This window comes from Streptomyces sp. NPDC002643, assembly GCF_053592555.1.
The window spans coordinates 1-57671 of record NZ_JBSFVY010000042.1 but is presented as its reverse complement, the minus strand read 5'-3'; the positions used below and the strand labels follow the sequence as shown (position 1 = coordinate 57671).

Genomic DNA, 57671 nt, shown 5'->3' with positions numbered 1-57671 from the left:
CGGACGGCAGCAGCGTCAGCGACCAGGGGGCGAGGAGCAGCAGCGGGGTGCCCAGTTGGACCAGGAAGCGCGGCCCGTAGGCGGTGATCTCGCGGCGGCGTACGGCGAGGAGCCCGACGCCGAGGACCAGCGCGATGGGCCACACGATCGGGGTGAACGCGGTGGTGATCGTCAGCAGCAGCGCGTACGCCCAGGTGGCGCGCCAACTGCCGCGCGCCCCCGTGCTGTTCGTGAGCCCTCCTGCGGCGGCGCCCGCGCGGGCCATCAGGGGCAGCAGGATCGCGAGGACACAGGTGCCGATGCGCCCGCCCGCGAGGGCGCCGGTGACGGCCGGCAGGAAGGCGTAGACGACGGCCGCCCACGCGCGCAGCAGCCGGGACTCGACCAGGGGCCGGGAGGCGAAGTACGCGGTGAAGCCGGCCAGCGGGACGGAGGCCACGACCAGCAGGGTGACCGCGAGTCCGGCGGAGCCGAACAGCAGGGAGGCGAGCAGGGCCACGATCGCGAGGTAGGGCGGCGCGGCCTCCGTGCCGCCGGTGCCGACCGCGTGCCAGGCGTCCGCGTAGCGCGACCACAGTGCGGAGGAGTCGGCGGGGGCGGGCAGCAGGGCGCCGCCCATGAGCGCGCCGCCGCTGAGCAGGGAGCGGCAGGCGATCAGCGAGGCGAGGAGGAGCAGGGCGAAGAGCACGGGGCCGGGTTTGCGCGCGACGCGCTTGAGCCGGGCGAACTGCTCGACCTCCAGGAAGTCGGCGTCGTCGTCACCGGGCCCGGACTCGACCGCGCCGCCGTGCCGTCCGGCCGCCGGGGACTCGGCGTCGGAGCGGCCGAACAGATCGCCCGCCGCCTGTTCGACGGTGGCCCGGACGGTGGCGCCGGGCGGCGGGAACAGCGCCCGCAGCTCGCCCTTGTCGATCTGTGAGCGGCCTCGCTTGCCGCGTCCGGCGATGATCCGCTCGGGTCGCAGCAGCACGCTCAGCAGACCGCGGACCTCGTCGAGGGCTTGTCCGGGGACCTTGCCGACGAGGTAGGCCACGACCCTGAGGAGCGTGCCGAGGACGATACGCAGCAGCACCCAGGGAAGCTGCGGCGTACGGGAGTTGACGAGGAGGGTGTAGACGGCGCCCGCCTTGTCGACCATGTGCGGGGAGGCGGCGGAGCGGCCCACGCAGTCGACGGTGCGGCGCTCTCGGGAGGCGGCCTCGGCGTGCCGTACGACCGCTTCGGGGGCGACGAGGACGCGGTGGCCGGCGTCGGTGGCACGCCAGCACAGGTCGACGTCGTCACGCATCAGGGGCAGTCGGCGGTCGAAGCCGCCCAACGCCTCGAAGATGTCGCGGCGGATCAGCATGCCGGCGGTGGAGACGGCGAGGCTGGGTTTGACGTGGTCGTGCTGGCCCTGGTCCTGTTCGCGGCGGTCCAGGCCGGTCCAGCGGCGGCCGGAGTCGGCGATGGTGACGCCGACCTCCAGGAGCTGACGGCGGTCGTACCAGCCGCGCAGCTTGGGGCCGACGACGGCCACGTCGTCACGGCCCAGCTCGCGTTCGTTCTCCACGACGCGCAGCAGTTGGGCGAGGGCGTCCGGTTCGGGGGCGGAGTCGTCGTGGAGCAGCCACAGCCACTGGACCGGCTCGCCGTGCGGGAGCTCGGGCATGTCGTACGCGTCGTCGCGCCAGGTGCGGGTGACGGGGTCCCAGCCGCTGGGGCGCCTCAGATACGCGAGGTCGTCCTGGGTGAGCACGCCCGCGGTGCGGTTGGCCTCGTCGACGGCCTGGCCGAAACCGGTGCGTCGCGCGAGATGCAGCACACGGTCGGGGCCGAGGGCGTCGGCGAGGAGCTGGGCGGAGTCGTCCGCGCTGCCGGTGTCGGCCGCCATGACGCTCTGGACGGGGCGCTCCTGGCCGAGCAGCCCGGCGAGCGCGTCGGGCAGCCAGCGGGCGCCGTCGTGCGCGACGAGGACCGCGGTCACCACATGGCGTGGGAACTCGGGAGTGGCAGCGTCGTGGTGGGCTGCCGGGTGGCTGTGCACGGACATCGAGGTACGGGCCCCGGTTCGATGGACTGCGGTGGACGTCTGTGTCCGGCGGGGACAGCGGGACGTCTCGGACGAGGGCCCACACTAACGGCAATGCAAAAGGGGCGGCGCGGAGCGCCTCGGTGAGGGGTGGTGGCCGGGAGACGGGCGGGCAGGGCGGCCCGCCGCCTGTGGATAACCCACCTGCGACGGGCCGTTGCTTCCGGTGGTCTCAGACCGCGGCCTTCTTCAGACGGCGGCGTTCGCGCTCCGACAGACCGCCCCAGATCCCGAATCGTTCGTCGTTGGCGAGGGCGTATTCGAGGCACTCGGAGCGGACCTCGCAGGCGAGGCAGACCTTCTTGGCCTCGCGGGTCGAGCCGCCCTTCTCGGGGAAGAAGGACTCGGGATCGGTCTGGGCGCACAGCGCGCGCTCCTGCCAGCCGAGTTCCTCGTCCGCGTCGTCGACCAGCAGTTGCTGCACGAGCTCGGTCATGTGCGCCCCTCGTCCGTCCTTCGCGTCCCCGTCGTGCGGCCGTTACCGATTTCGGCTGAACGACACGAGTGAAATTACAAGTGTGCTGCTACGGGCGAGTCAAGCCGAGATCTGCTATTGGGCCCCTTATTCACTCTGCGGAACCAAGGCTATGCGGAAAGTGTTCAAATCGGCATAAACCTGACAGCAGCTTGGCGGCGGACGGGAGTTCTCGAAGTACGGGGCGAGGTCTCCCTTCCTTACGGAGGAAGACGCCCCGGAGTTCGATCTCGTTCCGACGTGTTTCAGCCGACTCGCTCCGGGCGTGCCCGGTGGTGCCGTACCCGGGCGTGCCCGGTTGTGGCCATGTCTCCCCGGCGCCCCATGCACAAACCTTTCGCCGCGCGGATGCACCGGAAGAGGTGAACCGGCATCCACATACCGGACGTGAAGTTGACAGCGGAGGTGTGAACCGCTGTCCTAGTGGGCATGCTCGCGAACTTGGCACTCACCTCGACCCGCTCCGCCGGGTCCCTCGGTGCTGTCCGCGCTCGCCGTAGCTGTCGCTGTTGCTGTCCCAGCTGTTGAGCCCTACGCGCTCCGGCTGTCACTGAGCCCATCCCGGCTCGGTCGTCGTTCCCTTCTTGCCCGCACCAGGGCGACCGTGTCCCGCCCGTGACCCGGGTGGGCGGCATTACGACACCCAGACCTCCCCCACGTACTCCGCCGAGGAACACCTCACTCCATGAACAGCGACAGCGACGTACAGATCGCCGGCGACATCCTCGAAGTACCGCACCTGCTGCAGGCACCGCGCCAACATCCCGTCACCGTGGCCGAGTTCGCCGGACTCGCCCGCTCCATCGCCGAGGACCGCGCCCAGTGGGAGCGCCTCGTCGAGTACGACGCCGCGACCCGCTGGTACCACCGGCTGCGCACCGGCCCCGGCTACGAGGTGTGGCTGCTGTCCTGGGTGCCGGGTCAGGGCACCGGCCTCCACGACCACGGCGGCTCCTCCGGGGTCATGACCGTCCTGGAGGGCACGCTCACCGAGCACACCGACCGGGGCACACGGGTGCTGGAGACCGGCGCGCAGCGGGTGTTCGCGCCCGGGTACGCGCACGAGGTCGTCAACGACACCCTGGAACCGGCCATAAGCCTGCACATCTACTACCCCGGGCTGACGGACATGCCGATGCTCCCCCAGTCTCAACTCCGTTCGACCGGGGGGACCCCCATGAAGGCGTGCGCGGTGGAGGCGGGGACGGAGACGGAGACGGAGACGGCGGCGGCCGTCGCGGGGTGAGGGGGACACCGCGCGAGCGGGAAACCCACCGCCCACGCGAGCGGGAGGCCGGCGGCACGCGCGCGTGAGGGTCAAGAAGCGGGCACGCGCGCGGGTGCGGAAGCGTCGGTGTGTGCGGTCGGCCGAAAATCGGTCGTGGTCACGGCCCGGCGGTCCGTTGTCGTACCTGCCTGCAAGACTGCTCCCATGCGCATTGTGGTTCTGGCAGGTGGCATCGGGGGTGCCCGGTTTCTGCGGGGTCTGAAGCGGGCCGTGCCGGAGGCGGAGATCACGGTCATCGGCAACACCGGTGACGACATCCACCTCTTCGGGCTGAAGGTCTGCCCCGACCTCGACACGGTGATGTACACGCTCGGCGGCGGCATCAACGAGGAGCAGGGCTGGGGGCGGGCCGACGAGACCTTCCATCTCAAGGAGGAGCTCGCGGCGTACGGCGTCGGGCCGGAGTGGTTCGGGCTCGGGGACCGGGACTTCGCCACCCACATCGTGCGGACGCAGATGATCGGCGCCGGTTATCCGCTGAGCGCGGTCACGGAGGCGCTGTGCGACCGGTGGAAGCCGGGCGTCCGGCTGCTGCCGATGACCGACGACCGCGTCGAGACCCATGTGGCCGTCACGCTGCCCGACAGCGGCTCCGCCGAGGGCACCGGCGAGCGCAAGGCGATCCACTTCCAGGAGTACTGGGTGCGGCTGCGGGCCTCCGTGCCGGCCGAGGCGATCGTGCCGGTCGGCGCCGAGCAGGCGAAGCCCGCGCCGGGCGTCCTGGAGGCCATCGCGGCGGCGGACGTGATCCTCTTCCCGCCGTCCAACCCCGTCGTCTCGGTCGGCACCATCCTCGCCGTACCCGGTATCCGGGAGGCGATCGCCGAGGCCGGGGTGCCGGTCGTCGGGCTCTCCCCCATCGTCGGGGACGCGCCCGTGCGGGGCATGGCCGACAAGGTCCTCGCCGCCGTCGGCGTCGAGTCCAACGCCGCCGCGGTCGCCGAGCACTACGGCTCCGGGCTGCTCGACGGCTGGCTGGTGGACACCGTGGACGCGGGCGCCGTGGAGCGGGTCGAGACCGCCGGGATTCGCTGCCGGGCCGTCCCCCTGATGATGACGGACCTGGACGCGACGACGGCCATGGCCCGCGAGGCGCTGGCCCTGGCGGAGGAGGTGCGGGGCGCGTGAGCGGGGAGGCGACGGGGGTCGAGAACGCTGAGGGTTCGGCCGAGGCTCGCGGCACGGTGGGCGCAGAAGGCGAGGCTCGCGGCACGGTGGGCGCTGAGGGTGGGGGCTCGGGTGGTGCCGGTGGGTTTCGTGTGTGGGCTGTGGCTGGGATTCCCGAGGTGCGGGTCGGGGACGATCTCGCGAAGCTCATCGCGGCGGCCGAGCCCGGTCTCGTCGACGGGGACGTGCTGCTCGTCACCTCGAAGATCGTGTCCAAGGCCGAGGGGCGGATCGTGGAGGCCGTCGACCGGGAGGCCGCGATCGACGCCGAGACCGTGCGGGTCGTGGCCCGGCGCGGGGCCCTCAGGATCGTCGAGAACCGGCAGGGCCTGGTGATGGCCGCCGCCGGTGTCGACGCCTCCAACACCCCTGCCGGGACCGTGCTGTTGCTGCCCGAGGACCCCGACGCCTCCGCCCGTGCCGTCCGGGACGGCCTCCGGGACGCTCTCGGGGTCGAGGTAGGGGTCGTCGTCACCGACACCTTCGGGCGACCCTGGCGGGCCGGGTTGACGGATGTCGCCATCGGGGCGGCGGGTGTGCGGGTGCTCGACGACCTCCGGGGCGGGACCGACGCGTACGGCAATCCGCTCAACGCGACCGTCGTCGCCACCGCCGACGAGCTGGCCGCCGCAGGTGACCTGGTCAAGGGCAAGGCCGCCGGGCTGCCCGTCGCCGTCGTACGGGGGCTGGCGCATGTCGTCGCCGAGGACGGGGGCGAGGGGACGAAGGCGCTGGTGCGCGGGGCGCGGGACGACATGTTCCGGCTGGGCACCTCCGAGGCCGTACGGCTGGCGGTGGCCCAGCGGCGTACGGTGCGGGCGTTCACCGACGAGCCGGTCGACCCGGGCGCCGTACGGCGGGCCGTCGCCGCCGCCGTGACCGCGCCGGCGCCGCATCACACCACTCCGTGGCGGTTCGTGCTGCTGGAGTCCGAGGAGTCGCGGGTGCGGCTGCTCGACGCCATGCGGGACGCCTGGATCGCGGATCTTCGGCGGGACGGCAAGAGCGAGGAGTCCATCGCGAAGCGGGTGCGGCGGGGGGATGTGCTGCGGAACGCGCCGTATCTGGTGGTGCCGTGTCTCGTCATGGACGGGGCGCACACGTACGGGGACGCGCGGCGGGACGGGGCCGAGCGGGAGATGTTCGTCGTCGCCGCCGGGGCCGGGGTGCAGAACTTCCTCGTGGCGCTGGCCGGGGAGCGGCTGGGGTCGGCGTGGGTGTCGTCGACGATGTTCTGCCGGGATGTGGTGCGGGGGGTTCTGGGGCTGCCGGAGGGGTGGGACCCGATGGGGGCCGTGGCTGTGGGGCATCCGGCGGGGGAGCCTCCGGCTCGGGGGGAGCGGGGGGTGGAGGCGTTTGTCGAGGTGCGGTAGGCGTTGTGCGGGTGCGCCTACGGTTCGGGGGTGATTTGGATGGGTGCGCGAGTGCGGGTGCGTCGTGGTTGCTCGCGCCCACGCGGCGGAGCCGCATATCGATACAGCCCCGCGCCCCTAAAAGAACTGGGGCGCACCCCAGGCTTCAAGGGGCACGGACGATAGCGCCTACCCTCATAGGGCGCCCCCTATGACTTCCTAGGACCCCCATCGTGGCTGGACGGTTTGAGCAGCGACCCACTCGTACGACTGTGCGGGGTGGGCATGTGCCTGTGCCCAGGGGGGCGGGGGCGGGGCGGGCCGGTGGGGTCGGGATGCGGCGGGTCTGGGTGCCCGAGGGGGCGCTCGATCTGGGGCTCGTGCTCGGGCCGCTGCGGCGGGGGGCCGGCGATCCCACGTTTCGGGCGACGCCGGACGGGGCCGTGTGGCGGGCCAGTCGTACGCCGGTGGGGGCCGGGACTCTCAGGGTCGTGGTGCGGGGCGGGGCCGTCGAGGCGGAGGCCTGGGGGCCCGGGGGTTCCTGGCTGCTCGAACAACTGCCGCCGCTGTTGGGGGCGTTGGACGAGCCCGAGGTGTTCGTGCCTCGGCATCGGGTCGTCGCCATGGCCTGGAAGCGGCGGGTCGGGTTGCGGCTGACGCGGACCGGGCTGGTGCTGGAGTCGTTGATTCCGTCCGTGTTGGAGCAGAAGGTCACGACGGGTGAGGCCTATCGGGCGTGGCGGTTGCTCGTACGGAAGTACGGGGAGCCGGCGCCGGGGCCCGTACCGCCGGGGATGTATGTCATGCCCACGGCTCGGGAGTGGGCGCTCATTCCGTCGTGGGAGTGGCATCGGGCCGGGGTGGACGACAAGCGGGCGTCGACGATTCTGCGGGCGGTTCGGGTGGCGGGGCGGCTGGAGGAGGCCGTGGGGATGTCGCCCGAGGAGGCTCGGCGGAGGTTGGAGCTGGTGCCGGGGGTGGGGGTGTGGACCTCGGCGGAGACCGTGCAGCGGAGTCATGGGGCGGCGGATGCGGTGACCGTGGGGGATCTGCATCTGCCGGGGATCGTGGGGTTCGCGTTGGTGGGGGATCGGGATGCGGATGACTCCGTGATGTTGGAGTTGTTGGAGCCGTATGCGGGGCAGCGGCATCGGGCGGCTCGGTTGATCTTGTTGTCGGGGAGGGTGCCGGGGCGGCGGGCGCCTCGGATGCGGCGGGGGGATATTGGGCGGCTCTAGGGTTCGCCTGGTTTTTCTCGCCCCCGCCGCCCCTACCCGTCCCATCCCCCAGGGGCTGTGCCCCTTCGACCCCCCGCCTAATAGTTGGGGGGCAGGGCAGTTGGGCGGGTGCGGGTGGGTGGGGGCTTGTCGCGCAGTTCCCCGCGCCCCTAAAGGCTCGGGGCTGCGCCCTGCCTTTAAGGGGCGCGGGGAACTGCGTGAGCAACCACACAACCACCCGCAGCCGCCGACGAACCCATCCCCCGTGCTATTAGGCGCTCTTACTGGTCCGATGAGAAGCGGAGCGCACCCGTGGGGATGCGGGCGTCGCACCAGACCCGGGCTCCGGGGTTCAACTCGTTGTCGGCGCCGATGATGGCGCCGTCGCCTACGACCGTGCCGGTGAGTATGGAGCGTTCGCCTACTCGGGCTCGGGCTCCGATGAGGGAGTCGGTGATGACGGCGCCGGGTTCGACTACGGCGCCCGCCAGGACCGTACTGCCGAAGACGCGGGCGCCCTCGCCCACGAAGGCGCCCTCGCCGACGACCGTGCCGCCGGTGAGCTTGGCATCGCCCGCGACCCGGGCCGTGGGGAGGACCAGGCGGTCGCCGCAGCGGCCGGGGACGGCGGGGGACGGCGCCCTGCCGAGGACGAGGTCGGCTGAGCCTCGTACGAAGGCGGCGGGGGTGCCCAGGTCCAGCCAGTACGTCGAGTCGACCATGCCCTGGAGGTGGGCGCCGGCGGCCAGCAGGTCCGGGAACGTCTCGCGTTCGACCGAGACCGGGCGGCCCGCCGGGATGGTGTCGATGACCGAGCGGCGGAAGACGTACGCCCCCGCGTTGATCTGGTCGGTGACGATCTCCTCGGGGGTCTGCGGCTTCTCCAGGAAGGCCAGCACCCTGCCCGTCCCGTCGGTCGGGACCAGGCCGTACGCGCGCGGGTCGGTCACCTGGGTGAGGTGGAGGGAGACGTCCGCGCCGGTCGTCTCGTGGGTGTGGACGAGGCGGCGGATGTCGAGGCCCGTCAGGATGTCGCCGTTGAAGACCAGGACCGGGTCGTCGGGGGCGGAGTGGAGGTGGCTGGCGGCGTTGCGGATGGCGCCGCCCGTGCCCAGGGGCTCGTCCTCCGTGACGTACTCCAGGTGGAGACCGAGGGCGGAGCCGTCACCGAAATGGGGTTCGAAGACCTCGGCGAGATAGGAGGTGGCGAGGACTATGTGGTCGACGCCCGCTGCCCTCGCTCTCGCCAACTGGTGGGTGAGGAAGGGGACTCCGGCCGCCGGAACCATGGGCTTCGGAGTGTGCACCGTGAGCGGACGCAGTCGGGTGCCTCTGCCACCGACCAGGAGGATCGCTTCTGTCACCTGTCGTCTCTGCTTCCTGCCGGGACCGGCCGAACTCTCATTCGACCGGCCAGTGTATGCAGACCGTTCATGGCGCCTTCATGGTTGTGCGGGCGCCACCGACCCGCGCTTTTCGCAGGTCAGTGGCGCTGTCCGTCGAGGGCACGAGGGGCGGGCCCTCGGGCGGCCTGTCGCGGTATGAGATGACCTCCGGCCGGTCATCGGTTTCCTACCGGGGCCCCTGCCTCGGCTCCCCCCTCAACCCGCCACCGCGCTATCGGCCTTGATAGCGGGCGGACGCCGAGCGGATCGTGCCGAGTTTTCCGTAAAGGCGCCCCCCCGGGCACTCGGTCGCGAACCCGTCCCGGTGACCGGAGATCACGTTCAGCTGTACCTTCTTGCCTTTTGCGTAGAGATTGCCACCACCGGAAGTGAGGTATGTCTTGCCTTTCGGGTTCGCGAGGTAAAGACCGAGTTTCCACGCGGTGAGTTGAGCGAACGCGTCGAGCACCACGGCTTCCGGCTTCTTGGTGGTGTAACTGCCGAGAACCGCGACCCCCATGCTGTTGGTGTTGAACCCGAGGGTGTGGGCGCCCATGACGGCCTTGGCCACACCGCCCGCGCGGCCCTCGTAGATGTTTCCGCACTTGTCGATGAGGAAGTTGTAGCCGATGTCCCGCCAGCCGCTGCTCACCACGTGGTAGCGGTAGATACTGCGGATGACGGTGGGGGCCTGGGCGCACTTGTAGTTGTTGCCCGAGGCCGTGTGATGCACGAAGGCCGCCAGCACCTTCTTGGTGTAGCGGAACTCCTTCTCGCGCAGCGTCTCGTCGGCCCCCCAGCCACGCCGGGTGATGATCTTCGGCCGGGGTCCGATGTAAGGCTTCGCGTTCGGCTCAAGACCGACCAGGGTCTCCTGCGTCTCCTTGCGCGACAGCGCGGGGATGACGGTCGCGCCGAGCGGAGCGAGATCGGCGTTGACGGCGGAGGAGGCGGCCGACTCGACGGTCAGCGCGTTCAGGCGGGGGGTGTCCGCAGGGGTGCCGGCGGGCGGGGGTTCGGCGCCCGGTGTGGCGCCACCGGGCGAGGTGGCACCCGCCGCGCTCGTCGTGGCACCGGCGCTCGCCGTACCCCCGGTGCCGGCCGTGCCGCCCGTGCCGCCGGTGCCTGCCGTAGCGCCGGCGCCGTCCGGATCGTCCGACCCGGGATCGACCAGCTCCAGACGTAGGCCGTCCGGGAGCGTCTGGACGCCCGGAGCGGCCGTACGCCCCCGGTCCTCGGCCCGTACGCGGACCTCGACGCCGTCCGACTCACCGACCCACAGCGGGGCGGTGGAACCGCGCACGCGACCCGAGGCGCGCTCCGGGGTGCCGGGGTCGGCGGCGTGTTCGTGGTTGTGCGTCTCGACGTCCTGCCAGCCGGACCAACGAGTGGTGTCCTTCGCCCTGGTACGCACCTGGACGCGGCCCCGGAGTTCCGTGTCCGGGTCGTCCCAGACGACGCCGACCAGCGAGAACGACCGTACGTCGCGACGCCCGAGCCCCTGCTCCTCGACCACGCCACCGCCACTGCGGACCTCGCCGCGGGGGACCAGGGGGAGGGACTGAGTGGAGCCGGCGACGGCGGTGGGGGCGAGGGTCGGCGTGGGAGCGAGGGGGGACGGGGCGAGCGCCGGGGACACGAGCTCGGCCGCCCGTCCGGCACTCCCGGCCGTGACCGTTGGCGGGGGCGGACCGGTGGCGGCCGTCGCCGTGGCCGGGAGAACGGCCGGGAGCGCGAGGGCCGCCGCACAGGTGATGCCGATCGAGGGAGCGAGGAATCGAGATCTACGCATAAGTCCGAGCTTGGACATAGTCAGACATATCTGTCCATCGGGGAGTTGACCGGGCGTCGGCCGAACTCCGCCGAACCGGTGGTGGGTCCGGCGATGGACCGCCCCCTGCCCGCCCTCCGGGCCGCGTACGCTTACGCGCGTGAACGCCGCCGACCGCACCCCCGCCGACCTGCTGCGATCCGCGCTCGCCGCGGACCCCTCGCGACCGCTGGTGACCTTCTACGACGACGCGACGGGCGAACGCGTCGAATTGTCCGTGGCCACCTTCGCCAATTGGGTGGCCAAGACCGCGAATCTGCTCCAGGGCGACCTCGGCGCCGAGCCCGGCGACCGGGTCGCGCTGCTGCTGCCGGCGCACTGGCAGACGGCGGTCTGGCTGCTGGCGTGTTCCTCGGTGGGGGTGGTGGCGGATGTCGACGGGGACCCGAAGGCGGCGGACGTCGTCGTCAGCGGACCGGACACGTTGGAGCGGGCCAGGGCCTGCTCCGGCGAGCGGGTCGCGCTCGCGCTACGGCCGCTCGGCGGCAGGTTCCCGCAGACGCCGGCCGGGTTCATGGACTACGCGGTCGAGGTGCCGTCGCAGGGGGACCGGTTCGTGGCGTACGCGCCTGTCGATCCCGAGGAGGTCGCGCTGGTCGTGGCGGGGCGGGAGTTCAGTGGGGCGGAGGTCGTGGAGCGGGCGCGGGGTGAGGCCGGGGCGCTGGGGCTGACCGGGCCGGGGGCTCGCTTGCTGTCGGGGTTGCCGTACGACACGTGGGAGGGGTTGAGCGCGGGGTTGTACGGGCCGCTGGCCAGCGGGGGTTCCGTGGTGCTCTGTCGGCATCTGGAGTCGCTGGGGGCGGACGCGTTGGACAAGCGGATCGAGAGTGAGCGGGTGAGTGCGACCGCCGGTGTGCGGTGACGTTCGTTGGGGCGAGGGTGTTGGGCGGCGCGGGTGGGGTGGCCCTTGAGGGAGTGGGTCCGCACCGGCTGCTTCGACAGGGCACCCGGCGGCTGCGGCTGGCCTGGCCGGGGTTTCGCTCACCGGCGCTCGCAGGTGGAACAGGAGGGCGCCCCGCAGCCGGAGCGGCGCGACGGCACGCAGGTGGAACGGGACGGCGGCCTGCGGCTGGGGCGGCACGACGACCCACAGGTGGAGCGGACGGCCACCTCCGGCTAGAGCAGCGCGACGGCCCACAGATGGACCAGGACGGCACCCCACAGCTGCAGCGGCACGACGACCCGCAGATGGAACAAGACGGCGACCCGCAGCCAGAGCGGCGCAACGACCCACAGCTACAGCGGCACGACGGCCTGCGGCTGGAGCAGGACGGGGACCTGCTGCTAGGGCAGCGCAACGACCCACAGATGGAGCAGGACGGCAACCCGCAGCCGGAGCAGCACGACGGCCTGCGGCTGGAGTGGGACGGCGGGTCGCAGTGAGGTGTGCCACGGCGGTGGGGTAGCCGCGTACGGGCGGAAGGGGTCGGGGCGGTGTGTCATATGTCCGTCGCGTACAACCGGCTCAGCAAAGTTCACGCCTATCCAACCCCCGAGCAGTACGTCCGCCTGCGACGGACTGACACACCGGCCCGGCCCCGACCCACCCCCACACCCCAGGCGCCCCCACCCACGCCCCCCCACGCACCCCATCCCCCATTCGGCCCGCCCCAGCCGCCCCAACCCCCACCCCCCGCCAAAGTCATAGGGGGACGAATCGCTCGTGCTCAGGGAGGGATGGGGTGTGGTGGCCGGTGCGGAAGGCGGGAAGGTCGGGCCCGGTGTCGGAGCCTCGCCCGTCCTCGGCGGAGCCGATCGGCGTCGGCGTTGGGTGCGGTGGGTCGCCGGCGGCATCAGCCTCTTCGCCCTCGGGTCTCTCACCATCGCCTGGGTCGCCTATCTGAGGCTCGACGGCAACATCACCTCCGACACCTCGGCCGCCGACGAACTCGCCCGCTTCGAGAAGGAGCGCCCCACCGCCCTCGTACGCGGCGCCCAGAACATCCTCCTCATCGGCTCCGACTCCCGCGCCGGCGCCGGCAACGCCCGCTACGGCCGCGACCTGGGCACCGAGCGCTCGGACACCACCATCCTGTTGCACCTCGCGGCGAACCGCGAAAGCGCCACCGCCGTCTCGCTCCCCCGCGACCTGATGGTGGACGTACCGAGCTGCCGCCGCCCCGACGGCAGCCGCACCAAGCCCGCCTTCACCCTGCTCAACCAGGCCTTCCAGAGCGGCGGTTCGGCCTGCACGATCCGAACCGTCGAGCGGCTCACCGACATCCGCGTCGACCATCACGTCGTCGTGGACTTCAGCGGCTTCAAGGCCATGGTCGACGCCGTGGACGGCGTCGAGGTCTGTCTCGCCGCCCCCGTCCACGACCGCGCCGCCGAACTGCGGCTGCCCGCGGGAAGGGTGCGACTCGACGGGGAGCAGGCCCTCGGATACGTCCGCGCCCGGAAGTCGTTGGGCAACGGCAGCGACACCGAGCGGATGGACCGGCAGCAGCGTTTCCTCGCGGCCCTGGCGGCGAAGCTGCGCGGCAACGACGTCCTGCTGAACCCGGTGAAGCTGTACCCGGTCCTCGACGCGGCCACCTCGTCCCTCACCACCGACCCGGGGCTTGCGAGTCTGCGCGGACTTTATGATCTTGTGCGCGGTTTGCGCACGGTTCCGATGGAGAAGGTGCAATTTCTGACTGTTCCTCGGAAGTCGTACACCTACGACGTGAATCGGGACGAGTTGGTGGAACCGGCCGCGCACCGGCTCTTCGAACAGCTGCGCTCCGACCTGCCGATCGCGGTGGCGCGGGACTTGCCGCGCGGGGTGCCGGGGATGCCGAGGAATCCGCCCGATCCGACGCCGACTTTTCGCGGCAGTACGGCCGCCGAAGAGGCTTGCGGGTGACCGAAACAGGGCGCCTACAGGGTGCCTCAGGTAAAACGCACGTCAACACGAGGAACAAATGCTCTAGGAAATGGGCAGATTGCCCAGTTGTAGGGACGTGGAATTTGTCACCGCCGTCGCTTGACGCCTGATCGTGCGGCTAGTGTGAGCGATCCGGTGTGTCACCCTCTCGGTCGCGCACCACTTGCACGAGACCCGAGCGTCTTTTGAGGGGGAAGACGCCGCGTGGCCCCGACGGAGGAATCGGACAACCGTGGACGCGCAAGGCCGTGGGCGGGCGGACGACATCGACCCCGCAGACCAGTGGGTACTCAACCCGAGCACCGGTGAATACGAACTGCGACTGACCCCTTCCGCACCGCAGTCGTCGGTGCCGAGACCGCGCCGGGCCGCGCCCGCCGGGGCGGGCGCGAGGGCGGGCGGTTCCGGCGGTGCGGCCGGCACCGCCGCGATGTCCTCGACAACGCTGCCGGGCAGCCGTGACACGGAGGTGGTCCCGGGTCCGCGTCGGCGTCGGGGGGCGCCCGCCGAGGAGCCGCTGCCGGGCCGGCGCGGCGGCAGGGGCCGTACGAAGGCGAAGCCCAAGAAGTCCGTGGGCAAACGGATACTCGTGTGGACCGGCGGCACGCTGGCGTTTCTGCTGGTCGGCGTGAGTGCTGCGGGCTATCTGTACTACCAGCACCTGAACAACAACATCGACAAGATCTCGGACGACGGCGCGAGCACCGGCGGCTTCAGCAAGGACCGGGCGATCAACCTCCTGGTGATCGGCACGGACAAGCGCACGGGCGCGGGCAACGAGAAGTACGGCGACTCGGGCAGCGTCGGCCACGCGGACACGACGATCCTGCTGCATGTCTCCAAGGACCGCACGAACGCGACCGCGATGAGCATCCCCCGGGACATGATCGTGGACATCCCGGACTGCCCGACCGAGCAGGAGGACGGCTCCACGAAGAACATCGCGGGCACGTCCGACGTCCGGTTCAACACCAGCCTCGGCCAGGACGGCCGCACCCCGAGCTGCACGATGCGCACGGTCACCGAGCTGACCGGGATCACCCCGGACCACTTCATGGTGGCCGACTTCAACGCGGTGAAGACCCTGTCCACGGCCATCGGCGGCGTCAAGGTCTGTCTCGCGAAGCCCATCAACGACAGCAAGTCGAAGCTGAACCTCTCCGAGGGCGAGCACACCATCCAGGGCGAGCAGGCGCTGGCGTTCCTGCGCACTCGCTACAGCGTGGGCCTCGGCAGTGACCTGAGCCGGATCGAGCTGCAGCAGCAGTTCCTCAGCTCGATGATCCGTCAGATGAAGTCGGAGGACACGCTCACCGACCCGACGAAGGTGCTGTCGCTGGCGGAGGCCGCCACCGACGCGCTGACCGTGGACTCGAAGATCTCCGACATCAAGAAGCTGGCCTCGCTCGGCCAGGAGGTCGGCAAGGTCAAGACGAAGAACATCACCTTCACCACGGTGCCGGTCGTCGACAACACCGACGGCGCGACCGTGCTGCCCACGCCGGGCAAGGCGGAGGAGCTGTTCTCGGCGATCCGGGACGACATCTCGCTCACCGAGGTGAAGAAGAAGGCCAAGGAGAAGGAGGCGGCCAAGCTCAAGGGCACCCGTGCCGAGGCCGCCGATGTCCGGGTCAATGTCTACAACGGTGGCGCACCCGCAGGCAGCGCACAGGACACTCTTAACTGGCTGCAGAATGATGTGGGCGTGACGAAGTCGAGCCAGTTGGGCAACGCCGAAGAGACGTTGGCGAAGACGACCCTCGCGTACGACCCGGACCAGGCCGACCAGGCGCGCAAGCTGGCCGATCTCATGGGTCTGTCCGCGTCGGCGCTGAAGCCCGGCGAGGGCAACAGCGAGACCACCTCCCAGGGGCTGCCCGCGATGGTCCTGACCCTGGGCAAGGACTTCAAGGGCGCCGGGGTCTCGCTGACCGGTGGGTCGGCGGCGAATCTGGACGTCCAGAAGAACACCGCCGACAAGAAGAAGTGCGCGAGTTGACGCTTCGGTGGTGACCTGACGGGGTTCTCACACGTCTGACAGGGCGCGGGAGTCGCGTCCGCCGGGGCGCACGTGGTGTGGCACTCCGGAGCGCGAAGTATGGAGCGCCCTCCGGGGCGCGAAGCAAGTGGTGAGTGCCGGGTGGGCGCGACGATGCGCCCGGTCGGCGGCTTCGGATGGCGTCGTACACGCGGGCGTGAGCGGGCTCCGGCGCGGTGCGGATGTACGGCGTGGGGCGTGCGGATGTCATCCGGACGGAACGCGGACGCGTTCAACAGAACATGAGTACATCCTCGTTGGGGTCTCGACGGTCCAACAGGAGGCGGGCGCGTGCCCGTCGGCATACAAGGGTGGGGAGGGTCAGGGAGATGGTACGGAGCGACGTGCGCGGGGACGGGGGGCGACCGCGTGTCGAGGAACCCGGCGAGCGGGGGACGCCGGACCGCCGGGGCGGAGAGCAGGAGGACGATGAGTGCGCGGGCGCCAGAGTCCCCGAGCAGCGCGGAGGCGGTGACGGCGACAAGGGCGGCAAGCCCTCCGGTCCCCCGGGGCGGCCGCGCCGCAGGCGGGTGCTGCGCTGGTCGGCGACGGTGCTGGCGGTGGTGATACTCGGCACCGCGGGTGCCGGTTACCTCTGGTATCAGCAGCTCAACAACAACATCAAGAAGGAGAAGCTGAACCTCGGCGACACCAAGATCGCCGAGCCGACGCCGAACGCGGCCGGTCAGACCCCGCTGAACATTCTCCTCATAGGCTCCGATGCCCGGGACACCAAGGAGAACCAGGAACTCGGCGGCGCCAAGGCCACGTTCGACGGCCCTCCGCTCGCCGACGTCCAGATGCTGCTGCATCTGTCGGCCGACCGCTCGAACATGTCGGTCGTCAGCATGCCCCGCGACACCCTGCTGTCCATCCCCAAGTGCACGGACCCGGACAGCGGTGAGGTGTACGAGGCGAGCACCCAGGCGATGACCAACGACTCGCTGCGGCGCGGCGGGCCCGGCTGTACGGTCGCTACCTGGCAGGAGCTGACGGGTATCCGTATCGACCACTTCATGATGGTCGACTTCTCCGGTGTGGTGTCGATGGCGGACGCGATCGGCGGTGTGCCGGTGTGTGTGACCGACAACATCTACTCGCACACCAGCACGGGCAAGGGCTCGGGGCTGAAGCTGGAGAAGGGCACCACGTACATCAAGGGCGAGCAGGCCCTGCAGTGGCTGCGCACCCGGTACGGCTTCGAGGACGGCAGCGACATCGCGCGCGCCAAGGCGCAGCACCAGTACATGAACTCGATGGTCCGTGAGCTGCGCGAGAACGCCACGATCACCAACCCGAACAAGCTGCGCAACCTCGCCGAGGAGGCCACGAAGGCGCTCACCGTCGACGAGGGCCTCGGTACGGTGGGCGAGCTGTACGACCTGAGCACGGAGCTGCGGAAGGTCGAGCCGGCCCGGATCACGATGACGACGATGCCGTACACCTATGTCGGCGCCCGGGTCGTGCCCAAGGAGGGCGACGCGGAGAAGCTGTTCCGGCTGGTGCGTGAGGACATCGCGCTGGACGGCAAGGACAAGAAGAAGACGACCACCGAGGAGACGTCCTCCGAGGACCCGGCCGCGGCGAGGGACGAGATCGGTGTCCTCGTCCAGAACGGCACCATGACCGACAGCCTCGGCCCGGTCAGCGGGCGGGCGCACACGGTCTCCCAGCTCCTCGTCGAGGAGGGCTTCACCAAGACCTCGTCCGACGCGACGACCGCGACCGCCGAGGACAAGACGGTCGTGCGCTATCCGAGCGCCGAGTTGGAGGGCGACGCCCAGGCCGTCGCCAAGGCCCTCGGTATCCCGACGAGCCAGGTGGAGAAGTCCACCAACGTCAGCGGCGTCACCCTGGTCGTCGGCGCCGACTGGCGCGAGGGCACCGAGTACAAGGCCGACAAGGAGAACGACAAGACCCCCGAGTCGGCGGACGCGTTGAACGGCGCCAACAAGAAGGCATGTATGGAGGTCGACCCGGACTTCACCTGGTAGCCCTCACCCGGCAGCCGTCGTACGACCCGTACACGCCTCGGGCCCCTCCCGTAGTTCGGAAGGGGCCCGATGTCGTACGTGATCGCCGACCCCAGGTCGTACGGGGTCTCCGCTCAGCTCTCGGCGAGCACCGCCGGGCGGCGGGACGCGATGACCTTCTTGGCCAGGGACTTGGGGCTGGTGAGGAAGCCGAAGCCCCAGGACATGTGCATGGTGGCGAGGGCCACCGGAATCTGGAGGCGGGCCTTCAGGGGCAGCCCCTTGCCCGCCGGGAGGGAGCCCGCGACGATCGCCGCGAGATAGCCGCCGGGGACGACGAACCCGAGGGGCGTCAGCGTGGCACCCACCAACAGGCCCGCCGCGATGGCGCACACGGCGGTCGGCGGCGCGAGATAGCGCAGGTTGATGGAGCCGGAGTGGTAGCGGGCCACGACATGGCGCCAACGCCCGTAGTCCTTGTACTGCTTGGCGAGGGCCTTGACGCTCGGCCTCGGCCGGTACGACACCTTCAGCTCCGGCGAGAACCAGATCAGCCCGCCGGCCTCCCGGATACGGAAGTTCAGCTCCCAGTCCTGGGCGCGGATGAACTCCACGTTGTAGCCGCCCTGTTGTTCCAGGGCCTCGCGCCGGAAGACGCCCAGGTAGACCGTCTCGGCGGGTCCGGCCTGGCCGCCCGTGTGGAAGGCGGCGTTCCCGACGCCGATCTTCGAGGTCATCGCGGCGGCGACCGCGTGCTCCCAGTCGTTCTCGCCCTCGGCGTGCATGATGCCGCCGACGTTCTGCGCGCCGGTCTCCCGCAGGAGCCGTACGGCGGTGGCGATGTAGTTCGGCGAGAGCATGCCGTGGCCGTCGACTCGGACCACGATCGGGTGGCGGGATGCCTTGATCGCGGCGTTGAGCGCGGCGGGCGTACGCCCGGTGGGGTTGGGCACGGTGTGCACGCGGGGGTCTTCGGCGACCAGCTCGGCGGCGATCTCGTCCGTGCGGTCCCTGGACGGACCGAGGGCGATCACGACCTCCATCTCGCCGGCGTACTCCTGCGCGAGGATCGCTTGGACGGCTCCGCGCAAATGCCGCTCCTCGTCGAGGACGGGCATGATGACGGACACGGCGGGGAGCTGTACGTCGGGCTTCGCGTTCATAGGGGGCTCACGTTACCGCGAACGGGGGACACGAACGCGCGCCGCCCGGTCGCCGGGGCGGACCCCGGATCGTACGGGCCTACGGTGCTGGTCATCCCCTGGCTCCGCCCCCTCCCCGACCGGTCCCGCGAGGTGTTCCGCCGTGCCCACGCAGCCCCGTCGCCCCGCCCGGCCCCAGCAGCCCCGCCCGCCCGCGCGTCCCCACCGGCGGCGGAGCTGGGCCATGCGGGTGGCGACCACGCTGTCGGTGGTGGTGCTGGCCGCCGCGGGGATCGGGCACGCGGTGGTCACCGGACTCGACGACGAGATCGCCCGGGTCGACCCGTTCAAGGACATGAAGAACCGCCCCGAGGCGGGCCACGGTATGAACGTCCTGCTGGTCGGCACCGACGCCCGGGACCGGATCACCGAGCGGGAGCGGCGCCGCTACCGGCTCGGCGGGGCACCCTGTCACTGCACGGACACGATGATGATCGTGCACATCTCGGAGGACCGGGAGCGCGCGAGCGTGGTGAGCCTGCCGCGCGACTCGTACGCCGAGACGCCCGCGCACACCGATCGTGCCACGGGGAAGACCCACCGCTCCCATCCGATCAAGCTGAACGCCGCGTACGCGGAGGGCGGGCCGCAGCTGACCGTGCGCACGGTCGAGCATCTGACCAGGGTGAAGATCGACCACTATGTGGAGGTCGACTTCACCAGCTTCATGCGGACCGTCGACGTGCTGGGCGGCGTGAAGATCTGCACCTCGCGCCCCCTGAAGGACTCGTACACCGGTCTCGATCTCCCCGCCGGCACCCACCGGCTGGACGGCGGCCAGGCCCTGCAGTACGTCCGCTCCCGGCATACCGACGGCTCCTCCGACCTCGGCCGGATGAGACGTCAACAGCGTTTCATGGCCTCCCTGATGTCCCAGGCCACCTCCTCCGGGGTCCTCCTCAACCCGATGCGGTTCCGCGACGTCACCCGGGCCGTGCTGGGATCGGTCCGCGCGGACAAGGAGTTCGGCACCGGCGAGCTGATCGCCCTCGGCCGTGCCCTCAGGGGCCTCACCCCCGCCTCCTCGGAGTTCACCACGGTCCCCATCGGGCGTATGGAGCACGAGGTCGAGGGCATCGGCACGACGGTGAAATGGGACCAGAAGAAGTCCGCCCGCCTCTTCGAGGCCCTGCGGGACGACCGCCCCCTGTCCCCCTACAAGGTCCCCGAGAAACCGCACCGGCCGACCGAGGTCGAGGTGGCCCCCGAGCAGATCAGGGTCCAGGTGGAGAACGGCACGACCGTCCCCGGCCTGGGCAAGAAGGTCGACGGCCAGCTGGCGGCCACCGGCTTCGCGACGACCCGCACCCCCGTGAACGCCGACACAGACGACGCCCGCCGTACGGTCGTCCTCTACGACCCCCGCTGGGACCGCTCGGCGAGATCCCTGGCGACCGCGCTCCCGGGCTCGAAACTGCGCCCGGTACGAGCCCAGGGCCCGACCCTGAGGGTGATCGCGGGCATGGACTTCAAGAAGGTCAGAAAGGTACGGGTGGAGAACCCGGGGGAGGCCCGGCCGGAGGTCCTGAGGGGCGACGAGGTGACGTGCGCACCGTAAACACCCTCGTTCTCTACACATGTGTGCGATTTGTGTCAGATCGGCAACAGGCCTGACCTTGTTTTTCGTCGACCCTTGTAAAGGGCACAGCCCGACCCTGCACACTGTTCCGCATGAACGATTGGCCCGAGGGATGGTCCGGCAGCAACCGCGGCGGCGGCTACGGACACGGCAGCGCGCACACTCAGCCCGACGGGGCGCGTGTGATGCGCCAGGTCCGTCGCGGCCCGTCGGCACCCCCGCAAGGCGGCGTGCCACACCAGCCCGCGTACGGCGGCGAACCGTACGGTGACGGCGGCGGCAACGGCAACGGCGCCGACGCGTACGACAGCGGCTACAACACCGGCCAGGTGTACGGCTCCGGCGGCGCCGGGGGCGGACACGGCGGAGGGCGCGGGGATCGTCCCGCGCCGAACTGGAGGCGCCGTATCAAGTGGACCGCGATAACGGTGACGACCGTCGTGGTCGTCACGGCCGTCGGTACCTACTTCTGGGCCGACTCCAAGCTGAACCGCGAGGTCGACCTCTCCAAGGTCATCGACCGGCCCGACGAGGGCGAGGGGACGAACTATCTGATCGTCGGCTCCGACAGCCGTGAAGGGCTGTCCGACGAGCAGAAGAAGGAACTCCACACCGGGTCCGCCGACGGCAAGCGCACGGACTCGATGATGATCCTGCACACCGGTTCGAACGGCCCGACCCTGATCTCCCTCCCCCGCGACTCGAACGTGACGATCCCGACGTTCGTCGGCTCCGAGTCCGGCAAGACCTACGAGGGCACCGGCCGCCAGGTGAAGCTGAACGCGGCGTACGCGGAGGACGGGCCGGAGCTGCTGGTCCGTACCGTCGAGGCCAACACGGGTCTGCGGATCGACCACTATGTGGAGATCGGCTTCGCGGGCTTCGCCAACATCGTCGACGCGGTCGGCGGTGTGGAGATCGAGATCCCCAAGGGCGGCATGAAGGACACCAAGTCCGGTGCCAACTTCGAGGCGGGCACGCAGACCCTCAACGGCGAGCAGGCGCTCGCCTTCGTCCGCACCCGCTACGCGCTCGCCGGCAGCGACCTGGACCGTACGAAGAACCAGCAGAAGTTCCTCGCGGCCCTCGCCAGCCAGACGGCGACCCCGGCCACGGTCCTCAACCCGTTCAAGCTCTACCCGACGATGAGCGCGGGCCTGGACACCCTGATCGTCGACAAGGACATGGGCCTGTTCGACCTGGCCGACATGTTCTGGGCGATGAAGGGCGTCACCGGCGGCGACGGCAAGTCCATGAACATGCCGATCTCGGGCAACTCCGCCAACGGCAACCTCCAGTGGGACACCGCGAAGGTGAAGCAGCTGGTGGAGCAGTTGAAGAACGATGAGACGGTGACCGTGTCGGGCAACTGAGGCTCGCGGTCCGGCACATACATGGCTCAGGGGCACCCTCGACGGGTGCCCCTGAGGCGTTCACGCGGTGGTCGGTCCGGGGTCGGTCAGCGCATCGAGCCCGCCATCGACCGGCACGACTCGGCGCACCTCATACACGCGTCGGCGCACTCCGCCATCATCTTGTCGTCCGGCATCGTGCGACACGCCTCGGCGCACCTCATGCACGCCTCGGCGCACATCTCGCACATCCGGGGCGCCATCCGCGACCCGCGCATCATCATGTCCGCGCAGACACGGGTCGTGTCGGCGCAGTCCATGAGCGCCCGCATGATCTGCATCTGGCCCTGGCCACCCTGCTGCATGCAGTGGCTCATGGCCTCCTCGCACATGGCGTGCGCCTGCATGCACATGTCGATGCACTGCCGCATCTCCGCGCTCATCGTGGTCGCGTTCCCGGCCTGCTGCGTCATGGCTCCTCCTGGGGTCCTGGGGGACGGAAGCGGGACTCCTTGGCGGCGTCCCGCGCCCTTCCGTCCTACGCCCGGCCACCCCGCCCCGCCATCGGACGGCTCCGAAGGGGCTACGGCAGGTTGCGGGCCATCACTATGCGCTGGACCTGGTTGGTGCCCTCGTAGATCTGGGTGATCTTGGCGTCGCGCATCATGCGCTCGACCGGGTAGTCACGGGTGTAGCCGTAGCCGCCGAGGAGCTGGACGGCGTCCGTGGTGACCTCCATGGCGACGTCCGAGGCGAAGCACTTGGCGGCGGCGCCCTGGAAGGTGAGGTCGCTGTCCCCGCGCTCGGACTTGCAAGCGGCGGCGTACGTCAGCTGGCGGGCGGCCTCGATCTTCATGGCCATGTCGGCGAGCATGAACTGGATGCCCTGGAAGTCCGCGATCGGCTTGCCGAACTGCTTGCGCTCCTGGACATAGCCCTTGGCGTAGTCGAGGGCGCCCTGGGCGACACCGAGGGCCTGGGCGGCGATGGTGATCCGGGTGTGGTCCAGGGTCTTCATGGCCGTGGCGAAGCCGGTGCCCTCCTCGCCGATCATGCGGTCGGCGGGGATGCGGACGTTGTCCAGGTAGACCTCGCGGGTCGGGGAGCCCTTGATGCCGAGCTTCTTCTCCGGGGCGCCGAAGGAGACGCCCTCGTCGGACTTCTCGACGACGAAGGCCGAGATGCCCTTGGAGCGCTTGGCCGGGTCGGTCACGGCCATCACCGTGTAGTACTCGCTGACACCCGCGTTGGTGATCCAGCGCTTCACACCGTTGAGGACGTAGTGGTCGCCGTCGCGGACCGCCTTGGTCTTCATACCGGCCGCGTCGGAGCCCGCGTCCGGCTCGGAGAGACAGTACGAGAAGAGTCCGTCGCCCTTGGCCAGCGAGCCCAGGTACTTCTTCTTCAGCGCCTCGGAGCCGGAGAGCATCACCGGGAGCGAGCCCAGCTTGTTCACGGCCGGGATGAGGGAGGAGGACACGCAGACGCGGGCCACCTCCTCGATCACGATGACCGTGGCGAGCGCGTCGGCGCCGCCGCCGCCGTACTCCTCGGGTACGTGCACGGCGTGCAGATCATTGGCGACCAGCGCCTCCAGCGCCTCCTGCGGGAAGCGCGCCTCCTCGTCCACAGCGGCGGCGTACGGCGCGATCTTCGCCTCGGCGAGGGAACGGACCGCGTCACGGAGCATGTCGTGCTCCTCGGACGGGCGGTACAGGTCGAAATCAGCCGATCCGGCCACGGTCTCTCACGCTCCTGACGCTAACTACCGTTAAGTAACTCAAATTTTAGGGGTCGGCCCGCCCGACTGATACGTGAGCTTGGCGACAAGGAGAAAACTGCCCTGTGAGGGGCTCGAACACGCCCCGACTATGCTCGTGCAGCGCACTCACGGCCGTATATCCCAGGAGCACTCCATGGCCCTCAAGATCACTGTGATCGGTACCGGCTATCTCGGCGCCACGCACGCCGCGGCCATGGCCGAGCTGGGTTTCGAGGTGCTCGGGCTCGATGTCGTCGAAGAGAAGATCGACATGCTGCGGCGGGGCGAGGTCCCCATGTACGAGCCGGGGTTGGAGGACCTGCTGCGGGGGCATGTCGCCGGGATCGAGGGCTCCACCGGGCGGCTGCGCTTCACGACCGACTACGCCGAGGTCGCGGCCTTCGGTGACATCCACTTCGTCTGTGTGAACACCCCGCAGCGGCACGGCGAGTACGCCTGCGACATGTCGTACGTGGACGCCGCGTTCGCCTCGCTCGCCCCGTATCTGGACCGGCCCGCGCTGGTCGTCGGCAAGTCGACCGTGCCCGTGGGCTCCGCCGACCGGCTGGCCGCCTATCTCGCCGAGCACGCGCCCGTCGGGGCGGACGCCGAACTGGCCTGGAACCCGGAGTTCCTGCGCGAGGGCTTCGCCGTGAACGACACACTGCACCCGGACCGGATCGTGGTGGGGGTCCGGAGCGAAGAGGCCGAGAAGCTGCTGCGCGAGGTGTACGCGACGCCGATCGAGGAGGGCTCCCCGTTCGTCGTCACGGACTTCCCGACCTCCGAGCTGGTGAAGACCTCCGCCAACTCCTTCCTCGCCACCAAGATCTCCTTCATCAACGCCATGGCCGAGGTCTGCGAGGCCGCCGGGGGCGATGTCGCCAAGCTGGCGGAGGCCATCGGGTACGACGACCGGATCGGCAGGAAGTTCCTGCGGGCGGGGATCGGCTTCGGCGGCGGGTGTCTGCCGAAGGACATCCGGGCGTTCATGGCCCGCGCCGGTGAGCTGGGCGCCGACCAGGCACTCACCTTCCTGCGCGAGATCGACTCCATCAACATGCGCCAGCGCGGCCAGATGGTCGAGCTGGCCCGGCAGGCCCTCGGCGGCGGCCCCTTCCTGGGCAAGCGGGTCGCCGTGCTCGGCGCCACCTTCAAGCCCGACTCCGACGACGTACGCGACTCGCCCGCCCTCAATGTCGCCGGGCAGATCCACCTCCAGGGCGGCCAGGTCACCGTCTACGACCCCAAGGGCATGGACAACGCCCGGCGGCTCTTCCCCACCCTCGGGTACGCCGACTCCGCGCTCGCCGCCGTGCGGGGCGCCGACATCGTGCTGCACCTCACCGAGTGGCGGGAGTTCCGCGAGCTGGACCCGGCGGCGCTGGGCGAGGTGGCCGCGAAGCGGCTGGTCCTGGACGGCCGCAACGCACTCGACCCCGCGCTGTGGCGGAAGGCCGGGTGGACGTACCGGGCGATGGGGCGGCCCACGGCCTGACCCGGGGGAAACACGGTGACGCCGTTCCGGCCGGGAACAGGGTGACGCCGTTCCGGCCGAGGCTCAGTCGGCCGGAACGGCGTCTTTTCATATTCTCCATGATCTGGGTGGCGGGTGGGGCGCGAAGGGCTTTCTTTCTTTACAGGTAACCGGCGGTTCCCGGGGAACGCTGATACGGGTGACCCGCTCGAATCGCTGTCGCTGAGGAGAGAGACCATGGCCATCGCCAAGTTGGATGTCGTCGTTCTCGACTGTGCCGATCCGGACGCGCTCGCCGCGTTCTACGCCGCGGTGCTCGGTGGGGAGATCAGCAAGCAGGAGGGCTGGATCGACCTGAACCTGCCGGGTGGCGGGGTGTCGCTGGCGTTCCAGGCGGCGCCCGGGTTCGTACCGCCGGAGTGGCCCTCGCCGAGCCACTCGCAGCAGTTCCATCTGGATGTGACCGTGGAGGATCTGGACGCCGCCGAGAAGGAGGTGCTGGCGTTGGGGGCGACGTCGCTGGACGCGGAGGACCGGGAACGGAGTTTCCGGGTGTACGCCGATCCTGCCGGGCATCCGTTCTGTCTGTGTGCGGGGTGAGTTCGCCGTAGGGGGAGGGGGCTGGATGTTTTGGCGGCTGCGGGATCGTCGTGGCTGATCGCGCAGTTCCCCGCGCCCCTGAAGACATCGCAGTGGCCCTCTGCCTAGCCGTCCAGCTCCGTGATCCTTGCCCTCGATGCCTCTCTGCGGTCCTGGGCGGCTCTTGCTGTGAAGTCGGCCATGCGTAGGACCCGTTGGACGTTGTCCCAGGTCAGCAGGGAGAGGTCGGCCTCCGACCAGCCCCTTTCCATCAGCTCGGCCACCAAGCGGGGGTAGCACGAGGCGTCCGTGAGGTCCCGGGGGTGGGCGGCGCCCGAGTCGTAGGTGCCCGAGAGGCCCACGCACTCGGGGCCGGCGATCTTGCGGATGTGGTCCAGATGGTCGGCGACGTCCTGGATGGACGGGCCGGTCTGTTCGGCGGTCAGCGGGACCATGCACAGGCCCCGCGCCTCGCCCAGTGCGGCCAGGAGGTCGTCGGAGAGGTTCACGGGGTGGGGGCGCAGGGCGGCCGCCGCCGAGCGGGTGCACAGGACCGGGGCGCGCGAGACCGACAGCGTGCGCCGGATCGTGCGCTCGGTGGCGCCGGAGAGATCGGCGAGGACGCCCACCCGGTTCATCTCCCGGACGACCTCCTCGCCGAACCTGGTCAGCCCGTCCTCGCCCGCCCAGGAGACCTCGGCGAGGGTGAGCGCCTTCAGGCCCAGCTTGTGCAGGGTGCGCAGGATGCCGAGGGAGTCGCCGATCGCGGGGCCTCCGGCGGGGCCGAGCAGGATGGCGACGCGGCCGCAGTTGCGGGCGTCGGTGGTCTCGCCGGCGCCGCGCACGAGGCGCAGGCCCTCGGGGTGGGCGTGGACGACCTTGTCGACCAGGTCGAGCTGGTCGAGGGTGGCGCCGACGGCCTGGGCGCCGGTCAGCCCGTCGGGCAGATGCAGCGACCAGAACAGGGCGCCGATATGGCCCTTGCGCATCCGTGGCACATCCGTGTCCACCCCGCCCTCGCCCAACTCCAGGTCGTACCAGGGCAGATGGCGCAACACCCACGGCAGCCCGCTGTAGCCGTCGGCCACCGGGTGCCCGGCGAGGAAGGCGTGGGCCACTTCCAGTACGTCGGGGGCGTCGGCCGGCTCGGGCTCGGATGCGGGTGCGGATGCCGGTGCGGGCTTGGAGAGGGTGGCCGGGGTCGGGTGCGGCTCGGGGGCGGATGGCCGGTCGCCGAACTGCGGCTCAGGGCCGGATGACCTGTGGCCGGGGCGCGGCTCATGGGCAGACGGCCGGTCGTCGGGGCGCGGCTCGGGGGCCGATGGCCGGTCGTCAGGGTGGGCTATGGGCTCCGCCGTCGTGGGTCCCGGTCCGGGCCCTGGCTTGGGCTTCCGCTTCGTCCGCGTGGTGTTCGTACGCGTGGTGGGCGAGGCGTCGAGTTCCCCCGCCTCCGCTGTCGCTTGCAGTTCGTCCTGCAGGTCTGCCATGGCGGACCTCCGTTGCCGGTCGGTGAACGCGGTACCGTCCCTCACCGTGGCATGCCCGGGGCCCGCCTTCCTGGTGGGTGGGGCGTTCGGGGTACGGCCGACGAGGTCCGGCCGCACCCCGCCCGGCTCTCACCCGTCCAGCTGCTCCAGGGTCGCGTTCGACGGGCCCGTGCGGGACTGCAGATCGCGGGCCACGTCCTCCGCCGCGCCCAGTACCCGTACCGCGTTCTGCCAGGTCAGCTTGGCGAGGTCGGCCTTGGACCAGCCCCGGTCGAGGAGTTCGGCGATCAGGTTCGGATAGCCGGAGACGTCGCTGAGGCCGTCGGGGGTGAAGGCGGTGCCGTCGTAGTCGCCGCCGATGCCGAGGTGGTCGATGCCGGTGACCTCGCGCATGTGGTCGAGGTGGTCGGCGACCGTGGAGACGGTGGCGACCGGGCGGGGGGTGCGCTCCTCGAAGGCGCGGTGCACCTCCATGGCCTCGGGGGTGGTGTCGAGGTGGTGGAAGCCGTGGACGCGCATGTTGTCGTCGGCGGCGGCCGTCCAGTCGACGGCGGCCTGGAGCACGAACTTCGGGACGAAGGTCACCATGGCGACGCCGCCGTTGGCGGGCAGGCGTTCGAGGATGTCGTCCGGGATGTTGCGGGGGTGGTCGCAGACCGCGCGCGAGGAGGAGTGGGAGAAGATCACCGGGGCCGTGGAGGCGTCCAGCGCGTCGCGCATCGTCGTGGCGGCGACGTGGGAGAGGTCGACGAGCATGCCCTCGCGGTTCATCTCGCGGACCACCGCGCGGCCGAAGTCCGTCAGCCCGTCCACCGCCGGGGCGTCGGTCGCCGAGTCCGCCCAGGCGATGTTGTCGTTGTGGGTGAGCGTCATATAGCGGACGCCCAGTGCGTACAGGGCGCGCAGGGTGGCGAGGGAGTTGTCGATGGAGTGGCCGCCCTCGGCGCCCATCAGGGAGGCGATCCGGCCCTCGGCGCGGGCCGCCTCCATGTCGGCGGCGGTCAGCGCGGGCCGCAGGCGGTCCGGGTAACGGTCGATCAACTGCCGTACGCAGTCGATCTGTTCGAGCGTCGCGGGCACGGCGCCCGGCAACGACTCCGCGTCGGAGGGGACGTACACCGACCAGAACTGCGCACCGACGCCGCCGGCGCGCAGCCGGGCGAGGTCGGTGTGCAGATAGGCGCTCTGGTCGGCGGCGATGTCCCGCGCGCCGAGGTCGTAGCGGACCTGCTGGCGCAGCGCCCACGGCAGGTCGTTGTGTCCGTCGGCCACTGGGAACTCCCGCAGCAGCTCCCGGGCATCGTCGAGTGACGTCATGCTCGTTCCCCCGTCTTCTCGTCGTCTCGTCTTCGCTTCGTCGCGTTGAACTCGTCTTCGCGTTCTCGCGTTCTCGCGTTCTCGCGTTCTCGCGTTGCCGTGTTGCCGTGTTGCCGTGTTGCCGTGTTGTCGTGTCGTCTCTCGTCGTCCGGCGGTCAGTTACCGAAGCCGAAGCCGCTGCCGGAGTTGTCGACCTTGGCGCGCAGGCGCTTGCCCTTCTCGGTGGCCTGGTCGTTCAGCTGCTGCTGGAACTCGCGCATACGGCCGAGGAGTTCCTCGTCATGGGTGGCGAGGATGCGGGCGGCGAGAAGACCGGCGTTGCGGGCGCCAGCGACGGAGACCGTGGCGACGGGGACACCGGCCGGCATCTGCGCGATCGACAGCAGGGAGTCCATGCCGTCGAGGTACTTCAGCGGCACGGGTACGCCGATCACGGGCAGCGGGGTGACGGAGGCGAGCATGCCGGGGAGGTGGGCGGCGCCGCCCGCACCCGCGATGATCACCTTGAGGCCCCGCTCCGCGGCCTCCTCGCCGTACGCGACCATCTCGCGCGGCATCCGGTGCGCGGAGACGACGTCGACCTCGTATGCGATCTCGAACTCGTCGAGGGCCTGCGCGGCGGCCTCCATGACGGGCCAGTCGGAGTCGGACCCCATGACAATGCCTACGACCGGGCTCATTCGGTGATCGTGCCTCTCAGGTAGCCGGCGGCGTGACGGGCGCGGTCCAGCACGTCGTCGAGGTTGTCGCCGTAGGTGTTGACATGGCCGACCTTGCGGCCGGGCTTCACGTCCTTGCCGTACATATGGATCTTCAGCCGGGGGTCCCGGGCCATGCAGTGCAGATACGCGGAGTACATGTCGGGGAAGTCGCCGCCGAGGACGTTGACCATGACGGTCCACGGCGCACGCGGGCGCGGGTCGCCGAGCGGGAGGTCGAGGACGGCCCGTACGTGGTTGGCGAACTGGCTGGTGATCGCGCCGTCCTGGGTCCAGTGGCCCGAGTTGTGGGGGCGCATGGCCAGTTCGTTGACGAGGATGCGACCGTCGCGGGTCTGGAACAGCTCGACGGCGAGGTGGCCGACGACGTCCAGTTCCTTGGCGATGCGCAGTGCCATCTCCTCGGCGCGCAGGGCGAGTGTCTCGTCCAGGTCGGGGGCGGGCGCGATCACGGTGTCGCAGACCCCGTCGACCTGCCGCGACTCGACCACCGGGTACGCCACGGCCTGGCCGTGCGGGGACCGTACGACGTTGGCGGCCAGCTCCCGTACGAAGTCGACCTTCTCCTCGGCGAGGACCGGGACGCCGGCGCGGAAGGGCTCGGCGGCCTCCTCCATGGAGCGGACGACCCAGACGCCCTTGCCGTCGTAGCCGCCGCGGACAGTCTTGAGGATGACCGGAAAACCGTCCTCCGCGGAGCTGTCGGCGCCCTCCGGCAGGCCCTCGGCGGCGAAGGCGGCCACGTCGGCCGGGTCGGTGACGATCCGGTGGCGGGGGCACGGGACGCCGATCGCGTCGAGCCTGGCCCGCATCACGCCCTTGTCCTGGGCGTGCACGAGCGCGTCGGGGCCGGGGCGTACGGGGATGCCGTCCGCCTCCAGGGCCCGTAGATGCTCGGTGGGTACATGTTCGTGATCGAACGTGATCACATCGCACCCGTGTGCGAACTCGCGCAGTGTGTCCAGGTCGCGATAGTCGCCGACGACGACATCACTCACCACCTGGGCCGCAGAGTCCTGAGGGGTGTCACTGAGGAGCTTGAACCTGATGCCGAGCGGGATGCCCGCCTCGTGTGTCATACGAGCGAGCTGGCCACCGCCGACCATGCCGACTACCGGGAACGTCACGCCCCCAGGGTATCGGCCACCGAACCGGCCACTTCCGGCCGCCCGATTCACCCCGCGTTTTCCTTGCTGTACCTGGGCTGTGAGCTGCCGCACAGGCAACGCCCAGGGGGGCTGGTTAGCATGGCTGGGGCGGGCCGAAGGGGCCGTGAGGGTGGACCGAGCGGGTGGCGGGCCGTGGCCCCGGCCGAGAATCACCGGTCGGCGAGGAGGAACCGGCAACGTCCTCCCGACCCTCTTGGTCCAAGGGCAGAACCTCTCCACTCCACACTCCACTCCACATTCCATTCCACTCCACTCCACTCCATGACCGAATCGAGCGACGGGGGCCCAGACGATGGGAAGCAGCACCTCGGGGCCTCATGCGAAGCCTCGCGGCGTCCTGCGCCGACGGATCGACCTGCTGATGCGCGAGGTCGCGAAGTTCGGGGCGGTAGGCGGTGCGGGGCTGCTGGTGAACCTCGCCGTGTTCAACCTCGTACGGCACACCACGGAGCTGCAGGTGGTGCGGGCCAGCGTGATCGCGACGGTCGTGGCCATCGCCTTCAACTACGTGGGGTTCCGGTACTTCACGTACCGGGACCGTGACAAGAGCGGGCGTACGAAGGAGCTGAGCCTCTTCCTGCTGTTCAGCGCGGTGGGGTTGGTCATCGAGAACGGCGTCCTCTACACCGCCACGTACGGCTTCGGCTGGGACAGCCCGCTGCAGTCCAACATCTTCAAGTTCCTCGGCATCGGGATAGCGACCCTCTTCCGCTTCTGGTCGTACCGCACATGGGTGTTCCGCGCACTCCCGGCGAGGGAGGCCGTCGCCAGCGCCGAATCGTTCCTGGAAGCGGGGGCTGCCCACCCACCCGCCCTGACCGGGGGTACGGCGAAACGAAGGAACGGCGCGTAGAGCCGAACGGCACCGTTCGGTGGGATGGGCCGGTTGGGGGTTGGCTCAGCGGGGTGGGCCGTGTGTGCGGCCGTGCGTGCGGTGGGCTCGGCAGGCGGGGTCGGTGGGAACGGCGTGTAGGGGGCGACACCGTTCCTTGGGATGGTCCGGTGCGGAGTTCAGCGGAACCGGGACGGTGTGTGCGGTGGGCTCTATGGCTGGGCGGGTGGGAACGGCGCGTGCGGGGGTGGCGCCATTCGGTGGGATGGGCCGGTGCGGGGGCACAGCGGGATGGGACCGGTGGAAACGGCGCGTACGGGGCGGCACCATTCGGCGGGGCAGGCGTGCGTGCGTGTGGGCTCGGCAGGCGGGGCCGGTGGGAACGGCTTCGTCCGGTGGCATCAGCTAGTGCGTGTGGTGGGCCTCAACCGGCTGGGCCGGTGGGAACCGGTAGGTGCGGTGGGCGGTGCCTGATGGGCGTGGCTCGGGGGCGCGTCCCTCAAGGGGCGCGGGGAACTGCGCGAGCGAGCACCACGGTCTGCTGACGCCGTACCACCCGCGGCACCACGGCGACTCCGCGTCAAGGCCCCAGCACCACGGCGACTCCGCGCCACGACCCCACCACGGCGACTCCGCGTCAAGGCCCCGGCACCACGGTGGCCCTGCGGCCCCGGGGCCGGGGTGGCCCCACGGCGCCGGCCCGCAGGGCCACCCCGGCCCCTCGGGGGGCTGACGGTCACCTGACCAGGCGGTCGTCGCCCTCTGCCGGCTTCTTCGTCGGGGTCCTCGACAGGAACAGCCCGAACACCGGCGGCTTCGCCTGGAGCATCTCCAGGCGTCCCCCGTCGGCCTCCGCCAGGTCGCGGGCCACCGCCAGGCCGATGCCGGTCGAGTTGCGGCCGCTGATCGCCCGCTCGAAGATGCGCGCGCCGAGGTCGGCCGGGACTCCGGGGCCCTCGTCGGTCACCTCGATCACCGCCTGGTTCCCGGTGACCCGCGTACGCAACGCCACGGTCCCGCCCCCGTGCATCAGCGAGTTCTCGATCAGCGCGGCCAGCACCTGCGCGACGGCCCCCGGTGTCCCCACGGCCTGGAGGTGCCGCTTGCCGGAGCTGACGATGGCCCGCCCGGCGCTGCGATAGGCGGGCCGCCACTCCTCCAGCTGCTGCTTGATGACCTCGTCGAGTTCGAAGGCGACCGCCGACCCGTTGCGGGGGTCACGGGAGTTGGTGAGGAGGCGTTCCACGACGTCCGTGAGCCGTTCGACCTGGGTCAGCGCGATATGCGCTTCCTCCTTCACGGTGGCCAGATCGTCGGTGAGGGTGATCTCCTCCAGCCGCATGGACAAGGCGGTGAGCGGTGTGCGCAGCTGGTGCGAGGCGTCCGCCGCGAGCCGCCGCTCGGCGGTCAGCATGCGGCCGATCCGCTCGGCGGAGGCATCCAGTACGTCCGCGACCCGGTCCAGCTCGGGAACCTGGTACCGCTTGTGGCGCGGCCGGGGGTCGCCGGAGCCCAGCCGCTCGGCGGTCTCGGCGAGGTCGGTCAGCGGGGAGGCGAGCCGGTTGGCCTGCCGTACGGCGAGGAGGACGGCGGCGACGACGGCGAGCAACGCGACCGCCGCGATGATCAGGAGCGTACGGCCGACCTCGCGGCTCACCGCCGAGCGGGACTCCTCGACGGTGACGATCTCGTCCTTCTCGCCCGTGGTCCGGTGGCGGATGACGTCGCCGACGGGTTTCTCGCCGATCTCGATCGTGCGCTGGCCGGGGATCTCGATCCGGGCGTACCGCTCGTCGCCGACCTGGTCCCTGAGGACCTCGGCGGTGATCCGTTCGTCGCCGATGATCCGGCTGTCGACGATGCTCGTCAGCTGCACCGCTTCGGACTCCACCCGTTCCTCGGCGCTGTTGCTGATCGTGCGGGTCTCGACGATCACGAGGCTCACGCCGAAGACCGCGATGACGACCAGGACGACGGCGAGGGTGGACTGAATGAGACGGCGACGCACGGCTGCCCTCCGGGCGGGCGGGGTGGTTGTACGAGGTCCAGTGTGCCTGCGAGTCCGCGCCGCCCGGCGCCGGGGTGGGGCGGCTTTGGCAGCCGGGGCTGAGCATCAGGGCCGGGGCGGCTTTGGCAGCGGGGCCGAGCATTGAAGGGGCGCGGGGAACTGCGCGACCAGCCACGACGCACCAGCGGCCGCCAAATCACCCGCACCCCCGAGCCATTGGGCATCCGGCGCCGGGGCGGGGGTGGGTTGCGCTTGCCGGCGCTTACAGGGTGCCGCTGCGCCCACCCGTGCCGCCCCAGCGGCACGATTGCCCGCAGTTAGGGCGGGACGAGGGCTGCATGCCCGCAGCGAGGGCGGGGTGTCAGTTCTTCTCGAACCGGAAACCCACACCCCGTACCGTCGCGATGTACCGAGGATTCGCCGCGTCGTCTCCCAGCTTCTTGCGGAGCCAGGAGATGTGCATGTCCAGGGTCTTGGTCGAAGACCACCACGTCGTGTCCCAGACCTCGCGCATCAGCTGATCCCGGGTGACCACGCGCCCGGCATCCCGCACCAGCACCCGCAGCAGGTCGAACTCCTTGGCGGTGAGCTGCAGTTCCTCGTCGCCCATCCAGGCCCGGTGGGACTCGACGTCGATGCGGACGCCATGCGTGGCCGGCGGCTGCTGCGGCTCCGCCGCCCCGCGCCGGAGCAGCGCCCGGACACGGGCGAGCAGCTCGGCGAGCCGGAAGGGCTTGGTGACGTAGTCGTCGGCGCCCGCGTCGAGACCGACGACGGTGTCCACCTCGTCGGCGCGCGCGGTCAGGATGAGGATCGGCACGGCGTGCCCCTCGGCGCGCAGCCGGCGGGCCACCTCCAGGCCGTCCATGCCGGGCAGCCCCAGGTCCAGGACGACCAGGTCGACACCACCCTGCATACCGGCGTCCAGCGCGGTGGGGCCGTCCTCGCGGACCTCCACCTCGTACCCCTCCCGGCGCAGTGCGCGAGCCAACGGCTCCGAGATGGACGAGTCGTCCTCGGCGAGCAGTACACGGGTCATGGGGTGATGGTAGTCCGCCGAGAACCGCAGGTGGAGAGTGATCGGGCAGCGTGATTCACACCCAATTCCGGCAGTTCTCTCACTTCCACCGGCTACGGAGGGGGCCTGGTGGCGGACAACGCCCCGGCAAGATCCAATGCGCCGGGCCGCACACCCATGACGCGCCGGGCCGCACACCCGTGACGCCGTGAAGATCCGGCGGGAGAGGGGGAGGGTGCGCGGAGATCGGGGAAAGCCCGGGAAGGCTCGGGATGTTCAGCGGTGCGATTCTCCGAAAAGCCTTCGAATTCACGATCATAGTCAGCTTCTTACCTGTGATACGCCTCTCAAGCCCTTCCATTTCCTTCGGCACCCTGGCGTATGGTGAGGGAACGCCTGTAGCGGCATGTGGGGACCTTTGGCGGGAAATCTTCGCTGAAGGTCTCTTTTATGTGCGCAATTCATGTGCGGAACAAGGAATGACACCGGGCGCGCACCCCCACGGCGCCGCGTCCCCATCTGCAAGGAACGACCATGGCGTCCAGCCAGACGAAGGTCTCGAACGGCCGGGGGACCCCCGGCACCGAGCGCACCTTCTTCGGCCACCCCCTCGGACTGGCCACCCTCTTCATGACCGAGATGTGGGAGCGATTCTCCTACTACGGCATGAAGGCCCTGCTCACCGTCTATCTGCTCTCCGGCGGCCCCGACGCCGGCAAGGGGAGCATGGGCGGCGGTCTGTCCATGGATCTGGCCACGACCACCACGATCGTCGCCGTCTACTCGGCGATGGTGTACCTGCTGGCGATGCCAGGCGGCTGGCTCGGCGACCGTGTCTGGGGGCCGCGCAGGACCGTGGCGATCGCGGCGGTCACGATCATGTGCGGGCATCTGGTGCTGGCGCTGCCGGGCGGCCAGGCCCCGTTCTTCGCGGGCCTCGGGCTGGTCGCGGCGGGTTCGGGCCTGCTCAAGGCCAATATCTCCACGATGGTGGGCCACCTCTACGACGGCCCCGAGGACCCCCGGCGCGACGGCGGCTTCACCATCTTCTACATGGGCATCAACGCGGGTGCCTTCTTCGCGCCGTTGGTCATCGGCACCGTCGGCCAGGAGGTCAACTGGCATCTCGGCTTCGGTCTGGCCGCCGCCGGTATGGCCATCGGTCTCGTGGCGTTCCTCGTCGGCACCCGCACCCTGAGCCCGCGCAGCGATGTCGTCCCCAAGCCGCTGACCACCGCGGAGCGCACCTCGTGGCTGCGCAAGGGCCTGCTGTGGCTGTCCGTCGCGGCCGTCTTCTACGGAGTGGTGGGCCTCACCGGTCACTTCACCCTCAACTGGGCGATGATCCCGCTGACCGTCATCGGTCTGGTCGTCCCGGCCGGGGTGCTGCTGCGCATCAAGCGGGACAAGGAACTGTCGGCCGCCGAGCAGTCGAAGATGACCGGCTACATCTGGTTCTTCGTCGCCGCCGCCGTGTTCTGGATGATCTACGACCAGGGCGCGTCCACGGTCCAGGCGTTCGGCTCGAACGACGAGAAGGTGGCCGGGTCGCTGCTCGGCTTCGACTTCCCGACGTCCTGGTACCAGTCACTGAACCCGCTGTTCATCATGGCGCTGGCCCCGGTGTTCGCCTGGCTGTGGCTGTGGCTGAACCGCAAGGGCAAGGAGCCGAGCACGGCGGTCAAGTTCGCCGCCGCCCTGGTCCTGATCGGCGTCTCTTTCTTCTTCTTCCTGATCCCGCTGCAGATGGCGGCGAACGGGACGCTGGCCAGTCCGATGTGGCTGGTGGGCATCTTCTTCATCCAGACGGTGGGTGAGCTGTGCCTCTCCCCCGTCGGTCTGTCGGTGACCACGAAGATGGCTCCCGCCAAGTACGCCAGCCAGATGATGGGCGTGTGGTTCCTCGCCGTCACCGCGGGCGACTCCATCACCGGTCTGCTCTCCAACAGCGCCGTCGGCGGATTCGACCTCAGCGGCACGGGGATGGTCGCGGCCGAAGCCACCCTCGCCGTCCTCGCCGGCTTCGCGATCTACATGTACCGCAGGAAGGTCCGGTCCCTCACGGGCGACGTCAACTGAGCCCGCGCTCCATGTGACGGAGGGCCGCCGTACTTTCGGGTGCGGCGGCCTTCGTGTTCATGGCAGCGGCGTGTTCACGGCAGTGGCGTGTCCGTGCGCGAGTCGGGGCGAAGGCCGGGCGCAGGGGTGGAGCGAAGGCCGGGCGCAGGGGCGGCGCCCGGGCGGGCTCGGTCGACCAGCGCCATGCCGAGCCGGAACAGCGTCGCCGGTACGACCAGGCACAGCATCAGCCAGAAGAGGATGACCCCCCAGGGGCGGCCCACGTCCCACGGCTGTTCGGCGAGGACCTTGCCGCCGTACTTGAGGGAGACGCCGTAGTCACCGTGCGCCCCGGCGGCGAGTTCCACCGGCAGCGTGATGCTCGCCCTGCCGCCGGGTTTGATCGTGCCGCGCCACTGGTGTTCCTCCCAGCGCGGGGCGAACACCCCGTGGGACGTGCCGACTTGGAACACCGGGTCCTTGACCGCCGACGTACCGACATTGCCCACCGTGAAGACCAGCTCGCGCGTGGGCGGCGCCCCGAACCACGTCAGCAGCCCGCTCGACCCCGTCAGCCGTGTCTCGGCCGGCACCGACAGCCGTCCCCCGGTCGCCTCCTGCGGCAACGGTTCGACGGAGTGCCCGGCGACCTGGAAAGCGGCGTACGCCTCGGCCTTCTCCCCGGTGATGGTCGCCACGCGCACCACACACGGACACGGCACCGGCGGCTCCGCCACCGGCAGCTCCCGGCTGAACTCGCCCTCGGCGTCGGCGGTCGCGGCCCGGCCATCGGCGTTGGCACAGGAGTCGGTGCCGCCGGGCACCCCGCTCGACGGCGAGGCCTGACCGCAGATCAGGATCATCACCAGCGCCTTCGACCGCCATCCGCTGCCGCTCACCGTGAGGGAACCCCCGGCCCCCGCCTGCGACTTGGACAACGTCACGACCGGCTTCTGCGCGCCCCGGGCGGACACCGCGCCGAGGGGCCCGAGCACCATGGCCGCCGCGAGCGCCAACGTCACGACCAGCACAGCCGTCGACGCCGGCACGGGCATCGGCACCGGCTGGGGCAGCGACGCGGAAGCAGGCGCCCGGGGCCGTGTCCCGGCCGTACCCGAACCCCGCAGCCCTCTCGCCACGCCGCCCTCCACCGCTGCCCCGTCGGCCCGACCGCTCACCGTCCCCTCAGTGACGTACCGCCCGGTTCCTGCGGGTCACCCACAGCACCCCTGCCGCGCCCGTGAGCAGCACGGTGCCGCCGAGCGTGCCGAGGGCGACAGCCGAGTCCAGCGGCCCGGTCTGCGGCAGCTCCCCACCGGAACTGCCCGTTCCGCCGGATGTGCCGGTGTCCGAACCGCCCGACGCGGAGCCGCCCTCCGCCGCCGTGACGTCGAGGGTCAGGGACGGGCCGGGGTTGTTGCCGGGTGTGCAGGTGGTGACCGTACCCAGGGCCTTGATCGTGAGCACGCCCGCCGTGAACTCGACCTTGCCGGTCTTCTTCGGCGTGTACGTCCCGCTCAAGTCGTTGATCTTTATGGGGGTGTTGGCCGGCAGCGCCTCGTCGTTGGCGGGCCCCGTCACGGTGAGCGTGCCGGTCTCGGCGCCGCTCAACTCGATCGTGGCACTCGGGGTCATCGCTCCCTTGCCCAGTTCGACCGGGCTGGAGGAGACGCCTTTCTGCCAGGACATGGTGATCCGGTAGCCGTCGCCCTCCTCGACGCCCTTGATGTCGATCGGCGACACCGCGGACTTGTCCCCGATCGGCGTCTTGCAGTTGTACTCGACGTCCACGACCTCGGCATACGCCACCGGCGCGGCCATCAGCACCGCCGCCCCGGCCAGGGCCGCGAGCGACACGAACACGGCCGTTCCCTTCTGGTACGTCCGGTACGACATCTCGCCACCCCACATTCTGACGGCACATCAGATTCGGCCGCTCAAGGTACGCCGGGGGTCGTGGAGAAGGAAGACACAGGGAAGTGTCGGATGTGTGTCTGTCCGACCGGGGGGTGGCTGCGTGTGGCGACGGGTGATGGGGGAACGTGGGGGCGGGGGCGGGGGCCCGGGTCGGAGCAAGGGTCGGATCGGGTTGGGGCAAGGCCCGGGGCGGGCGGGGCCGGGGGGTGGGGCCAGAGCCAGGGCCTGGCCAAGGCGAGGGCGGGGCCAGGGCAGGGGCAGGTACGCAGGGCCCAGGGCCCGGGCCTGCTCCGGGCGGTGCCGGGGCGGTCGGCTCGCGGGGCGCCGGATGCAGGCCCGAAGGCCGAAGCCGGAACGGCGAACGGTGAACGACGCAGCTGGCAGCTGGCAGCTGGCAGCTGGCAGCTGGCAGCTGGCACGGCGAACGACGAGCTGGGAGCGGCAAGCGGCAAGCGGCAAGCGGCAAGCGACGAACGGCGGAACGCCGAAGCCTGACCGGCAACCGGCATGCAGCAAGCAGCAACCGGCAAACCCCGGATGCCCCACCCCGCCGTCGTTCCTCGCCTACGCGAACCGGGCCGTCGCCCGCATCTGCACCCGCCCGGCGTTCCGTCCCGCCGACACCACGCCGCTGATCGCCAACCAACCGAAACGGCCGCAGGAACCGCCCCACCGCCAGGTACAGCACATCAATGCCCGCGCCCGCACCCGGACCGCACCCCCGCTCCCGTCACCCCACGCCGACACGGCTATAGGAACCGCGCCACCGGCACGGAGCGGGCATCAATGGCCGCGGCCGCCCCGGCCCGCCCCCCGCTCCCGTTACCCCGGTGCCCCCAGTTCCGCCCACACTGTCTTCCCGGCGGTCCCCGGTGTCCGTACGACCCCCCAGTCCAGGCACAGGCGTTGCACGATGAACATGCCGTGGCCGCCGGGGCGGCCGGCCCGGTGGGGGGTGCGGGGGGCGGGGTTTCCGGCGCCGTGGTCGGTGACCTCGATGCGCAGGACCTTGGTGTCGCAGCCGATCCACAACTCGGCCGGGCCCTCCGCATGGAGACACGCGTTGGTGACCAACTCGGACACCACCAGCAGTACGTCCTCGGCCGCCGCCCGCTGGTCGGCGGTGGCGGCCGGCAGCCAGCCCCACTCGTACAGCGCCTGCCGGGCGAAGTCACGGGCGAGCGGCACCACACCACTCTCGCCGTCGAAGCTCAGCCGGCGGGACCGGCGGCCGGCGGGCGGTGCTGCGGGCGGGTCCTCCCCGGGCGCCCCGGAAGCGCCGCCGACACCCGGTTCCGGGCCGCGGTCGCCCGGCGAGAAAGGCCGGGTGGTGCTCATCAGCGCTTCACCTCACCGATTCACCAGTTCACGATTCAGGACTCGTTCAACTCATCAAAGGTGCGGGACAAAGCCCCGCCGCACGTACTCTTCCGCGCCGTCATCCGTACTGCCATTCGACCGTCATTCGCTCTTCCGTCGTCACCGCCGGGCCCGTTCACCCTCGTCGGGGCCTTCCCGGGTCGCTTCCGGGGTCATCTCCCGCCCTTGCCCGACCCGTTCAGCATGTCTCCTGCCCGAGCGAACCGTCAGAACACCCACGTTTTCGGCACAGACCCTGTGACACGGGCAACCCGCCGGTCAGGGAGGGAATACGTCGTCGCGACCTAGTCGCCCAGCGCCGTGTCGAGGCCGTCATGGACGGTGAACACGGCCTCCGCCCCCGTGATCTCAAACACCCGGGCGACCGGCGGCAGCATTCCGGCGAGATGGACTCCGCCCCCCGCGGCCTCCGCCTTCAGACGGACGCCCAGCAGAACGTTGAGCCCGGTGGAGTCGCAGAACTCCAGTCGCGAGCAGTCCACCACCAGCCGTGCGAACCCCTGCTCCAGACAGTCCTCAAGTGGCTCACGCAACAGATCGGCGGTGTGGTGATCGAGTTCACCCGCCGGTGTCACTACGGCGCTGGCGCCCTGTTCCCGCACCTCGACCCGTAGTCGGCCCGACTGGGCGCTGCCGACCGTCCCACGGTCCATGCCGTCTCTCTCCCGACCGTCGCGACTGCTGACTGATGAGTATCGATGACTGATGAGTACCGATGAGTGTTGACTCGCTCTCGAACACTACGCCTTCCCCACACTCTCCGACACCCGAACAATCGCCTAGACCTGGACATTTCGCCACAGTACGCACTTGCGACGGGCTCTGAAAACCGGGTAGGGCTAGTAGGGACACCAATCGACACGGCCGGCTTCGGAGGCGCCGCACACCGCAGTACACGTATTGGCATCGGCGGCCATATGCCGAGAACGATGGAGGACATTCATGTCACCCCGGCTCGACGCATCGCATACCCAGAGGGCGACGTCGGCACCCTCTTCGGAAGGGACGCTGGACGATCTCGCCCACGACCCCGGCGACCCGCTCGCCGACCTTCCGGAGATCCCCCCGTACGACGAGGTGGGGCCGGTGGACGCCCGGGCCCTGTCCAAGACGCTCTTCGAGCGGCTGGAATCCCTCGAAGAGGGCACCCACGAATACTCGTACGTCCGCAACACGCTCGTCGAACTCAACCTCGCGCTGGTCAAGTTCGCCGCCTCCCGCTTCCGCTCACGCAGCGAGCCCATGGAGGACATCATCCAGGTCGGCACCATCGGCCTGATCAAGGCGATCGACCGCTTCGAACTCAGCAGGGGCGTCGAGTTCCCCACCTTCGCGATGCCGACCATCGTCGGCGAGATCAAGCGTTTCTTCCGTGACACCAGTTGGTCCGTGCGGGTCCCGCGCCGGCTCCAGGAGTTGCGGCTCGACCTGGCCAAGGCCGGTGACGAGCTGGCCCAGAAGCTCGATCGCGCGCCGACCGTGACGGAGCTGGCGGAGCGCCTCGGCCTCACCAACGACGAGGTCGTCGAGGGCATGGCCGCGTCGAACGCGTACACCGCCTCGTCACTGGACGCCCAGCCCGAGGAGGACGACTCCGAGGGCGCGCTCGCGGACCGGATCGGCTACGAGGACAACGGGATCGAGGGCATCGAGTACGTCGAGTCCTTGAAGCCGCTGATCGCCGAACTCCCCTCGCGCGACCGGAAGATCCTCTCCCTGCGCTTCGTCGCCAATATGACGCAGTCCGAGATCGGGGACGAACTCGGCATCTCCCAGATGCATGTCTCCCGGCTGCTGTCACGGACGTTGGTACGTCTACGCAAGGGTCTGACGGTCGAGGAGTAGTTCCTCTTACCTTCCGATCCCGAGCACGTAACCGCGCCGCACGCCGCGCGCCGCACGCCGAATGGCCCGGATGCGGCACATGCGTCGGCGGTGGTCGAAGTCGGCCGGGTACGGGCGGAGTTGAGAGACTTCGCCCGTACCCGGCCGAGCCGTTTGCGGGGTCCGGCGAAAATCGGCCGACGCTCTGTCCTGCGCACTTTCCGTCGCTTTCCGCTTACCGCCGGGAACCGCTTTCCTCACAGGTTTCCTTCCGCCACTATGGTCACGCGCCAAACTGTTCGGTACGTCATAGGGGCCGACGGGCGGACGCGGGGGGCGAGGAGGCAAGAGGATGGCTCGGGACGAGCGTCCCGGCGACGACGCTCCGTACACGGAGTCGTCCGACGCACGGCTGACCGCGTTGTTGAGGGGCGAGACCCCCATCGCGTATGCGGCACTGCGCGAGTTACGCGAACGCCACCATCCCTCGGTCCTCGCCTATGCGCGGCTGTGCACGATGAGCGAGACCGCCGCACGGCAGTTGGCCGGGGAGGTCTTCACCTTCGCGGCCAAGCAGATCGCGCGCGGCAACGAGCCGAGCGTCCCCTGGCGCCACCAACTCCTGCTGCTGACCGCCCGGTTGTCCGGTATACGGTCCGCCGAGGCCCCACCGCCGTCGCTGCTCCCGGCGTTCGAGTCCCTGCAGCCCCGTGACCAGGGCCTGATCTGGTACGGCATCGTCGAACGCGAACCCGACGACCGTACGGCCCGGCTGGTCGGCCTCGCCCCCGAGGACGTGCAGTTCAAGCAGGAACGGGCTCTCCTCGCCCTGCGCCAGGCCGGTCTGCGACTCCGCCTCGCCGCCTCCGAGGACCCCCGCTGCCAGGACTTCCGCCGCTTGATCGAGGAGTCCGTACGCCCCGACACCCCCCGGCACAGCCCGGATCTGCGGGACCACATGGCGCACTGCGTCCACTGCGCCGGCGCATACGACGAACTCCGCGCCGTCACCGACCATCCACGCGCCGCCCTGGCGGACGGACTCCTGCCGTGGGGCGGTACGACGTACGCCCGCGAGGAGCCGGGCGAGGCGGGCACGCCGGGTGAGTTGGGCGCGCCGGGTGCGCTTGGCGGACGGGACGGGCTCGGCGAGGCGGGTTGGCCGGGCGAGCTGGGTGGGCTGAGCGAGCCGGGCGAGGGAGTCGGCCGTGCGGTGCCGGAGGCGGATGGGGCGCCTGCTGGGCCGACGCCAAAGTCCAAGGCCAAGGCCAAGGCCAATACCGGTAGGGCCAAGACACCGACGAAGGCTCAGGGGGCGGCGAAGGCCAAGGGAACGGCCAAGGCCGAGGGGTTGTCCGGGGCCATGGGGCCTGCGGGGGCCACGGGAGGGGTTGAGGGGGCCAAGGGGCCGTCGGGGGGCAACTGGCCGGCGGGGGTCAGCGGACAGCCAGGGGTCAGCGGGCCGGCATTCGCCGCTGGGGAGTCCTGGACGGATTCGGAGGAGCTGGCGGGGCCGGGGACCGGGACGGCGGCGGTAACGGGGGCGCCACCAGGAACCAGGGCGCCGCGAGGAGCCGGGGCTTCGACCGGTGCCGAGGCATCGACGGGGTTCGGATCATCGATGGGGTCGGGAGCTGCGGCGGGGTTCGGAGCTTCGGCGGGCCCCGAGACCTCGGCGGACTTCGAGGCCCCGGCTGGATTCGGAGCATCAGCAGGGTCGGGAGCTGCGCCAGCGCCCAGAGCATCGGCGCGTCCCGAAGCCTCAGCTGACTTCGACGCTGCGGCCGGAATCGGGGCCGCGGCCGGGTTCGGGGCTGACGCGTCGGCTGACGTGGAGGCCACTCAGCGGCTGGAGACGCAGCGGCAGACCGAGGAGGCGTTGCTCCGGGCCGAGGATGCGCGGAAGGGGGCGTGGCCGGAGGCTCAACAGGGCGACTGGGAGGCCGCTGGGCAAGGGCCGTCGAGAGAGGACCCGCAGAGTTCCTGGGACGGGATGCCGGGCGGGAAGGCGGGACCGGGCAGGGGCCCGGGATCAGGCACAGGCGTAGGCATGGACCTGGAATCAGGCATGGGCATGGCCTCAGGGCCGGGCATGGGCCCGGGACCGGAGGACATGAACCTGGGGCCGAGCCTGGGCCCGGGGCCGGCCACCGGCATCGGCGCCGCAGCTGCCGCGGGCACCCGTACCGAGGCGCGGGCGGCGGCCGAGGGCGGCGTGGACGAAGGGCGGCCGGGGTCGCGTCGGCTGGTGCTGACGTCGGTGGCGCTGGGGGTGGCGTTGGCGCCCCTGCTGTTCGTCCTGGTGTTCTCGAACCGGGGTGACTCGTCCCAGGACTCGACGGATTCGGTGGGTACGCCGACGAGTCCACCGGCGGTGAGCGAGAGGCCGTCGCCCCCGGAGAGCCCCAGCCCGACCCCGACGCCGAGCCCTTCGGACGGCGAGCGGCCCTCGAAGCCGCCGAAGCCCCCGGCCAAGTCGCCCGAGCCACCGAAGGAGACCCCGTACCCCTCGGGAACGGCCGCGACGCCCTCCCTGCCCAACGGGCCGCTGCCGAACGGCTCCTACGCCCAGGTCGTGAACGTCGGCTCGGGTCTGTGCCTGGACATCCGGGGCGAGTTGGAGAAGGGCACCGACGTGGTCACGGCCACCTGCTCCTCCCGCGACACCCAGCGCTGGCGCTTCGACTCCCACCGGGATGTGCTGCAGTCGTTCGCCGATCCCGACCTGTGCCTGGACAGCCGGGGGGCGACCGACGACGGCGTGGGCATCTGGGAGTGCGACGCGGTCGAGAGCGAGAACGGCCAGAACCTGCGCTTCACCATCGACGCCCTGGGCCAGATCGTCCCGGACATCGCCCCCGACTTCGCGGTCACCCCGGACACCCTCGGCTCGGTCTCCTTCGCCAAGGCCAAGGAGAAGGACGGCCAACGCTGGAAAGCGGGAGGCAAGGCCCGCCGCGACTAGGGCCGGCCCGAGTCGGTCGGCCGGGGGCCGAGCGCCGGTGGGCAGCCCGAACCGGGGGCGCGTGTTCATCGGTCGGCCTTCTCAGTGCACCCGTACGCCCCTGCGCCACACCCCCGTGACCAGGGGTACGCCCGGGCGATAGGCCAGGTGGACATGGCTGGGAGCGTCCAGGAGCAGCAGGTCGGCGTACGCGCCCGGTGTGAGTCGGCCGATGTCGTCGCGGCGGAGCGCCCGCGCGCCCCCTGCCGTGGCCGACCAGACCGCCTCGTCCGGCGTCATCCGCATGTCCCGCACGGCGAGCGCGATACAGAACGGGACGGAGGACGTGAAGGACGAGCCCGGGTTGCAGTCGGTGGACAGGGCGACGGTGACCCCCGCGTCGAGGAGCCGCCGGGCGTCCGGCCACTTGGCACGGGTGGAGAACTCGGCACCGGGCAGCAACGTGGCGACCGTACGGCCGCTCGCCAGGGCGTCCACGTCGGCGTCGGTGAGATGGGTGCAGTGGTCGGCGCTGGCGGCGTCCAACTCGACGGCCAGTTGGACACCGGGGCCGTACGAGAGCTGGTTGGCGTGGACGCGCGGCTGCAGTCCCCTCGCCTTTCCGGCCGTCAGGATCGCCCGGGCCTGGTCGCCGTCGAAGGCGCCCCTCTCGCAGAAGACATCGATCCAACGGGCGTACGGGGCGCAGGCGTCGAGCATCTCGCCGGTGACGAGGGCCACATACTCCGAGGGACCAGCGGGGTCCTCGGCGTGGTCGGGGGGCACGATGTGGGCGCCGAGGTACGTCACCTCGTCCGTGTGCCGGGCGGCGATGCGCAGGGCGCGCGCCTCGTCCTCGACGGTCAGGCCGTAGCCGGACTTCGTCTCGAAGGTGGTCGTGCCCTGGCGGAGCGCCTCGCGGAGGTAACGGGTGAGGTTGGCCTCCAGTTCCCCGTCGGTGGCGGCGCGGGTGGCGGCGACGGTCGTACGGATGCCGCCCGCGCTGTAGGCCCGGCCGGACATCCGGGCGTTGAACTCGGCGGTCCGGTCGCCCGCGAAGACGAGGTGGGAGTGGGAGTCCACGAAGCCCGGGATGACCGCCCGGCCACCGGCGTCGACCCGATTGTCAGTGGCGGGTGCTTTGCTTTGATCACCGGTCCACGCGATGCGTTCACCGTCGATGACGACGGCCGCGTCCTGGATCAGTCCGAGGGGGGAACTGTCGCCGAGGGAGGGGTCGTTGGTGACCAGGACAGCGATGTTGGTGATGAGCGTGCTCGCGGTGCTCGCCGAGCTGGCGGGGCTGACGGTGGTCGGGCTGCTCATGGCGTCCTTGGTTGCCTGGTCGGCGGTCGGGTCGGGTTCGGGGTCGGGGTCGGGGTCGGGGTCGCGGGCGGCGGGGGACCGGCGGGCGGACGCGGGCCGTGTGCTCGTACGGCCCGCGCACGGTGTCGCCGTCATTCGCGCAGTGCGGCGACGGCGTCGGCGAGGGCCCGTGGCACATCCGGGACGAGTGAGTGCGCCCCGTCCCGTACGATCTGCCGCCCGCCCACGACCGTATGGCGCACATCCGCTGCCGACGCGGCGAATACCGTCGTCTCCGCGCCGAGCCGTGGAAGCGGCCCTGCCGTCCTGACCGAGTCGAGCGCGATCGTCGTGAAGTCGGCGAGCGCGCCGGGCTCCAAGGTGCCCGCGTCGTCCCAGCCGAGCGCCGCGTGTCCGTCGGCCGAGGCCGCCCGCAGCAGGGCGGCCGCCGTCCAGTGACCCCGTCTACGGGTGCGCAGCCGCTCGTTCAGCTCCATCGCGCGCGCCTCTTCGAGGAGGTCGATGACGGCGTGGCTGTCGGAGCCGAGGGAGAGCGGGGAGCCCGCCTTCTGGAGGGCGGCGGCGGGGCCGATGCCGTCGGCGAGGTCGCGTTCGGTGGTGGGGCACATACAGGTGCCGGTGCCGCTGTCGCCGATGAGGGCGATGTCGGTGTCGGTGAGATGGGTGTTGTGCACGCCCGTCGTCCTGGGACCCAACACCTCGTGATCGGCGAGGAGTTGAGCGGGCGTACACCCATGTGCCTCTTGGCAGGCGTCGTTCTCGGCCGTCTGTTCCGACAGATGCACATGCAGCGGGGCCCGCCGCTCCTCGGCCCACCGCGCCACGGTCGCCAACTGCGCGGCTGGCACGGCCCGTACGGAGTGCACGGCAGCACCGATCCGCACGTGATCCCGGTCCTTGAGAATTGAACAGCGTTCCGCCCAGGCCTCGGCCGTGCCGTCGGAGAAGCGGAGCTGGTGGTGGTCGGGGGCCTTCCCGAATCCGGAGGAGAGATAGGCGGCATCGAGGAGGGTGATCCGGATGCCCGCCTCGGCCGCGGCCGCGATCAGCGCCTCCCCCATGGCGTTGGGGTCGGCGTAGGGGGTGCCGCCGGGGGCGTGGTGCACATAGTGGAACTCGCCGACGGCGGTGATGCCGGCGAGGGCCATCTCGGCGTACACCGCCCGCGCGAGAGCGTGGTACGTGTCGGGGGTCAGCCGGTCCGCGACGCGGTACATGACCTCACGCCAGGTCCAGAAGGTGCCGCTGCCGACCTGGACGGTGCCGCGCAGGGCCCGGTGGAAGGCATGCGAGTGGGCGTTCGCCAACCCCGGCAGAGTGAGGCCCCGCAGGACGACGGCGCCGGGCGGCGGGGCGGGGGTGTCGGTGTGCGCGGCGGTGATACGACCGTCGGGCCCGGCGCCCGCGGTGGCCCCGCCGATGGAGTCCCCCGTGGCAGCCCCGGTGGACACGGTCAGGGTGACGCCCGGCTCGACGTTCGTGCCGAGCCAGGCGTGTTCGAGCCAGTAGGTCCTCTCCGTCACCTGCGGGCCAGCCCTTCCAGTACATCGGCGAGCGCGGTCACCCCGGCGAGGCAGTCGTCCTCGGCGGCGTGTTCGGCCGGGGAGTGCGAGACGCCCGTGGGGTTGCGCACGAACAGCATGGCGGTCGGGACGCTCCCGGAGAGAATCCCGGCGTCGTGTCCGGCCCCGGTCCCGAGGACGGGCACCTTGAGGTCGGTCTCCCGCCCCAGGATGCGGCCGATCTCGTCCCGCAGGGCGTGCTCGAACTCGACGACGGGGGTGAAGGACTCGCGTACGACGTCGAGTTCGACGCCGGCCGCCTCGGCGAAGTCGCGGGCCGCGCCCTCGATGGCGCCGACGACGGTGTCGAGGGTCTTCTGGTCCTCGGCGCGGGAGTCGAGCCAGCCGCGTACGAGGGAGGGGATGGCGTTGACGCCGTTGGGTTCGACGGCGATCTTCCCGAAGGTGGCGACGGCCCCGGCGAGCCGTGCCTCGCGACGGGCGGCGAGCACGGTCTCGGCGTACGACAGCATGGGGTCGCGGCGGTCGACGAGTCGGGTCGTTCCGGCGTGGTTGGCCTCGCCCCGGAAGTCGAACCGCCACCGCCCGTGCGGCCAGATGGCGCTGGCGATGCCCACGGCGTCCCCGGACAGATCGAGTGCCCGCCCCTGCTCGACATGCAGTTCGACGAAGGCGCCGATGCGGGCGAGCCGTTCCGGATCGGGGCCGATCCTCTCCGGGTCGTATCCGGCGGCTTCCATGGCCTGCGGCAGAGTGACCCCGTCGCCGTCGGTCAGCCGATGGGCCTGCTCGACGGTGAGCCGCCCGGCGGCGAGCCGGGACCCGACGCAGGCCAGCCCGAACCGGGCGCCCTCCTCGTCCCCGAAGTTGACGATGCCGAGCGGCCTGTCGAACCGCGCCCCCCGGGCCCGCAGTTCATCGAGCGCGGCGAAGGAGGACACGACACCGAGGGGCCCGTCGAAGGCTCCGCCATCGGGCACCGAGTCGAGATGAGACCCGGTGACAACGGCGTCCCCGGCCTCGGGGTCCCCCAGCCAGGCCCACTGATTCCCGTTCCGGTCGACCTCATAGCCCAGCCCACGACTCCGCGCCTGCCGCTCGAACCAGCCCCGGCATTCGACATCGGCGGATGTCCAGGCGAACCGCCGATAGCCACGGGAGTCGGGATGCAGACCAATAGGCCGAAGCTCCCGCCACATCTCATGAAAGGAGGCCCCACCGGTGAAGGGCGGAGCCGCCTCGGCCGGCCCCCTCTGCAAGCACTCGGCCCGCACAAGCCGCGGGCCATCATCGACTCCCGCACCCCGCACAGGCTGTGAACCTTCCGCCCCCACACGCCGCAAACCACCACCGGCTCCCACACCCCCCAAAGGCTGTGAACCTTCCACCCCCACAGGCCGCAAACCACCACCGGCTCCCACACCCCCCAAAGGCTGTGAACCTTCCGCCCCCACAGGCCGCGGGCCGCCGTCGGCTCCGGCACCCCGTACAGGCTGTGGGCAGTCGTTCCGCAGGGCGGAACGGGTGGGCACAGCCGCACCCGCAGTCGGCGACGACACACCAGCCCCCACCGGAGAGTTGCCGTCACGCCCACCCTGACCGGGGGTCACGCCTCTCCCCCCTCACGCATCGGCACCCGAACCCCCCGCTCGTCCGCAACGGCCTCCGCGATGTCGTACCCGGCGTCGACATGCCGGATCACGCCCATCCCCGGGTCATTGGTGAGCACCCGGCGGATCTTCTCGCCGCCCAGTGCCGTGCCGTCGGCGACCGTCACCTGCCCCGCGTGGATGGACCGCCCCATCCCCACACCACCCCCGTGATGAAGCGAGACCCAGGACGCCCCGGAGGCGACATTGACCATGGCATTGAGCAGCGGCCAGTCGGCGATCGCGTCGGAGCCGTCGAGCATGGCCTCGGTCTCACGGTACGGAGAGGCCACCGACCCGCAGTCGAGATGGTCACGGCCGATGGCGAGCGGCGCCGCCAACTCCCCGCTCGCGACCATGTCGTTGAACCGCTCGCCGGCCTTGTCCCGCTCCCCGTAGCCGAGCCAGCAGATACGGGCGGGCAGCCCCTGGAAGTGGACCCGCTCCCCCGCCATCCTGATCCACCGGTGGAGGGACTCGTTCTCCGGGAACAGTTCCAGGATCGCGCGGTCGGTCTTGGCGATGTCGGCGGGGTCGCCGGAGAGGGCCGCCCAGCGGAAGGGGCCCTTGCCCTCGCAGAACAGTGGCCGGATATAGGCGGGGACGAACCCGGGAAAGGCGAACGCGCGCTCGTATCCGGCGAGTTGTGCCTCGCCGCGGATGGAGTTGCCGTAGTCGAAGACCTCGGCGCCGGCGTCGAGGAAGCCGACCATGGCCTCGACGTGCTTGGCCATGGACTCACGGGCCCGGGTGGTGAAGCTGGCGGGGTCCTTGGCGGCGTAGGAAGCCATGTCGTCGAAGTCGACGCCGAGCGGCAGATACGCCAGGGGGTCGTGGGCCGAGGTCTGGTCGGTGACGATGTCGACGGGGGCGCCCATGGCGAGGAGTTGGGGGACGAGTTCGGCGGCGTTGCCGAGGACGCCGATGGAGAGGGGCCGACGGGCGTCCCGGGCCTCGACGGCCAGCTGGAGGGCGTGGTCGAGGGAGTCGGCCCGCACATCCAAGTACCGGTGCTCGATACGGCGTTCGATGGCGCGGGGGTCGCAGTCGATACAGAGGGCGACGCCGTCGTTCATGGTGACGGCGAGGGGCTGGGCGCCACCCATGCCGCCGAGTCCGGCGGTGAGGGTGATCGTCCCGGCGAGGGTGCCGCCGAAGCGCTTCGCGGCGACCGCGGCGAATGTCTCGTAGGTGCCCTGGAGGATGCCCTGGGTGCCGATGTAGATCCAGGAGCCGGCGGTCATCTGGCCGTACATGGTCAGGCCGAGCTGTTCGAGGCGGCGGAACTCCTCCCAGGTGGCCCAGTCGCCGACGAGGTTGGAGTTGGCGATGAGGACGCGCGGGGCCCACTCATGGGTCTGCATGACGCCGACGGGGCGGCCGGACTGGACGAGCATCGTCTCGTCCTGCTTGAGGGTCTTCAGGGTGCGGACCATGGCGTCGAAGGAGCGCCAGTCGCGGGCGGCCTTGCCCGTGCCGCCGTAGACGACGAGCTTGTCGGGGTGCTCGGCGACCTCGGGGTCGAGGTTGTTCTGCAGCATGCGCAGGGCGGCCTCCTGCTGCCAGCCCAGGGCGTTCAGTTCCGTACCGCGCGGCGCTCGAACCCCACTGGGGGGCGGCCCGTAGGGCCTCGGTCGAGGGTGGTGGCGGGAGACGGGCGGGCGGGGTCCTGACATTCGGGGTCTGCCTCCTCGCTATACAGCAACTATTCATATCCTCGCTTTGTGAATAGAACTAGTCAATACACCATTACGGCCAGCATCGGCGTGCCGCGGGTGTTTGGCTGGAGACACTGGCCCTATGGGCCCGGCAGACGACAGGACAACGGGGGACGAGATGGGGGACATGACCAACGGGACCGGCGGGGAAAGGCCCGCCGCCCGGCCGGCGGGGGCGCGCGGGGAGCGGCCGACCCGGCGGACCGAGGCGGGCGGGGAGCGCGCGCCCCGACCCGAGGGGCCCCTCGCGCGGGGGCGGGGCGAGACGGAGGGCGAGCGCACGCTGCGACTGTTCGACAGCGACGACGACCGGGCGGCGCGGCGGGACGACGCCGTGCGGGCGGCCGTGGAACAGGGACTGCTCGGGCCGGGGACACCGATCGTGGGGCTCCTCGATGTGACGGGCATCCGGGCGTCGGCGGCGGCGCTGCGGCGGGCCTTCGACGAGGTGACGGCGCCCGGTACTCCCGTACTGCACGCGTTCGCGGTGAAGGCGACACCGCTGGTGCCGGTACTGCGGCTGCTGCGGGAGGCGGGCATCGGCGCGGAGGTGGCGAGCCCCGGGGAGCTGGCGCTCGCGCGGGCGGCCGGGATGTCGCCGCGACAGACGGTGCTGGACTCGCCCGCGAAGACCCCGGCGGAGTTGCGTGAGGCGCTGGCGCTGGGCATCGCGGTCAACGCGGACAATCCGCAGGAGCTGGACCGCATCGACGCGCTGGTGAAGTCGGCCACCACCCGGTCCCCGCTCGGTATCCGGGTGAACCCGCAGGTGGGCGGCGGTGCGATCGAGGCGCTGTCGACGGCGACGGCCACATCCAAGTTCGGGGTGGCGCTGCGGGACGAGGGCGCCCGGGAGTGGGTCGTCCGGGCGTATCTGGACCGGCCCTGGCTGTCCCGGCTGCATGCGCACACCGGGTCGCAGGGGATGCCGTTGACGCTGATGATCCGGGGAATCACGGAGGTCTACGAACTGGCCGAGGAGATCAACCGGCGGGCCGGGCGGCGGCAGGTCGACACGATCGACATCGGCGGCGGGCTGCCGGTGAACTTCGCGACGGAGGCGGCGACCCCGACATACGCGCAGTACGCGCGGCTGCTGGCGGAGGCGGTGCCGGGGCTGGTCGGGGGACGGTACGGGCTGGTCACCGAGTTCGGCCGGTCACTGCTGGCGAAGCACGGGACGGTGCTGGCGCGGGTGGAGTACACGAAGTACGCCGGGGGGCGGCCGATCGCGGTCACGCACGCCGGGGTGCAGGTCGCGACGCGGACGGTGTACGCGCCGGGCTCCTGGCCGCTGCGGGTCGTGGGGTACGACACCAAGGGCCGTGTGAAGGAGGGCCCGGCGGTGGTGCAGGACGTGGCAGGGCCGGCGTGCTTCGCGGGGGATCTGCTGGCCGAGGGACGGGCGTTGCCCCTGCTGGAGCCCGGGGATCATGTGGCCGCGCTCGACACCGGGGCGTATTACTTCGCGCATCACTACGCGTACAACTCGCTGCCGCGACCGGCTGTTTACGGGTTCGCCGAGGGCGAGGGCGGGGTGCGCTTCGCTGTGGTTCGGGAGGCGCAGACGATGGGGGAGATCGCGGCCGAGGCGGGCGGGGGGAATCGGAGTTCGCTTTTGGGGTTGTGAGGACACGAGGGCACCCGGAAGTCACATGTGCTCCCCTTCGCACTCCCCTGGCGCCCCCCGGAAGGATTAGTACCCGGCGTCGCGTCCTTGCCGCTTGTCGCGGTTCGCGTACATAGGCCCACCTCAGCGCGCCGCCGGGCTTACCCGGCCCCAAGACGACCGCAAACCAGGCAAGTCGACCCACCTTAGTCGGCCCCCGGCATGTTCCGCTGGAAAATGCCAGAACGCTCACTCCTCGCGCACACGTTGCGTAGCGTCTGCGTCACTCAGCCGAACCGCAGGCGGGAGGGGAGCCACGGTGCCCGGAATCGACGAGTGTCTGGTGGAGGCCATGAGGCTGCCCGGTGCCCTGGGCGCCTCGGTGGTCGACTGGACCAGCGGACTTGCGCTGGGCACGGTCGGGGAGGCACCCGGCGGTGACCATGAGACGACCGCGGCGGAGGCGGCGGAGCTGGCCCGGATCGCCGCGGAGCACCGGGCGTTCGCGCCGGAGGAGGGTTCCGACTGGTCCGGCGCGGGTCTGCCGGTCGAGGACCTGATCGTCAGCAACCGGGACACATACCACGTACTGCGGTTCGTACGGACGACGTTCGACAGCAGCGTCTTCCTGCATCTGTGGCTGGCCCGGACCGACGGCAATCTCGCGCTGGCCCGCATCCGACTGGGCGAGATGGCGGGACGGCTGGTGCTGGCATGACCGTGACCACCGTGACCACCACCCGCCCGCCGAGGCTGCCGATGCGCGAGAGCGCGCCCCGTCACACCGTCTCCCCGATGCTGGAGCGGCTCGCCGCCGAGCGGGCCACCGGAGTACTGCTGCGCGAGTCCGGCGCGCTGTATCTATCCGACGGGCAGGTCGTGCACGCGGAGAGCCCCCGCTCACCAGGCCTCGACGTCCTGCTCACCACCGGCGGCATCCTCGACCACGACGGCTGGCGGGAGGCGGTCGACACGGCCGGGGCGGGGCTGCGGGTCGGACGGTTCCTCGTGGACAGCGGCCGGGTCTCGCGGGGCGCGCTGGAGTTGTGTCACGCCGGGGCGCTGTTCGACGCGGCGTACTTCGTGCTCGGGCCGAGCCGGGCGCCGGCCAGGTTCCGTTACGGGGCCGCGCACTGGCTGGGGCCGATAAGGCCGGTGCCGGTGGCCGCGGTGGAGCGGGAGGCGTCGCGGCGACGCGATCTGCTGCACCGCATCTGGCCCGATCCGGCGACGGACGACGCCCCGCTGATCAGGGCGGCCAGTCCGACCACCCCGCCGGTGCCGGCCCGGCAGGAAGCCGTGTTGGGCCAGGTCAACGGGTTTCGCACCGCCGCCGACATCTCGCTCGCCCTTGGCCGCCCCGCCTTCCACACCCTGGTCGACATCCGCCGGCTCGCGGCGGCGGGGCTGATAGCGACGGCACCGGAGCAGAGCGGAGGCAGCCCTCCGGCGACCTCGCCGCCCCCGGACCTCCCGCGCCGTCCGGCCTGCGGATCACCGGCCCCCACGGACCCGGCGGGCACGACCGGACCCCCGCCCGGCGACATGGCTCCGGCTCCCGCCGCCGCCTCGCCGTTCGACGTGACCGACCCCGACATCGCCCTACTGCAAAGGCTCAGGGATGCGCTGGAGGCCCTTTGAGCGGCAGCGGAACCGTCCCGCCGAGAGGAGACCACTCATGGCCGCGGAGGCCGAAGTCCTCGACGAACTGCACCGGTTGAGGGCCCGAATACCCCAGTTGACCGGCGCGCTCGCGGCCAGCGTGGACGGGCTCGTACTCGCCCACGACACCCCGGGCGTCGAGGCGGAGGGCCTGGCCGCACTCACCGCCGCCGCCCTGGGCGTGGCCGTACGCATGACCGACGCCACCGGCAGGGGCGACCTCCGCGAACTGCTGCTGCGCGGCGAGAACGGCTATGTGGCGACCTACGCGGCGGGCTCCTCCGCCGTACTGACGCTGCTGGCCCAGGACCGGGTCAACGTCGGCCGCCTCCATCTGGAGGGCCGCCGCGCCGGCACCCGCATCGGCGCGCTGGTGGACGCCGCGCCCCGCCTCGCGGCCGACGCGGCCGCCACCAGGACCCTCACCAGGAAACCGGCCAGATCCATGGCCCAGACCACGAGCCCGAAGACGAACGCGAGCCCGAACACGGACACGGACACGGACAGCAACGCGCACGTGGATGCCCAGGCCGACGCAAACGCCAATGACCGTAGGGCGACGAACCCCACGGCAGCCGCTCCCACGGCGGCCGCTCCCACGACCGGCTCCCAGACCCCCGCCAAGGCCACCGTCCGGTCCACCCCGCCGCGCCGCACCCCGCGCGCGACCCTTCCCCGCACCAGCCCACGAACCACACCCAACACCCGTACCACCACCGAGAGTTGAAGGGACACCACACCATGGCGAACACCGAGACCGCGCTGAAAGAGGCCCTCGCGTCGATCGAGGGCGCGACCGGCGCCGCCCTCGTCGACTACACGAGCGGCATGGCCCTCGGCACGATCGGCGGCAGCAAGGGGCTCGATCTCACCGTCGCCGCCGCGGGCAACACCGATGTGGTCCGCGCCAAGCTGCGCACCATGGAGCACCTCGGCCTCAAGGGCGACATCGAGGACATCCTGATCACCCTGTCCGACCAGTACCACCTGATCCGGTTGCTCACCGGCCGCGGCGGCAACGGCCTCTTCCTCTACCTGGTCCTCGACTCCAAGCGGGCCAACCTGGCCATGGCCAGGCATCAGCTGAAGAAGATCGAGGCGGAGTTGGAGGTGTAGGGACGCGGGCACACCCGTAGCCACAGGCACACGGCGGCGCGCGCCTCCCCGGGCGCGCCGCCAAGGCCTGCCCCTGCCCCACACGAGCACCGGTCCGCCCCTCGGTTACCGTGGCCGCCTCGGCCCGAGAAGGGGCGGTAAGGAGCGGTGAAGAAGAAGTGGCTGTGCGCGGAGCGGTACGGGGGACGGTGCTCGCCCAGGTGGCGTTGGTGGCCGGGGTGTTGACGGGTTGCTCGGAGTCGTCGGGGTCGACGGGGTCCGCAGGGGCGGCGGACGGCGGGGACGCCCAGCCGTCGGCGACCGCGGGCGAGACCGCGGCGGAGGGTTCCGGAAAGGCGGCGGAGGGTTCCGGAGAGGCGGGGAAGGTCGCCGCGAAGGGCGGCAGTGTCGGTGCAAACGGTTCCGCCTGCGCATTGCCGGTCGTCTTCGACACGGCCGCGAAGTGGCGGCCGGAGGCCGTCGACACCGAGGTGGCCGGTGGCGACGAGACCGCCCAGGAACTGGCCGACGCGCTGCTCCGCCAGGGCCCGTTCACGGCGGCGTGCGAGATCGACGCCAAGCCCGCCGGGAACATCGGCTTCATCCGGGTGTGGACCGGCGAGGCCGGGGCGGCGGACGGGGACGCCGAGGCACTGCTGAAGGAGTTCGTGGCGGCCCAGGGCGACACCAGCGAGGCGAAGTACAGCGACTTCTCGTCCGACGCCGAGGTCAGCGGCACCGAGGTCGAGTACCTCTACACGAGCGAGGCGCTGGAGGAGACGAAGAAGGAGCGGGCGTTCATCACGGTCACGTCCAAGGGCCCCGTGGTGGTCCATCTCGGCGGCTTCGACACCCAGGAACACGAGGAAATGCGGCCGGCGTACGAACTCGCCAAGCGCTCCCTGCGCACCTCGTGAGTGCGCGACGGCCCTCTCGAACGGCGCACCCTGCGCGCCCCTTGAGCCCCGCGAGCCCCACCCGCGCCCCGTGAGCCGTTCACGTGCCCCCGAACCTCTGATGAAGCTCTGAGAATCGGTTGCGAACGCATCCATGGCCCAGGGCAGGGCAGGACTCCCCCGGACGGACAACCGTCGGATCACCGATCGGGGGAGGTTCTCTTGTCCACCACCGAAACCACCACCGGGGCATCGACACCGGCCGAGGAGACGGGCCTGAAGCGGGTGCTCGGCCCCAAGTTGCTGATCCTCTTCGTGATCGGTGACATCCTCGGCACCGGCATCTACGCGACGACCGGCAAGGTCGCGGGCAAGGTCGGCGGTGCGCTCTGGCTGCCGTTCGTCATCGGGTTCGTCGTGGCGATCCTGACGGCGGCGTCGTACGTCGAACTCGTCGGCAAGTACCCGAAGGCGGCCGGGGCGGCCCTCTACACCCAGAAGGCGTTCAAGCTGCCCTTCGTCACCTTCATCGTCGCGTTCATGGTGATGTGCTCGGGCCTGTCGTCCGCGAGCGCCGCGGCCCGCGCCTTCAGCGGCGACTACCTGAGCGAGCTGACGAACGGCGCCCTGCCGCCCACCCTCATCGCCATCACCTTCATCGTCCTGCTGGCCGCGCTGAACCTGAGGGGCGTCTCCGAGTCGGTCAAGGCGAACGTCGTCCTCACCCTCGTCGAGCTGACCGGTCTGCTGATCATCCTGACGATCGGGGCGTGGGCGGTGCTCAGCGGTGACGGAGAGCCGTCCAGGCTCACCGAGTTCGAGGCGAGCGGGACGGGCTACGCCCTGATCACCAGCGTCCTCGGCGCCACCGCCCTCGGCTTCTTCGCCTTCGTCGGCTTCGAGGACTCCGTCAACATGGCCGAGGAGACGAAGGACCCCGTCAGGACGTTCCCCCGCGCGATCTTCATCGGTGTGGCGGTGACGGGCACGATCTACGTCCTGGTCGCGCTGGTCTCGTCCCTCCTCGTCGACCACAAGACGCTGGCGGGCTCCACCGGGCCGCTGCTCGAAGTGGTGAAGGCCGGCGGGGTCGACTTCCCGCACAAGCTGTTCGCCCTGATCGCCCTGTTCGCGGTCACCAACTCCGCGCTGATCAACATCATGATGGCCTCCCGCCTGTGCTACGGCATGGCCAACGAACGCATCCTGCCGCGCGGTATGGCCCGCGTCCTGCCGCGCCGCCGCACCCCCGTCGTGGGCATCGCCTTCGTGACCCTCCTCGCGATCGGCCTGGTCTCCACCGGCGAGATCGAGGGTCTCGGCGACACGACGGCGTTTCTGCTGCTGTGTGTGTTCGCCGTGGTCAACATCGCGGTACTGGTCCTGCGCCGAGACCCGGTCGACCACGACCACTTCCGTACGCCGACGATCCTGCCGGTGCTCGGCGCGATCACGGCCCTGATCCTGGCGAGTCCTTTGGCGGACCGCCCGGCCGACGTGTACATCCGCGCGGGGGTCCTGCTGGCGATCGGGATCGGGTTGTGGGCGATCAACAAGGTGGTACTGAAGGTGAGGGGCGAGGTCTGAGCGGGGGGCGCCCAATGGGTTGGGGGGACCGGGTGAGTCGGCGAGTGCGGGTGGGTGGGGGCTGGTCGCGCAGTTCCCCGCGCCCCTGAAAAAGCGGGCTGCGCCCCGGCTTTTTCAGCGCGCTTCGGTGGCTCTATGGACAACGGCCACTCGGACCGATGAAAAGCCGGGGCGCAGCCCCTGGCTTTTCAGGGGCGCGGGGAACTGCGCGACCAGCGCCCCCCCCCCCCCCCCCCCCCCCCCCCCCCCCCCCCCCCCCCCCCGAATAAAGCCCCCACGGGGACGGAGGGGAGACAACCGTGTGCTAGTGGGGGGT

At 70.8% G+C, this 57671-nt stretch carries 46 protein-coding genes (1 of these 46 running past the window's edge); 25 read left to right on the top strand and 21 right to left on the bottom strand.

From position 1 onward, the window contains the following. Positions 1-2032: the 5' portion of a glycosyltransferase gene (locus ACWD4G_RS39775; protein WP_451302541.1), read on the bottom strand. The gene continues 1598 nt to the left of window position 1, outside the view; the window shows 2032 of its 3630 coding nt (coding positions 1-2032); the start codon lies at positions 2030-2032; the stop codon falls past the left edge of the window. 211 nt (positions 2033-2243) lie between these two features. After that, positions 2244-2507 (bottom strand): WhiB family transcriptional regulator, encoded by a 264-nt coding sequence (locus ACWD4G_RS39770; RefSeq protein WP_003975777.1) that lies wholly within the window; start codon positions 2505-2507, stop codon positions 2244-2246. Between the two features lie 724 nt (positions 2508-3231). Between ACWD4G_RS39770 and ACWD4G_RS39765 the strand changes: the two genes are divergently transcribed. From ACWD4G_RS39765 to ACWD4G_RS39750, 4 genes are all read left to right on the top strand, one after another. After that, positions 3232-3792: a cupin domain-containing protein gene (locus ACWD4G_RS39765; RefSeq protein ID WP_451302539.1), complete on the top strand. Its 561-nt coding sequence runs from the start codon at positions 3232-3234 to the stop codon at positions 3790-3792. Positions 3793-3978: 186 nt separating this feature from the next. After that, complete coding sequence (cofD, locus tag ACWD4G_RS39760; protein ID WP_451302537.1) at positions 3979-4962, top strand: 2-phospho-L-lactate transferase; 984 nt, start codon at positions 3979-3981, stop codon at positions 4960-4962. 86 nt (positions 4963-5048) lie between these two features. Then, positions 5049-6374, top strand: coding sequence for a coenzyme F420-0:L-glutamate ligase (locus ACWD4G_RS39755; RefSeq protein WP_451302568.1), 1326 nt, complete (start codon positions 5049-5051; stop codon positions 6372-6374). 212 nt (positions 6375-6586) lie between these two features. Beyond that, positions 6587-7591, top strand: coding sequence for a DNA-3-methyladenine glycosylase family protein (locus tag ACWD4G_RS39750; protein ID WP_451302535.1), 1005 nt, complete (start codon positions 6587-6589; stop codon positions 7589-7591). Between the two features lie 260 nt (positions 7592-7851). Here ACWD4G_RS39750 and ACWD4G_RS39745 read toward each other — a convergent pair whose 3' ends face one another. Further along, complete coding sequence (locus ACWD4G_RS39745) at positions 7852-8934, bottom strand: sugar phosphate nucleotidyltransferase (protein WP_451302533.1); 1083 nt, start codon at positions 8932-8934, stop codon at positions 7852-7854. A gap of 253 nt (positions 8935-9187) precedes the next feature. Then, positions 9188-10765: a peptidoglycan recognition protein family protein gene (locus tag ACWD4G_RS39740; protein WP_451302531.1), complete on the bottom strand. Its 1578-nt coding sequence runs from the start codon at positions 10763-10765 to the stop codon at positions 9188-9190. A gap of 121 nt (positions 10766-10886) precedes the next feature. Between ACWD4G_RS39740 and ACWD4G_RS39735 the strand changes: the two genes are divergently transcribed. The 6 genes from ACWD4G_RS39735 to ACWD4G_RS39710 all read left to right on the top strand — a co-directional run bounded on the left by ACWD4G_RS39735 (position 10887) and on the right by ACWD4G_RS39710 (position 17687). Next, positions 10887-11648, top strand: a complete 762-nt coding sequence (locus tag ACWD4G_RS39735) for a TIGR03089 family protein (protein ID WP_451302529.1) — start codon at positions 10887-10889, stop codon at positions 11646-11648. Between the two features lie 45 nt (positions 11649-11693). Then, positions 11694-11906, top strand: a complete 213-nt coding sequence (locus ACWD4G_RS39730; RefSeq protein WP_451302527.1) for a hypothetical protein — start codon at positions 11694-11696, stop codon at positions 11904-11906. Between the two features lie 68 nt (positions 11907-11974). Further along, the gene (locus tag ACWD4G_RS39725; protein ID WP_451302525.1) at positions 11975-12169 is read left to right on the top strand and encodes a hypothetical protein; all 195 of its coding nucleotides are present in this window, start codon (positions 11975-11977) and stop codon (positions 12167-12169) included. Between the two features lie 304 nt (positions 12170-12473). After that, positions 12474-13634 carry an LCP family protein gene (locus tag ACWD4G_RS39720; RefSeq protein ID WP_451302523.1) on the top strand — a complete coding sequence of 387 codons (1161 nt, stop codon included), beginning with the start codon at positions 12474-12476 and terminating at the stop codon, positions 13632-13634. Positions 13635-13887: 253 nt separating this feature from the next. Further along, the gene (locus tag ACWD4G_RS39715) at positions 13888-15654 is read left to right on the top strand and encodes an LCP family protein (protein ID WP_451302521.1); all 1767 of its coding nucleotides are present in this window, start codon (positions 13888-13890) and stop codon (positions 15652-15654) included. Positions 15655-16022: 368 nt separating this feature from the next. Then, positions 16023-17687, top strand: a complete 1665-nt coding sequence (locus tag ACWD4G_RS39710) for an LCP family protein (protein WP_451302519.1) — start codon at positions 16023-16025, stop codon at positions 17685-17687. Between the two features lie 113 nt (positions 17688-17800). On the opposite strand, the gene ACWD4G_RS39705 is transcribed toward ACWD4G_RS39710, so the two are convergent. Further along, entirely contained in the window at positions 17801-18829 is a 1029-nt protein-coding gene (locus tag ACWD4G_RS39705; protein WP_451302517.1) for a glycosyltransferase family 2 protein, read from the bottom strand. A gap of 142 nt (positions 18830-18971) precedes the next feature. On the opposite strand from ACWD4G_RS39705, the gene ACWD4G_RS39700 reads away from it, so the two are divergent. Together ACWD4G_RS39700 and ACWD4G_RS39695 are read left to right on the top strand one after the other, a co-directional pair. Continuing rightward, entirely contained in the window at positions 18972-20426 is a 1455-nt protein-coding gene (locus ACWD4G_RS39700) for an LCP family protein (RefSeq protein WP_451302515.1), read from the top strand. Positions 20427-20539: 113 nt separating this feature from the next. Further along, positions 20540-21820 carry an LCP family protein gene (locus ACWD4G_RS39695; protein WP_451302513.1) on the top strand — a complete coding sequence of 427 codons (1281 nt, stop codon included), beginning with the start codon at positions 20540-20542 and terminating at the stop codon, positions 21818-21820. An 86-nt stretch (positions 21821-21906) separates the two neighbouring features. Here the strand turns inward: ACWD4G_RS39695 and ACWD4G_RS39690 are convergent, their stop codons facing one another. After that, on the bottom strand, positions 21907-22272 hold the full coding sequence (locus tag ACWD4G_RS39690; protein ID WP_451302511.1) for a four-helix bundle copper-binding protein: 366 nt from the start codon (positions 22270-22272) through the stop codon (positions 21907-21909). Between the two features lie 110 nt (positions 22273-22382). Beyond that, on the bottom strand, positions 22383-23540 hold the full coding sequence (locus ACWD4G_RS39685; protein WP_451302509.1) for an acyl-CoA dehydrogenase: 1158 nt from the start codon (positions 23538-23540) through the stop codon (positions 22383-22385). 175 nt (positions 23541-23715) lie between these two features. Here ACWD4G_RS39685 and ACWD4G_RS39680 point away from each other — a divergent pair, with 175 nt between their 5' ends. Then, positions 23716-25059 (top strand): UDP-glucose dehydrogenase family protein, encoded by a 1344-nt coding sequence (locus ACWD4G_RS39680; protein WP_451302507.1) that lies wholly within the window; start codon positions 23716-23718, stop codon positions 25057-25059. A gap of 216 nt (positions 25060-25275) precedes the next feature. Beyond that, positions 25276-25638 (top strand): VOC family protein, encoded by a 363-nt coding sequence (locus ACWD4G_RS39675; protein ID WP_451302505.1) that lies wholly within the window; start codon positions 25276-25278, stop codon positions 25636-25638. 104 nt (positions 25639-25742) lie between these two features. On the opposite strand, the gene ACWD4G_RS39670 is transcribed toward ACWD4G_RS39675, so the two are convergent. From ACWD4G_RS39670 to ACWD4G_RS39655, 4 genes are all read right to left on the bottom strand, one after another. Next, positions 25743-27104 (bottom strand): membrane dipeptidase, encoded by a 1362-nt coding sequence (locus ACWD4G_RS39670; protein WP_451302503.1) that lies wholly within the window; start codon positions 27102-27104, stop codon positions 25743-25745. Positions 27105-27233: 129 nt separating this feature from the next. After that, positions 27234-28421 (bottom strand): dipeptidase, encoded by a 1188-nt coding sequence (locus tag ACWD4G_RS39665; RefSeq protein ID WP_451302501.1) that lies wholly within the window; start codon positions 28419-28421, stop codon positions 27234-27236. A gap of 155 nt (positions 28422-28576) precedes the next feature. Beyond that, positions 28577-29101: a 5-(carboxyamino)imidazole ribonucleotide mutase gene (purE, locus tag ACWD4G_RS39660; RefSeq protein ID WP_451302499.1), complete on the bottom strand. Its 525-nt coding sequence runs from the start codon at positions 29099-29101 to the stop codon at positions 28577-28579. Beyond that, a complete protein-coding gene (locus ACWD4G_RS39655; protein ID WP_451302497.1) occupies positions 29098-30267 on the bottom strand; it encodes a 5-(carboxyamino)imidazole ribonucleotide synthase in 1170 nt (389 codons plus the stop codon). Before ACWD4G_RS39655 ends, purE begins: the two co-directional genes overlap by 4 nt. 334 nt (positions 30268-30601) lie before the next feature. Here ACWD4G_RS39655 and ACWD4G_RS39650 point away from each other — a divergent pair, with 334 nt between their 5' ends. After that, the gene (locus ACWD4G_RS39650) at positions 30602-31162 is read left to right on the top strand and encodes a GtrA family protein (protein ID WP_451302495.1); all 561 of its coding nucleotides are present in this window, start codon (positions 30602-30604) and stop codon (positions 31160-31162) included. Positions 31163-31877: 715 nt separating this feature from the next. Here the strand turns inward: ACWD4G_RS39650 and ACWD4G_RS39645 are convergent. After that, on the bottom strand, positions 31878-33149 hold the full coding sequence (locus ACWD4G_RS39645) for an ATP-binding protein (protein ID WP_451302493.1): 1272 nt from the start codon (positions 33147-33149) through the stop codon (positions 31878-31880). A gap of 361 nt (positions 33150-33510) precedes the next feature. Further along, entirely contained in the window at positions 33511-34188 is a 678-nt protein-coding gene (locus ACWD4G_RS39640; protein ID WP_451302491.1) for a response regulator transcription factor, read from the bottom strand. Between the two features lie 513 nt (positions 34189-34701). On the opposite strand from ACWD4G_RS39640, the gene ACWD4G_RS39635 reads away from it, so the two are divergent. Further along, positions 34702-36246: a peptide MFS transporter gene (locus ACWD4G_RS39635; protein WP_451302489.1), complete on the top strand. Its 1545-nt coding sequence runs from the start codon at positions 34702-34704 to the stop codon at positions 36244-36246. Between the two features lie 74 nt (positions 36247-36320). Here ACWD4G_RS39635 and ACWD4G_RS39630 read toward each other — a convergent pair whose 3' ends face one another. The 4 genes from ACWD4G_RS39630 to ACWD4G_RS39615 form a co-directional block, all read right to left on the bottom strand. Next, the gene (locus ACWD4G_RS39630; protein ID WP_451302566.1) at positions 36321-37280 is read right to left on the bottom strand and encodes a hypothetical protein; all 960 of its coding nucleotides are present in this window, start codon (positions 37278-37280) and stop codon (positions 36321-36323) included. A 130-nt stretch (positions 37281-37410) separates the two neighbouring features. Beyond that, on the bottom strand, positions 37411-38121 hold the full coding sequence (locus ACWD4G_RS39625; protein WP_451302487.1) for an LPXTG cell wall anchor domain-containing protein: 711 nt from the start codon (positions 38119-38121) through the stop codon (positions 37411-37413). Positions 38122-38964: 843 nt separating this feature from the next. Continuing rightward, complete coding sequence (locus ACWD4G_RS39620; RefSeq protein WP_451302485.1) at positions 38965-39480, bottom strand: ATP-binding protein; 516 nt, start codon at positions 39478-39480, stop codon at positions 38965-38967. Positions 39481-39806: 326 nt separating this feature from the next. Then, on the bottom strand, positions 39807-40175 hold the full coding sequence (locus tag ACWD4G_RS39615) for an STAS domain-containing protein (RefSeq protein ID WP_451302483.1): 369 nt from the start codon (positions 40173-40175) through the stop codon (positions 39807-39809). Between the two features lie 289 nt (positions 40176-40464). Here ACWD4G_RS39615 and ACWD4G_RS39610 point away from each other — a divergent pair, with 289 nt between their 5' ends. Both ACWD4G_RS39610 and ACWD4G_RS39605 read left to right on the top strand, forming a co-directional pair. Further along, positions 40465-41367 carry an RNA polymerase sigma factor SigF gene (locus ACWD4G_RS39610; protein WP_451302481.1) on the top strand — a complete coding sequence of 301 codons (903 nt, stop codon included), beginning with the start codon at positions 40465-40467 and terminating at the stop codon, positions 41365-41367. Positions 41368-41698: 331 nt separating this feature from the next. Further along, positions 41699-44311 (top strand): ricin-type beta-trefoil lectin domain protein, encoded by a 2613-nt coding sequence (locus ACWD4G_RS39605; RefSeq protein ID WP_451302479.1) that lies wholly within the window; start codon positions 41699-41701, stop codon positions 44309-44311. 81 nt (positions 44312-44392) lie between these two features. On the opposite strand, the gene hutI is transcribed toward ACWD4G_RS39605, so the two are convergent. The 4 genes from hutI to hutU all read right to left on the bottom strand — a co-directional run bounded on the left by hutI (position 44393) and on the right by hutU (position 50464). Continuing rightward, positions 44393-45751 carry an imidazolonepropionase gene (hutI, locus tag ACWD4G_RS39600; RefSeq protein WP_451302477.1) on the bottom strand — a complete coding sequence of 453 codons (1359 nt, stop codon included), beginning with the start codon at positions 45749-45751 and terminating at the stop codon, positions 44393-44395. Next, positions 45748-47139: a formimidoylglutamate deiminase gene (locus ACWD4G_RS39595; protein ID WP_451302475.1), complete on the bottom strand. Its 1392-nt coding sequence runs from the start codon at positions 47137-47139 to the stop codon at positions 45748-45750. The genes hutI and ACWD4G_RS39595 overlap by 4 nt, the downstream gene beginning before the upstream one ends. Further along, positions 47136-48338, bottom strand: a complete 1203-nt coding sequence (locus ACWD4G_RS39590) for an allantoate amidohydrolase (RefSeq protein WP_451302473.1) — start codon at positions 48336-48338, stop codon at positions 47136-47138. Before ACWD4G_RS39590 ends, ACWD4G_RS39595 begins: the two co-directional genes overlap by 4 nt. 407 nt (positions 48339-48745) lie before the next feature. After that, positions 48746-50464, bottom strand: a complete 1719-nt coding sequence (hutU, locus tag ACWD4G_RS39585; protein WP_451302471.1) for a urocanate hydratase — start codon at positions 50462-50464, stop codon at positions 48746-48748. Between the two features lie 160 nt (positions 50465-50624). Between hutU and ACWD4G_RS39580 the strand changes: the two genes are divergently transcribed. From ACWD4G_RS39580 to ACWD4G_RS39550, 7 genes are all read left to right on the top strand, one after another. Further along, positions 50625-52136, top strand: a complete 1512-nt coding sequence (locus ACWD4G_RS39580; protein WP_451302564.1) for a diaminopimelate decarboxylase — start codon at positions 50625-50627, stop codon at positions 52134-52136. A gap of 298 nt (positions 52137-52434) precedes the next feature. Then, complete coding sequence (locus tag ACWD4G_RS39575) at positions 52435-52833, top strand: hypothetical protein (protein ID WP_451302469.1); 399 nt, start codon at positions 52435-52437, stop codon at positions 52831-52833. Further along, positions 52830-53756: a hypothetical protein gene (locus ACWD4G_RS39570; protein ID WP_451302467.1), complete on the top strand. Its 927-nt coding sequence runs from the start codon at positions 52830-52832 to the stop codon at positions 53754-53756. The genes ACWD4G_RS39575 and ACWD4G_RS39570 overlap by 4 nt, the downstream gene beginning before the upstream one ends. A 37-nt stretch (positions 53757-53793) precedes the next feature. Continuing rightward, positions 53794-54504 carry a roadblock/LC7 domain-containing protein gene (locus ACWD4G_RS39565; protein ID WP_451302465.1) on the top strand — a complete coding sequence of 237 codons (711 nt, stop codon included), beginning with the start codon at positions 53794-53796 and terminating at the stop codon, positions 54502-54504. Positions 54505-54518: 14 nt separating this feature from the next. After that, complete coding sequence (locus tag ACWD4G_RS39560) at positions 54519-54893, top strand: hypothetical protein (protein WP_451302463.1); 375 nt, start codon at positions 54519-54521, stop codon at positions 54891-54893. Between the two features lie 158 nt (positions 54894-55051). Then, positions 55052-55789: a lipoprotein gene (locus tag ACWD4G_RS39555; protein ID WP_451302461.1), complete on the top strand. Its 738-nt coding sequence runs from the start codon at positions 55052-55054 to the stop codon at positions 55787-55789. 201 nt (positions 55790-55990) lie between these two features. Then, positions 55991-57355, top strand: coding sequence for an APC family permease (locus tag ACWD4G_RS39550; protein ID WP_451302459.1), 1365 nt, complete (start codon positions 55991-55993; stop codon positions 57353-57355). Positions 57356-57671: the final 316 nt, after the last annotated feature.

What these genes read in the sequence shown, in the direction of transcription:
- ACWD4G_RS39770 (WP_003975777.1), bottom strand. Translation starts at nt 2,507, where the DNA reads ATGACCGAGCTCGTGCAGCAACTGCTGGTCGACGACGCGGACGAGGAA.
- ACWD4G_RS39765 (WP_451302539.1), top strand. Translation starts at nt 3,232, where the DNA reads ATGAACAGCGACAGCGACGTACAGATCGCCGGCGACATCCTCGAAGTA.
- cofD (WP_451302537.1), top strand. Translation starts at nt 3,979, where the DNA reads ATGCGCATTGTGGTTCTGGCAGGTGGCATCGGGGGTGCCCGGTTTCTG.
- ACWD4G_RS39740 (WP_451302531.1), bottom strand. Translation starts at nt 10,765, where the DNA reads ATGTCCAAGCTCGGACTTATGCGTAGATCTCGATTCCTCGCTCCCTCG.
- ACWD4G_RS39725 (WP_451302525.1), top strand. Translation starts at nt 11,975, where the DNA reads ATGGAACAAGACGGCGACCCGCAGCCAGAGCGGCGCAACGACCCACAG.
- ACWD4G_RS39710 (WP_451302519.1), top strand. Translation starts at nt 16,023, where the DNA reads ATGGTACGGAGCGACGTGCGCGGGGACGGGGGGCGACCGCGTGTCGAG.
- ACWD4G_RS39705 (WP_451302517.1), bottom strand. Translation starts at nt 18,829, where the DNA reads ATGAACGCGAAGCCCGACGTACAGCTCCCCGCCGTGTCCGTCATCATG.
- ACWD4G_RS39695 (WP_451302513.1), top strand. Translation starts at nt 20,540, where the DNA reads ATGAACGATTGGCCCGAGGGATGGTCCGGCAGCAACCGCGGCGGCGGC.
- ACWD4G_RS39690 (WP_451302511.1), bottom strand. Translation starts at nt 22,272, where the DNA reads ATGACGCAGCAGGCCGGGAACGCGACCACGATGAGCGCGGAGATGCGG.
- ACWD4G_RS39680 (WP_451302507.1), top strand. Translation starts at nt 23,716, where the DNA reads ATGGCCCTCAAGATCACTGTGATCGGTACCGGCTATCTCGGCGCCACG.
- ACWD4G_RS39675 (WP_451302505.1), top strand. Translation starts at nt 25,276, where the DNA reads ATGGCCATCGCCAAGTTGGATGTCGTCGTTCTCGACTGTGCCGATCCG.
- ACWD4G_RS39670 (WP_451302503.1), bottom strand. Translation starts at nt 27,104, where the DNA reads ATGGCAGACCTGCAGGACGAACTGCAAGCGACAGCGGAGGCGGGGGAA.
- ACWD4G_RS39665 (WP_451302501.1), bottom strand. Translation starts at nt 28,421, where the DNA reads ATGACGTCACTCGACGATGCCCGGGAGCTGCTGCGGGAGTTCCCAGTG.
- purE (WP_451302499.1), bottom strand. Translation starts at nt 29,101, where the DNA reads ATGAGCCCGGTCGTAGGCATTGTCATGGGGTCCGACTCCGACTGGCCC.
- ACWD4G_RS39650 (WP_451302495.1), top strand. Translation starts at nt 30,602, where the DNA reads ATGGGAAGCAGCACCTCGGGGCCTCATGCGAAGCCTCGCGGCGTCCTG.
- ACWD4G_RS39640 (WP_451302491.1), bottom strand. Translation starts at nt 34,188, where the DNA reads ATGACCCGTGTACTGCTCGCCGAGGACGACTCGTCCATCTCGGAGCCG.
- ACWD4G_RS39635 (WP_451302489.1), top strand. Translation starts at nt 34,702, where the DNA reads ATGGCGTCCAGCCAGACGAAGGTCTCGAACGGCCGGGGGACCCCCGGC.
- ACWD4G_RS39630 (WP_451302566.1), bottom strand. Translation starts at nt 37,280, where the DNA reads ATGCCCGTGCCGGCGTCGACGGCTGTGCTGGTCGTGACGTTGGCGCTC.
- ACWD4G_RS39625 (WP_451302487.1), bottom strand. Translation starts at nt 38,121, where the DNA reads ATGTCGTACCGGACGTACCAGAAGGGAACGGCCGTGTTCGTGTCGCTC.
- ACWD4G_RS39620 (WP_451302485.1), bottom strand. Translation starts at nt 39,480, where the DNA reads ATGAGCACCACCCGGCCTTTCTCGCCGGGCGACCGCGGCCCGGAACCG.
- ACWD4G_RS39615 (WP_451302483.1), bottom strand. Translation starts at nt 40,175, where the DNA reads ATGGACCGTGGGACGGTCGGCAGCGCCCAGTCGGGCCGACTACGGGTC.
- ACWD4G_RS39610 (WP_451302481.1), top strand. Translation starts at nt 40,465, where the DNA reads ATGTCACCCCGGCTCGACGCATCGCATACCCAGAGGGCGACGTCGGCA.
- ACWD4G_RS39605 (WP_451302479.1), top strand. Translation starts at nt 41,699, where the DNA reads ATGGCTCGGGACGAGCGTCCCGGCGACGACGCTCCGTACACGGAGTCG.
- hutI (WP_451302477.1), bottom strand. Translation starts at nt 45,751, where the DNA reads ATGACGGCGACACCGTGCGCGGGCCGTACGAGCACACGGCCCGCGTCC.
- ACWD4G_RS39590 (WP_451302473.1), bottom strand. Translation starts at nt 48,338, where the DNA reads ATGTGGCGGGAGCTTCGGCCTATTGGTCTGCATCCCGACTCCCGTGGC.
- hutU (WP_451302471.1), bottom strand. Translation starts at nt 50,464, where the DNA reads ATGTCAGGACCCCGCCCGCCCGTCTCCCGCCACCACCCTCGACCGAGG.
- ACWD4G_RS39580 (WP_451302564.1), top strand. Translation starts at nt 50,625, where the DNA reads ATGGGGGACATGACCAACGGGACCGGCGGGGAAAGGCCCGCCGCCCGG.
- ACWD4G_RS39570 (WP_451302467.1), top strand. Translation starts at nt 52,830, where the DNA reads ATGACCGTGACCACCGTGACCACCACCCGCCCGCCGAGGCTGCCGATG.
- ACWD4G_RS39565 (WP_451302465.1), top strand. Translation starts at nt 53,794, where the DNA reads ATGGCCGCGGAGGCCGAAGTCCTCGACGAACTGCACCGGTTGAGGGCC.
- ACWD4G_RS39560 (WP_451302463.1), top strand. Translation starts at nt 54,519, where the DNA reads ATGGCGAACACCGAGACCGCGCTGAAAGAGGCCCTCGCGTCGATCGAG.